Raw genomic sequence first — 56,812 nt, 5'->3', positions numbered from 1 at the left:
GTCGTCGCGGCGAAGCCCGACGTGTTCAACTACAATCTCGAGACCGTGCCGTCGTGCTATCTCACGGTGCGGCCGGGCGCGCGCTACCCCGTTCGATCCGGCTGTTGCAGCGGGTCAAGGAGCTCGATCCCACCATCTTCACCACGTCCGGCATCGGTCGGCCTCGGCGAGGGGCGCTACGAGGTGCAGCAGGTGATGGACGATCTGCGTTCCGCCGACGTCGATTTCCTGACCATCGGGCAATATCTCCAGCCGACCCGCAAGCATCACGCCGTGATGCGCTACGTGCCGCCGGACGAGTTTTCGTCCTACGAGAAGGTCGCCTACACAGGGTTTCCTGATGGTGTCTGCGACCCCGCTCTATTCGTCGCATCATGCCGGCGAGGATTTTGCGAAACTGAAGGCCGCGCGGGCAGCGAAGCGCCGCGCTGGATCGCCATGCCCAATTTTTTCGAGCAAGCGTCGTGTCGATCACAGCGCGTCCGAGATGTTTGATCTGGTCGCTGACGTCGAGCGCTACCTGCAGGTTGTGCCGCTGTGCAGCCCCCTGAAGGTCAAAAACGCATGGCGGAAACCCGACGGCACCGAGGTGCTGGTCGCGGACATGACGGTGTGTTTCAAGCTGGCCAGGAATCCTTCACCAGCCGCGTGACGCTCGACCGCGCCAATTTGAAGATCTGGTCGAATATCGCACGATCTCCACAGCAATCTGGAAAACCGTTGGACGTTCGAGGCGCCCAAAGGCGAGAACGTTTGCGATATCGGCTTCGCACACCCCTACGAGTTCAAGAGCCGCATGCTGGCGCTCCTGATGGGCTCGATGTTCCACGCCGCGTTCGCGCGATTTTCCATCGCCTTCGAGGAGCGGAGCGGATGCGATCCTACGGACGGCGGAAGCTGGTGTCGTCGTAGTGGTTGCGGACGGGCACGCTCTCTCCTCCTTCATTGCGAAGAGCCCTTGCGACGAAGCAATCGCGAATCCCTCTGCGGAAGATCTGGATTGCTTCGCTGCGCTGACGATGGGGAGAGCAGGCGTGCCAAGAACCCAATCCACCGCCTCACCCCTCCGGCGGCTGCGAGGCGCCATAACGCGGCCTGCTCGATCTCCAGCGGCGTCATCGCACGGGCAATGTTGCCTCCCGTTGGTCTGGCGTGACAGGCCCACTCTCCAACATCGCCGCCGGCGTCATGCTGCTGCTTTCGACCCTTCCACATCGGCAATGACGTCGAGGTCACCACCATGGCGGGAAAGGTCAAGTCGCTACGGGCTGGTGTGGGGCGCAGCCATCGTCAATCACAGCGCGATCAAGCAGTACGTGCTCGATCACGTGAGTGCTTAACTCGCGCGGCTGCGTGGCGGATCTCACCCCCGCGGTCAGCGCGGCGGCCTGCGCGCCCTGCCGCGTGCCGGCGCGGTGATCGTGTCACGCGCAGGCGCAGGCGCTGCGGGTCCTGCGGCGGCACGTTTCGGCTTGGCCGTAGCTTGCGGGCCGCGGGCGAGATCCATCAGCATGCGCAGCGCCCCGACCACGGAGCGCTGACGCACGGCGGTGCGGCCCATGCCGCCAAAGCGATGCTCGCGATGGACGATGCGTCCGTCGCGCGCGCGGCAGCGGCGAAGTGCACGAGGCCTAACGGCTTGCCAGGCGTTGCACCCCCGGGGCCGGCGATGCCGGTGACGCGACCACAAGATCGACGCCGGCACGCTCCAGCAAACCGACCGCCATAGCTGTTGCGGTCTCTTTGCTGACGGCGCCGAAATTGGTGAGCGTGCCTCGACCCCGAGCATCGCGCGCTTGGCGTCGTTGGAATAGGTGACGAAGCCGCGATCGATGACGTCGGAGGAGCCGGGGATGTCGGTCAGCGCGCCCGCGACGAGACCACCGGTGAGGACTCCGCGGTCGCGATCGTCAGCTTGCGCATCCGGCACAAATCGAGCAGCGAGCGGGAGAGTGCGCGTGCGTCGCTGCCGCCTATGGCCTGAACACTCCAGGGCAGGATGGAGCAGCGGCGCTCGCGGTGGCCGCGATGCATCACCCGCGGCCCGTGAAGCCGAGCCGCTCGCCGTTGATCTCGCCTTGACCGCGACGCGGGAGATGTCGCCGCCGGAAATCTCGGCGATGCGCGCGCGCGGTCTCGCGGGGCGATCTTCGGCCGCTCGCAGATCATGGTCACCTCGAGATTGGCGATGCGGCCGCCGCGCTGGGTGACGCGCTCGATGGCGTGGTACAAAAACTGGTCGGAGGAGGCGCCTTCCACTTCGCGTCGCTGGGCGGAAAGTGCGATCCGATGTCGGCCTCAGCGAGCGCGCCCAGGATGGCGTCGATCAACCCATGCAGGCCGACATCGCCGTCGGAATGGGCCGCCGAAGCCTTTGGTGTGCGGCACGCGCACGCCGCATATCATGAGATGGTCGCCCTCGCCGAAGGCGTGGACGTCGCTGGCTTGTCCTGGTCCTGATGTCCGCCGAGCAGGCTTGCCAAGCCGCGCTCGCGCACGAAATCCTCGAGATGGTGAGCTTCATATTATCGCCTTCAAGGTTGCAACCGTCAATCCCGCCCATTCGGCAATCGCGGCATCGTCGGTGAAATCTGCGCCTGTCCTTGGCCGCGCGACGATGCGCTTCGAGGATGACGTCGAAACGAAAGGATTGCGGCGTCTGCGCAATTCGCAACCGCGCCCGGTCCGGCGTGTCCTCGACATTGTCATTCTCCGCCGGTGATCTTCATAGTCTCGGTGACGGGAACGACGGGGATCGCCGCGCCGGTGCGGCTGGCCGCATCGATCGCGCCGGTGATCACGCCTTCCGAAACGAAGGGTCGCGCGGCGTCGTGGATCAGGACGATGTCGGGCTTGTGCGCTGGCGAGCGCTTCGAGACCGGCGAGCACCGAGGCCTGCCGGGCCGCGCCGCCATTGACCGGCGCCTCGTGGCCGAGCCCTGCGACCGCCGCCGTGAACATGGCGCTGTCGTCCGGGATCACGACTGGCTGAACTGCGAACACGTCCGCATGACGGCTGAAGGCCTCCATGGCGCGATAGATCACCGGCACGCCGCCGATCTCGCAGTATTGGGGGCCACCGGCGCCTGCGCGCAGGCCGCGTCCGGCAGCGACGAGGACGACTGCGATGCGCTTTGATTTCGCCATAAGTCTCAAATACTCATTTGGTGATGAAGAGTCGGGGGTGGGGTGATCGCCGCATGCCTCATAGCACAGCAGGCCCGCAGCTTAAAGGGGGTTTCCCCGGATTGTGGGAAACAGCATTTTGCTGCACACTGCACTTGAAAGATTTTGCAGAACTGTCTAAACTGTAGGCATGACGCTTGACTGCACAAGAATTGTGCGCAAGATAGGTCATGGCAGGCGCGATCAGGCGCTGCCAGCGCAACGAGACCCCTGTGACTCGGTAGTATCGAGCTCTAAGCCATTGAAGATAGGCGATATTGATGTCGCCACCCCGGTCTTCCTGGCACCGATGTCCGGGGTGACCCGACTCGCCCGTCCGCCGGCTTGCCGCGGGTGCGGGGCCGGTCTGGTGGTGTCCAGAAATGACGGCCAGCGACGGGCTCGCCAATGGCCATCGCCTTGTCGGTGTTGCGCTGCAGCCACGGGGATCGGTCCCCACGTGGTCCAGCTCGCCAGGTGCGAGACGCATTGGATGGCGGAGGCGCCCGGATCGCTGAAGCCGAAGGCGCCGATATCATCGACATCAACATGGGCTGTCCGGCTCGTCACGTCACCGGCGGCCAGTCCGGTTCCGCCTTGATGCGCGACCTCGACCACGCCGTCAGCCTGATCGAAGCGACGATCGCGGCGGTGAAGGTGCCGAGCGTTGAAGATGCAATCGCTGGGACGACCGCACCCGCAACACCAGGAACTGGCGCGGCGCGCACAGGCATCAGGCATCAAGCTCGTCGTGCACGGCCGCACCCGCTGCCAGTTCTACAAGGGCGAGGCCGATTGGGATGCGATCCGCGCCGTACGCGAGGCCATCTCCATTCAGCTCGTCGTCAATGGCGACATCACCACTACGAGAAGGCCCTCGCGGCGTTAAAGGCCTCCGGCGCCGATGCCGTGATGATCGGCCGCGGCGCGCAGAGCCAGCCCTGGCTGCCCGGCCAGATCGGCCGCCGCCTCAAGGGTGGGGCGTGGAAGCCACGCCGCCGCTCGAGACGCTGCTGCATTATGTGCGCACGCTTTATGAAGGCGTCTGCGCGCTCTACGGCCTGCGCATCGGGCTGCGGCACGCGCGAAAACATCTGGGCTGGGCGCTCGACGTCGCGGCCGATGGGAGCCGTGCGCCGGCCGAGAAGCTGAAATCCTGGCGCCAAAAAATCCTCACCTCGGAGGATCCCACCTCGTTCACCGGTCATGCAAGATGCCTTCGACGACTTCGCATGGAGCGCCGCTGCAGGAGCTCAGTTGCTGAACATCGTCGGCCGTTTCCGTCCGACGGCGATGCCATCTGGACGCACTTCCCAATCCCGTGCTGATGATCGGGCCGGACGGCAAAATCGTCGCCGCCAACATCGCAACCGAAGCCTTCTTCGATATCTCGACGCAGTTCTTGAAGCGGCAGTCGCTGAAAGAGCTACTGCCGTTGGCAGCCCCTTGCTGGCGCTGATCGACCAGGTGCGTTCGTCGAATGCACCTGTCAACGAGTACAAGGTCGATCTGGGCACGCCCCGCATGGGCGGGGACCGCCAGGTCGATCTGCACGTTGCCCCCGTCACGGAACGGCCCGGCCATATCGTGGTGATGCTCCAGGAGCGCTCCATCGCCGACACCATGGACCGCCAGCTCACCCATCGCAGCGCCGCGCGCTCGGCGATCGCGCTCGCCGCGATGCTGGCGCACGAGATCAAGAACCCGCTCTCGGGCATCCGCGGCGCGGCGCAGCTCCTGGAGCAGCAGGCCTCCTCGGAAGACCGCATGCTGACGCGAGCTGATCTGCGACGAGGCCGACCACATCGTGACGCTGGTCGACCGCATGGAGGTGTTCGGCGACGAGCGCCCCGTGGTGCGCGGCCCCGTCAACATCCATTCGGTGCTCGATCACGTCAAACGGCTGGCGCAATCCGGCTTTGCGCCGCATCCGCTTCGTCGAGGACTACGATCCCTCGCTGCCGCCGGTGCTGGCGAACCAGGACCAGCTCATCCAGGTGTTCCTCAACCTGGTGAGAACGCCGCCGAAGCGCTGATCATCGTTCCCGACGGTGAAATCCAGCTCACCACCGCGTTTCGCCCCGGCGTCCGCCTGTCAGTCCCCGGTCAAAAAATCCGCGTGTATCCCTACCGCTCGAATTCTGCGTGAAGGACAACGGGGATAAGGCGTGCCGGACGATCTTCTGCCAAACCTGTTCGATCCCTTCGTCACCACTAAACAGACCGGCTCCGGTCTGGGCCTCACCTTAGTCGCAAAGATTATCGGGGATCTGGGGGCATCATCGAATGCAGATCTCAGCCGCGCAAGACAACCTTCCGCGTGGAAATGCCGAACCTCTATTCCACATCGGTGAAACATGCCGTCAAAAACAGTCACGGCGGCTCTGCCGGGAAGTCGTCGTCTGCGTCACAGGGGGCGAAATGAGGATTAACGATGCCCGCAGGTAGCATTCTCGTTGCTGATGACGACACCGCCATCCGCACAGTTCTCAATCAGGCACTATCGCGCGCCGGCTACGGAGTGCGGCTGACCGGCAATGCCGCGACGCTGTGGCGCTGGGTCAGCCAGGGGAGGGCGATCTCGTCATCACCGACGTGGTGATGCCCGACGAGAACGCGTTCGACCTGTTGCCGCGGATCAAGAAGATGCGGCCGAATTTGCCTGTTATCGTCATGAGCGCGCAAAACACCTTCATGACGGCGATCCGGGCCTCCGGGCGCGGCGCCTATGAATATCTGCCGAAGCCCTTCGACCTGAAGGAGCTGATCGCCATCGTCGGCCGCGCGCTGGCCGAGCCGAAGGAGCCGGGTCTCGACGCCGAACGAGGACGCCGAGATGGAGGCGATCCCGCTGGTCGGCCGCTCGCCGGCGATGCAGGAAATCTATCGCGTGCTGGCGCGCCTGATGCAGACCGACCTAGCCGTGATGATCACGGGCGGAGTTCAGTACCGGCAAGGAGCTGGTGGCGCGCGTTGCACGATTACGGCAAGCGCCGCAATGGCCCGTTCGTCGCGGTCAACATGGCGGCGATCCCGCGCGACCTGATCGAGTCCGGAGCTGTTCGGCCATGAGCGCGGCGCCTTCACCGGCGCCAACACCCGCGCCTCCGGCCGGTTCGAGCAGGCCGAGGGCGGCACGCTGTTCCTGGACGAGATCGGCGACATGCCGATGGAGGCGCAGACCCGTCTGCTGCGCGTGCTTCCAGCGGGGCGAATACACCACGGTCGGCGGTCGCACCCCTGATCAAGACCGACGTGCGCATCGTCGCGGCCTCCAACAAGGATCGCGCGTCCTGATCCAGCAAGGCCTGTTCCGCGAGGATCTGTTCTTCCGCCTCAACGTCGTGCCGTTGCGCCTGCCGCCGTTGCGCGAGCGCATCGAGGATCTGCCCGATCTCATCCGTCATTTCTTCGCGCTGGCGGCGAAGGATGGCCTACCGCCGAAGAAGCTCGACACGCTGGCGCTGGAGCGGATGAAGCAGCACCGCTGGCCGGGCAATGTGCGCGAGCTCGAGAACCTCGCCCATCGCCTCGCCGCGCTCTATCCGCAGGACGTGATCACGGGCTCCGTCATCGACAGCGAACTGGCGCCACCCACGGTCAGCCCGGGTGCCGCCGTCCAGCATGGCGTCGACAATCTCGGCGGCGCCGTGGAGGCCGTATCTCTCTTCGCACTTCCAGGGCTTCCCGAACGGCGTACCGCCGCCGGGCCTCTACGCCGCAACCTGAAGGAGATCGAGGTGCCACTGCTCGGCCGCGCTCGCGGCCACCCGCGGCAACCAGATCCGCGCCGCCGATCTGCTCGGCCTCAACCGCAACACTCTGCGGAAGAAGATCCGGGATCTCGATATCCAGGTGTATCGGAGCGGCGGCTAGCCCCGCAACGGCCGGTGGCTCAGCTCCCCTACCAAGCGGAGCTGAGCCTGTCCGATCGCGTTGGCCGTCGTGGCTGACGCGGTGAGCAGAAAGTCCGATCGAACTGAAATGTTCCGCAGGAACATTCAAAAAGGTGATTTCAGCCGCGGGACGCGGCCTCACCTATCTGACAAACCGGCCTGAGACCTGTATTGCGCTGGCGACGTTCGCATTGGGCTCCTGCACCCCGAGACCATTGACCAGCAGGTCCGCCGCCACAATCAGCAGCAGCACGGCCGATACCATCATTGCGAGAAAGAACTTGTGCATGCTGGTCAAGCCGCCGGGGCCAGGATCCGTTCCCACTCTCCGGCATGTCGCTGTGGATGCGCGGGTCAGTCGCGGCGGTGACGCCGCGGAATTGTCGCAATTCGGCAACAATGTGGTACGAATACATCAGTAGCCGCCCGCCGCGGCTCCCCGTTTTCAGCACCCATTGCCGGAATGACCAGCGCAGACACCTCGGCCGCATCCTTTGACACGGCCCCAGCAGAAGAGCCCCGGCGTTGGTCGGCGCGACGCTGGCTGGCGCCGTTCGCCGTGGCGCTGGCGCTGCTGTCGGCCTTGCTCACCTTCCTGGTCCTGACCGGCCTCACCAGCATCGAACTGACGCCGCAAGTTGTCCGTTCGTTCTATCTGAGCAACGCAGCCACCATCCTGCTGCTGGTCGGCATCATCATCCGCGAGCTCTGGCAGCTGATCCTGGCGCGACGGCGGGGCAGGGCGGCGGCGCGCCTCCATGTCCAGATCGTCAGCCTGTTCTCGATCGTGGCGGTGCTGCCGGCGGTGCTGGTCGCCGTCGTCGCCAACGTCACCATCGAGCGCGGCCTCGACCGCCTGTTCTCCGGCCCGACCAAGGAGGTGATCCAGAATTCACTGACGATCGCGCGGGCTTACATGCAGGACCATGCGCAGCTGATCCGGGGCGACATTCTCGGCATGGCCAACGACATCGCCCACGCGCGGCCGCTCTACGACCAGGATCGCCGCTCGTTTCGCGAATTGCTGACGTCCAGCGCCGCCTCGCGCAATTTGCCGGGCGCGATGATCATCGACAAGAACACCAACATTCTCCAGATCCGCCGACACCGGCATGCGGCTGGCCTATTCGCCGCCGGCACCGGACTTCCTCAGCAACGTCAACAGATCCGAACCCGAGATCGCGGTGCTGCCCGATGCAGCTTCGTCGCCGCGGTGGTCCGCTTGCGCGCCTTCAGTGACACATTCCTCTACGTCGCACGGCCGCTCGATCCGAATGTCGTCAACCAGCTCAAGCAGACCGAGGTCAGCGTCGCCGAATACGCCCAGATCGAGGTCGCGCCGGCTCGGCATCCAGGTCGCGTTCGCGCTGATGTTCGCTGTGATCGCGCTGACCATCCTGATGGCCTCGGTGCTGATCGGCCTCAACTTCGCCAACTCGCTGGTCTCGCCGATCCGACGGCTGATGAACGCGGCCCAGACGGTCTCGACGGGCGATCTCCATGTGAAAGTGCCGGTGCACCAGTCGGAAGGCGACCTCGCCCAGCTGGGTGAGACCTTCAACAAGATGACGGAGGAGTTGCGTAGCCAGCGCGACGAGCTCGTCAACGCCAGCGAGCTCATCGACAGCCGCCGCCGCTTCATCGAGGCGGTGCTGTCGTCCGCCAGCGCCGGCATCATCGGCGTGGATACCTCAGGCAGCGTCGGCATTCTCAACCGTTCCGCCGAAAAGCTGATCGGTCACTCCGAAGCCGAGACGCTCGGCCATCCGCTCTCCGACGTGCTGCCCGAGCTCGAAGAGATGATGAAGACGGCGCGGGAAGGGACCCAGCGCCTGGTGCAGGGCAGATCACGATCACGCGCGACGGGCAGGAACGCAATCTGTCGGTCCGCGTCAGCGCCGAGAAGACCAGCCAGCCGCACGACAGCTACATCATCACGCTCGACGACATCACCGAACTGGTCTCGGCGCAACGCACCTCGGCCTGGGGCGACGTCGCGCGCCGCATCGCGCATGAGATCAAGAATCCGCTGACCCCGATCCAGCTCTCCGCCGAACGCATTCGCCGCAAATTCGGCAAGGACATCACGGAGGGCAAGGACAAGCAGATCTTCGAACAGTGCACCGACACCATCGTGCGTCAGGTCGACGACATCCGCCGCATGGTCGACGAGTTCTCGCGCTTTGCGCGGATGCCTAAGCCGGTCATGGAGGGTGAGGACGTCGCCGACACAGTGCGGCAGGCGGTGTTCCTGATGAAGGTCGCCCACCCCGAGATCGATATCGAGGCCGAGTTCAAGGAAGACCCGCTGCGCGCCCAGTTCGACCGGCGGCTGATCTCGCAGGCCGTCACCAACATCGTCAAGAACGCCACCGAGGCGATCGAGCAGGTCCCCCTGGAGGAGCTCGGCAAAGGCCGGATCGACGTCGTGGTCTCGCGCGAGGGCGAGGACGTGCTGATCGACGTCGTCGACAACGGCATCGGCCTGCCCAAGGTGGCGCGCTCCCGCCTGCTCGAGCCCTATGTGACGACACGCGCCAAAGGCACCGGCCTTGGGCTCGCGATCGTCGGTCGCGTGCTGGAAGACCATGGCGGGCGCATCGAGCTGAAGGATGCCTCGGACTTCCGCGAGGGCCAGCGCGGCGCCTGGATGCGGATGCGTTTTGCGATCGCCGGCGCTCCCGCGAAAAGCGAGGGCCGAACCGGCAGCCGCGGCAACGACCAAGCCGGAAAGCGGCGAAACGGCTACGCAATCCCCCAGGATCCGGAAACAAAAGAGGCGGCCGTCGAAACCAAAGAGCCGGCTGAAAAGACCAATGATTCAACGAAGATCAAAGCCTCAACAGGCAGCTGAGAAAACAGGCGATCCATGGCAAGTGAAATTCTGATTGTCGATGATGAGGCCGATATTCGGGATCTCGTTGCGGGCATCCTCGAAGACGAGGGCTTCGTGACCCGGACCGCGCGCGACAGCGATACGGCGCTCGCCGAGATCGCCAACCGCAGGCCGCATCTGGTGTTCCTCGACATCTGGCTGCAGGGCTCCAAGCTCGACGGCTTGCAGCTCTTGGAGCAGGTCAAGAAGGACAACCCCGATCTGCCGGTCGTGATGATCTCCGGCCACGGCAACATCGAGACCGCGGTCGCCGCGATCAAGCGTGGCGCCTACGACTTCATCGAGAAGCCGTTCAAGACCGACCGGCTGATCCTGGTCGCGAACCGTGCACTGGAGAACTCGCGGCTCAAGCGCGAGGTCAAGGAGCTGAAGCAACTCGCGCCGAGCGCAAGCTCGCTGGTCGGCCGCTCGCCCAGCATGAACCAGCTGCGCCAGACCATCGAGCGTGCGGCCAAGGCCAACAGCCGCATCCTGATCGTCGGCCCCGCGGGCGCCGGCAAGGAACTGACCGCCCGCACGTTGCACACGGCCTCGGGCCGCGCCGATGGCCCCTTCGTCGTCATCAACGCCGCTGCGATCACGCCCGAGCGGATGGAGCACGAGCTGTTCGGCATCGAGCAGTCCAACGGCGAGCACGCGCGCAAGCCCGGCGCACTCGAAGAGGCTCATGGCGGCACGCTGTTCATCGACGAGATCGCGGACATGCCGCGCGAGACCCAGAACAAGATCTTGCGCGTGCTGGTCGAGCAGTCTTTCCAGCGCGTCGGCGGCAACGGCAAGGTGCAGGTCGACGTCCGCATCATCTCCTCCACCGCGCGCAACCTCGAAGAGGAAATCGCGGCCGGTCATTTCCGCGAGGACCTCTATCACCGGCTCTCGGTGGTGCCGATCCGCGTGCCCGCATTGTCGGAGCGGCGTGAAGACATTCCGGAATTGATCGACTATTTCATGGAGCAGATCTCCGCGGGCAGCGGCCTGCCCAAGCGGCAGATCGGCCAGGACGCGATGGCGGTACTGCAGTCGCATGTCTGGCCGGGCAATGTGCGCCAGCTCCGCAACAACGTTGAGAGAGTCATGATTCTGGCCGCTGGCGGGCCGGAAGTCATCATCACTGCCGACATGCTGCCGCAGGATGTCGGCTCCATGGTGCCCGCGATGCCGACCAGCAACAATGGCGAGCACATCATGGGCCTGCCGCTGCGCGAAGCGCGCGAAGTGTTCGAGCGCGACTATTTGATTGCACAGATCAGCCGTTTTTCAGGAAATATTTCTCGCACGGCCGAGTTTGTTGGCATGGAACGCTCGGCGCTGCACCGGAAGTTGAAGGCGCTCGGCGTCGGCTAACGCTGCGACGTCGTTGGAATAGGCGAGGAAAATCATCGATTTCCGTAGTTTTCGGGGCAATACGGCATGGGCTGCCGCGTGAAGCGGCTTGCCTAATAAGCCTACCTGTCCTCTAATTGAACCGCTGTCCCCCCCGAGGGGGATCTCATGAGGGACGGCAACCGGACGAGGACCCCGAGTTTCAAAAGAGGGCCGCAACCGGCGCAATAAAAAGAAACTCAAAGCGAGAAAAAAACAATGGCGGCAGACCGCGCACAAAACCTGCAGGACACCTTCCTTAATCACGTTCGCAAAACCAAAACGCCACTGACGATCTTTCTGGTCAACGGAGTGAAGCTCCAGGGCATCGTGACCTGGTTCGACAATTTCTGTTTGCTGCTTCGGCGCGACGGTCACTCGCAGCTCGTCTACAAGCATGCGATCTCGACCATCATGCCGGGCGCTCCGATCCAGCTGTTCGAAGGCGGCGAGGATCAGCCGGCTTGAGAGTGATCTGATTGGAACCCCGGAATTTCGACGGGGATGCCGACCGTCCGCGGTCGGCAGGGGGTACGCAGACGGGGCGGGTGCTTGTCATCGGTCCCTATTTGCGGGTGCGCGCAGGCAGTGCCGACGCGCAATCGGAAGCTCATGTCGTGCGTGACGCGGAAGCCCGGCTCGACGAAGCCGCCGGCCTCGCGCGCGCGATCGATCTCGTCGTTGCCGACGCCATCATCGCGCCGATCAGCCAGATCCGCCCTGCGACCTATATCGGCAAGGGTAAGGTCGAGGAGATCGCCGCGCTCGCCAAGAGCCTCGACGTCGAACTCGTGGTGATGGATTGCGCGCTTGCGCCGATCCAGCAGCGCAACCTCGAGAAGGAGTTGCAGGCAAGGTGCTCGACCGCACCGGTCTCATCCTGGAAATCTTCGGCCGCCGCGCCAAGACCAAGGAAGGCTCGCTCCAGGTCGAGCTCGCGCATCTCAACTATCAACGTTCGCGCCTGGTGCGCTCATGGACCCATCTCGAGCGCCAGCGCGGCAGCTTGGATTCATGGGCGGTCCCGGCGAGACGCAGATCGAAGCCGACCGCCGCCTGATCCAGGAGCGCATCTCCAAGCTCGAGGGCGAACTGAAGAAGGTGCAGGCCACACGCCGCCTGCATCGCGCAGGCCGCCAGCGCGTGCCGTACCGCGTGGTGGCGCTGGTCGGCTACACCAATGCCGGCAAGTCGACGCTGTTCAACCGCCTGACCCGCGCCGACGTGCAGGCCGCCGACATGCTGTTCGCCACGCTGGATCCGACCCTCCGCGCGCTCACCCTGCCGCATGGCGGCAAGGCGATGCTGTCGGACACCGTCGGTTTCATCTCCAATCTGCCGACGCAGCTCGTCGCCGCCTTCCGCGCCACGCTGGAGGAGGTGCTGGAGGCCGACGTCATCCTGCATGTGCGCGACATCTCGCACGACGACGCCGAGGCGCAGCAGAGCGACGTCGACGCCGTGCTGCGCCAGCTCGGCATCAACCCCGATGATTCAGGCCGCATCATCGAGGTCTGGAACAAGATCGACCGCTATGGTCCCGAACAGCGCGAAGAGCTTTTGAACATCGCCGCGCGCAGGCCGGAGGATCATCCGGCGATGCTGGTGTCGGCCGTGTCGGGCGAGGGGGTCGACGCGCTGCTCGCCGCGATCGAGGAGCGCTTGGCCGCCAAACGCATCACGCTCGACCTCTCCATCGATGCCTCCGACGGCGCCGGCATCAGCTGGCTGCATCGGAATTCCGAAGTGCTGGCGAAAGAGCTGCACGACGGCCGCTTCGACATGACGGTGCGGGTGGACGAGACCAAGCGGGACATCGTGGTGAACCGGTTCGATGCCGTGCCGCGACTGTCCGCGTAGTTAGTGTCGTCCCGGCCGAGTTAGCGGCCGGCTTGCTGCGCTCCTCTGGTGACGACTGCTTCGCACTCTTCGCCTCATTCCACAACGCGTCCATCTCCGCCAGCGACGCCTGCTCGAGGGTCCGCCCCTGCGCCTCCAGCGCCCGTTCGATATAGGCAAACCGCCGCTCGAACTTCGTGTTGGTCGCCCGCAGCGCGGCTTCCGGATCGGCATCGACATGGCGGGCGAGGTTGACCACCGCGAACATCAGGTCGCCGGTCTCTTCCGCCAACCCCTCGCTGTCGTTGCGATCGAGTGCGGCCTCGATCTCGTCGGCTTCTTCGCGGATTTTTGCCAGCACCGCGCGTGGATCGTTCCAGTCGAAGCCGACAGTGGAGGCCTTGCGCTGCAGCTCCATGGCGCGCGTCAGGGCGGGCTGGCCGGCCTTCACGCCTGACAGCAGCGATTTGTGGGACGGCGCTTCCTGGGGTGGCCGGCGCGCGGCGCGCTCGGCTTTCTCTTCGGCCTTGATGCGGTCCCAGACTTCCTTGACGTGGGAGGAGGCGAGATCGCCGTCCTTGTCGGCGAAGACGTGCGGATGGCGGCGGATCATCTTGCGGGTGATGGCCTCGACGACATCGCCGAAGGCAAAGGCGTTCTGCTCCTCGGCCATCTGAGCATGGAACACCACCTGCAGCAGGAGGTCGCCGAGCTCCTCGCAGAGGTCGTCGAGATCGCCGCGGCTGATGGCGTCGACCACCTCATAGGCTTCCTCGATCGTATAGGGCGCGATGGTCGCAAAATTCTGCTCGAGGTCCCAGGGGCAGCCGGTCACCGGCGTGCGCAGCGCCGCCATAATTTCGATCAGGCGGGAAATGTCGCGGGAAGGGGTCATTGCGGGGCAGTCTCCTGGCTCCCATGCCTTATGCCAAAAGCGAGCCCCCGTTCCCAGCGCAGCGCGGCGGAACAGGGTGATTTCCACCGGTTGGCGGGCCAGATTGGCGAGCCGCGTGCGCAGTGCTAAAGCGCGGGCCATGACTGACGCATCTTCATCCGAAACCGCGCTGGTGCTGTTCTCCGGCGGCCAGGATTCCACCACCTGCCTCGCCTGGGCGCTGAATCGCTTTGCGCGCGTGGAGACGCTGGGCTTCGATTACGGCCAGCGCCACGCCATCGAGCTGGCCTGCCGCGACCGGCTGTTCGACGGCATCAAGGGCCTGCGCACGGACTGGGCTTCCAGGCTCGGGGAGAGCCACACGCTGTCGATCCCGACGCTGGCGGCCGTGTCCGAGACGGCGCTGACGCGCGACGTCGCGATTGCGATGGGCGCCGACGGCCTGCCGAACACGTTCGTGCCCGGCCGCAATCTGGTGTTCTTGACTTTTGCCGCGGCGCTGGCCTACCGGCGCGGCATCAGTCACATCGTCGGCGGCATGTGCGAGACCGACTATTCCGGTTATCCCGATTGCCGCGACGACACCATCCGCGCGATGCAGGCCGCGCTGTCGCTCGGCATGGCCCGCAAGTTCGAGCTGCATACCCCGCTGATGTGGATCGACAAGGCCGCGACGTGGAAGCTCGCCCAGGACCTCGGCGGCGACGGGCTGGTCGACCTCATCCGCGAGCAGTCGCACACCTGCTACCTCGGCGAACGCGGCGCGCAGCATGATTGGGGATACGGCTGCGGAGAATGCCCGGCGTGCAGCCTGCGGGCGAAGGGGTGGCGGGAGTACGTGGCGGGACGGTGATACCATAGACTCGGTATCATCACCCGCGAAAGCGGGTGATCCAGTACTCCGAGAAGGTAGCGATAATCGACAGGCCGCGGCGTACTGGATTCCCCGCCTTCGCGGGTTGGGGTTAGAGTGTACCCCAGCAACGCGCAAAGCGACTACGGCGCAAAATCCTCCGCCTTCAGCTCAATCGGCTTGCCGTGCGGGGTGCGATCCGCGGCGTGGTCCCAGGCGTCGCGGTAGCGATGCAGCGTCTCCGCAGACGCAACGCCCTTGCGCGCGACCAGGCCCTCCAGCGTGGCGAGCCAATGGAGATAGTAGGTCTCGCCCGTATCGGGATCGCCGGCCGCCTGCGCCCGCTTGATCTCGGAGGCCAAGGCTGCCGCCCATTCGGGCCAGGTGAACACGCCGCGCTCGTGCAGCGTCAGCGCCATCGCGAAGGCGTGCGCCTCCCAGGGCGCGCGGAACACCGGGCCGTCATCATCATGAGGAATGCTCGGGATGGCTGCCGTCGCGGCAGCAGCAGCCGTGCTGCTCATCACGCCGGGTCCAGATACGGCTCGAACGCATCGATCGAGACTTTCGAGGTCGGATCGCCGTCCGCGCCCCAGAGATCGCGGCCCTCGAACACGACGGTGTAGAGCCATTGCGGATTCTCGCCGAGCTCCATCGCCGCCGAGTCCGGAAACACGTGGCAGCCATGGTTCAGCTCGACGATTCCGACATGACCGCGCACGTAGCGTGGCAGGCGGGTGTGGGTCGCGGGATGAATGTTCTTCGCGCGGACCTTGTCACCGATCTTGAATTTCGCCGGCGCCGGGGCAGGGCGGGCGAACTTGCCGCGCACCATGATGCGCTCGACCTGGCCGAGATCGAACTTGCCGTGCTTGAGCGCCTTGGCCGGGTGCATAGCGTGGCCGGCGGCGACTTCCTCCCGGGTGAGATAGCCTTTCTCGATCAGCATCTCCTCGAGCCCGAGAAACCATTTCTTGTAATAGGAGCTCGAGAGATAAACGTGCGGCGGAATCGTCTCGCGATAGAAGCGCGAGGTGTCGATGTTGAAGGCGCCGGCCGCGCCCATCGCGCGCACCATGGCGAGAACACGCGATTCCCATTCCTCGTGGAACACCGGCTCGTTCAGCTCCGGCTCGACCTTGCCGAAGCCGTCCACGCCGCCCATGTCGTGCACGCCGTTCATGACGGCGCCCCCGGCGCCTTGGGAAAGCCGGTACCGATCATGGAATCGCGCGTGACCAGCTCGGCGAGCTGCTCCTCGCTCCAGCCTTCCGTCCCCGCGGGGCGCATCGGCAGCACCAGAAAGCGCGTTTCGGCGGTCGAATCCCATACCCGGATTTCAACGTCCTTGGCGACTTGCACGCCGAAATCGGCGAGCACGCCGCGCGGGTCCTTCACCGCGCGGGAGCGATAGGGCGCGGCCTTGTACCAGACCGGCGGCAGCCCCAGCATTTCCCAGGGGTAGCAGGAGCACAGCGTGCACACGACCATGTTGTGACGCTGCGGCGTGTTCTCGACCACGACGAGGTGGTCGCCGACGCGGCTGACATGGCCGAGCGTGCCGATCGCCTTCGAGCCGTCCTCCAGCAGTGCCGCCTTGAACGCCGGATCGCTCCAGGCCTTGGCGACGACGCGCGCGCCGTTATGGGGGCCGATCCGGGTCTCATAGGCCTGGATGATGGCATCGAGCGCGGCCGGCTCGACATAGCCCTTTTCGGTCAGGATCGTCTCGAGCGCGCGCACGCGCAGCTCGGTCTCCGACAGCTCGGAATGGTCGTGATCGTGGTGATGATGGTCGCTCATGGGGCGAAGATAGTCCCAGAATCCGGGCGTTGTCGAGGCGAAGACTCTGCTAACATCGCACCATGGGCTGGGCTGCAAGAACCGGAATAACCGTCGCAATCGCGGCTCTTGGCGCATTCGCGGCGCAGGATGCGCGCGCCGCGAATGGCGCCTATGCGGTCGATGCCGCCGACATTTCCGATGTCGGCTCCTGCAAGGTGGAAAGTTGGCTGTCGGCGGCTTCCAACACGGATTTTTCGGCGGTCGCCAATCCCTCCTGTGTCGTCGATCCCTTCAGGCCGATCGAGCTGAGCCTGCAGACCATCCGGGCCCGGAGCGGCGGCGACTGGAGCACGACAATCGCGCCAAAAGCCAAGACGAATTTCGTCCCGACCGGAATCGGCCGGTGGGGATTGTCGGCCTATGGCGGAGGATCGTTCGACGCGGCGACCGGCGAGGCGCTAGCCGCCTTTGCCGTCATCCCCGCGACCTTCCGCCTGTCGGAGACCATGCGCATCAACGTCAACGGCGGCTGGCTCTGGGATCGGACGGTGGATCGCCATTACCTGACCTACGGCATCGGCTTCGATTGGAAATTCACCGACACGCTGCAATGGACGATCGAGGCGTACGGGCAGGCCGGCGCCGCCGAGGTCGCAAGCATCGTGCAGCCGCGTTTCCAGACCGGTGTCCGCTACCGACCGAACGAGATATTCTCCGTCGATCTGATCTACGGCCGCAACATCACCGGCGAAAATGCCAACTGGATCACCATCGGGACCACGATCCGGTTTCCGGTCCATGGAAGCGAACCCGAACATCGGCGCACCGGGCATCTGTGAGCGCCAGGAAGACCAAGACCAGGGGAGTTTGCGTTGCCTGACTATGTCAAGATCGAGAAGGGCCTCGGGCCGGAGGGACGGATTGCGGTGGTGCGGTTCGACCGCGGCGACGGCATCAATGCGCTATCGCCAGAGGCTTTACGCCAGCTCACCGCGGCCGCGCGCAGTTTTGAGGATGACGCCGCAACCTCTGCCGTGGTGCTGACAGGCAGCGCGGCTGCGTTCAGCGCCGGCTTCGACCTCAAGGATGCCGAAGGCCGCGCGCGCAAGGACATGGACCTCGGCACGCTGCGGCGGCATCTCAAGCTCGGACCGCGCCTGACCCACGCCTGGCAGGAGATGGAGCAGATCACGATCGCCGCCATCGAGGGGTTTTGCGTCGGCGGCGGCGTGGCGCTGGCCGTCGCGCTCGACTTCCGCGTCATGGGACGCGATGCCCATCTGCGCGTGCCCGAGATCGGCCTCGGCATGAACATGAGCTGGCAGAGCATTCCGCGCATGCTGCATCTGATCGGCCCGGCGCGCACCAAGCAGGCGGTGGTCCTGGCCGATCAGCGCATCAGCGCGGATGAGGCCTATGAGTGGGGCCTGGTCGAGCAGGTGGTCGATCCCGGCCATGCGTTCGATGCCGCGATGGAGCTTGCGCGCAAGGTGGCAGCGCAGCCGCCGCTCTCCGTTGCCATGACGAAACTCACGGTCAACCGGCTGGCGCATGCGCTGGATAATCTCGCCAGCCACATGGACGTCGACCAGTTCGCCCTGGCAAGCCTTAGCGAGGACCATAAGGAGGGCGTCGAGGCGTTCCTGACGCGACGCAAACCGAAGTTCAGAGGGCGGTAGAAGCCGGCCCGGCCATTGATTGCGCCGCGGACAATCCGTATACGCCGCGTGGGACAAAAACAATACGTCCGATCAACGGGCCGGCAGACGACAATGACGATCGAGGGGGAGGGCCCATGACCACTGGCACGCAGGCACCCGAGGCGAAAGGGTTTCGCTGGAAGCTGATCGCGCCGCTCGCGGTATGGCTGCTGATCTATCTGTGGCCGGTGCCCGCAGGGCTCAACGCCAATCAGTGGCACTATTTTGCGATCTTCGCGGCCGTCATCACCGGGCTCATCCTGGAATCGATGCCGGTGGGCGCGGTCGGCCTGATCGGGCTGACGGTTGCCGGCGTCGGCGGTTATATCGATCCCGATCCGACCAAGTCGCTGCGCTGGATGCTGGCGGGCTTTGCCGAGAGCACGGTGTGGCTGATCGTCGGCGCCTTCGTGTTCTCGATCGGGTACCGCAAGAGCCAGCTGGGCCGGCGTATTGCGCTCGTGCTGGTGCAAAAGCTCGGCACCAACACGCTCGGTCTCGGCTATGCGGTGGCGATGTCGGACTTCTTGCTGGCGCCGGCGACACCGTCCAACACCGCGCGCAGCGGCGGCATCGTCTATCCCATCATCAGCAACATCCCGCGCATCTACGGCTCCGAGCCAGGACCGACCGCCGGCAAGATCGGCACCTACGTGATGTGGACCGCGTTCGCGTCGACCGCCGTCACCAGCTCATTGTTCTTCACCGCGCTGGCGCCCAATGCAGCGGCGCTCGCCATCGCCAAGAAGACCGCCGGAATCGACGTCAGCTGGGCGCAGTGGTTCATCGGCTTTGCGCCGCTCGGCCTGCTCCTGATGGTGCTGGTCCCGCTGCTCAGCTACGCGGTCTGCCGCCCCGAGGTGAAGAGCAGCCCGGAAATTTCCGAATGGGCATCGAAGGAGCTCGCGGAGATGGGCCCGATGTCGCGCAATGAATGGATCATGCTGGCGCTGATCTTGCTCGCGATGTTCCTGTGGATCGCGGGCTCGAGCCCGGACATCCGCGTGCCGCTTCTGGGCTCGAATTTCGTCAACGCCACCACCGTCGTGTTCATCGTGATCTCGCTGATGCTGGTGACGGGCGTGATCGAGTTTGCCGACATCGTCGCCGAGAAGGGCGCCTGGGAGGTGTTCTTCTATTTCACCTCGCTGCTGACGCTGGCCTCGGGCCTCAACGAGATCGGCTTCATCAAATGGTTCGCGACCGAATACGCAAAGCCGCTCGCCGGGCTGTCGCCGTCGACCGCAATGCTCCTGCTGGTCGCGCTGTTCTTCTGGATCCACTATTTCTTCTCGAGCATCACCTCGCATGCCGCCGCCGTGCTGCCCGTGGTGCTCGCGGTCGGATCCGGCATCCCCGACCTACCAGTCACGACGCTCGCCATGCTCTGCATGTATTCGCTCGGCCTGATGGGGGTGATCTCGCCTTACGCGACCGGGCCGGCGCCGATGTATTTCGGGAGCGGCTATATCGGCAAGGGTCAGTTCTGGGGTTTTGGGCTGATCTTTGGGATGCTCTATTTCGCGGGGCTCCTGCTGATCGTATGGCCCTGGTTGCAGGTCCACTGAGTCGGGCGGGAGGCAATGCGGCGGCAGATGAATTTTCTTCAGCGGGAAGACATTTGAAAAACTTCGTCCAACTCCCCGCAAATATCTGACATTGCCAGAGCGACCCGAAAGGGCGATTGTGCGTGCTGCGGTGCAGCGCGCTCCAGCCGAGTCCTCATCGCGGTTTCACTCTCCGTCGCTTGATGCGACCGTTCCCGGATGCCCAGGGGCAAGGGAACTATTGTGCATGAAGGCCGCCTCCATGAACGTCCACCCGTCGCTCGCGATCGGACAGCCGATCGAAAAGTTTGACGCGATCTCAGCTCACGCGATCTCACCTGCCGCGACTGCGTCCGACGCGATGGTCCGCTTCGAAGGCATCTCGAAAACCTATCCGGCCTATCGCGGCAAGCCCGGCGTCAATGCCCTGCAAAACATCGACTTCGCCATCCCGCGCGGTTCGATCACCGGAATCATCGGCCGCTCCGGCGCCGGCAAATCGAGCCTGGTCCGGCTCATCAACGGCCTGGAGAGGCCGACCACGGGCCGCGTCGTCGTCGATAACAGAGATATCTCGGCGCTCTCGGGCCGCGACTTGCGGCTGGCGCAGCGCTCGATCGGCATGATCTTCCAGCACTTCAATCTGCTGTCCTCCCGCACCGCTGCCGCCAACATCGCGCTGCCGCTGGAGATCGCCGGCTGGGCCAAGGCCGATATCCGCGCGCGCGTGGCCGAGCTGCTTGCGCTGGTGGGCATCGCAGACAAGCACGATCGCTACCCGTCAGAACTCTCCGGCGGCCAGAAGCAGCGCGTCGGCATTGCCCGTGCGCTCGCGACGCGGCCGAGCGTGCTGCTGTCGGATGAGGCGACCTCGGCGCTCGATCCGCAGACCACGCGGGCGATCCTCGATCTGCTCGCGAACATCAACCGCGAGCTGGGCGTGACCATCGTACTGATCACCCATGAGATGTCCGTGGTGCGCCAACTTGTGGGGGATGTCGTGGTGCTCGATGCCGGCCGCGTCGTCGAGAGCGGCCATGTCGCCAACATCTTCACCTACCCCAAGCATCCGATCACGCAATCCTTCCTGGCCGAAGTAATCGGAGACAGCCTGCCGGTGTCGCTGGCGAGCCGGATCGTTTCGGAGCAGCCTCCGGCCGGACAGGCCGTGATCCGCGTCAAGGTGCGCGGGGCAGGGGCCGGCGACACGATGGTGGCGCGGCTGGCGCGCGAGCTCGGCCTCGACGTGTCGCTGCTGTCGGCCCGCATCGACGAGATCGGCGGCCAGCATGTGGGCTCGCTGACGCTTGGTATCCCTCTCGGCATGTCCGGCGGCGAGGACGCGACGACGCGCACGCTGGCCTGGCTTTCACAATATCAATTCCCCGCGGAGCGCTCTCGGCTATGTCGCCTGAACTCATCAACCTGATCATCCAGGCGACCGGCGAGAGCCTGTACATGGTCGGGCTCGCCGCGCTGATCGGCACCGCCTTCGGCCTGCCGCTCGGCGTCTTTCTCGCGACCAGCCGGAAAGGCGAGCTGTTCGCGGCGCCCATCGTCAATCGCGTGCTCGGTGCCGTCGTCAACGCGACGCGATCCACGCCTTTCATCATCCTGGTCGTCGCCATTATCCCGTTCACGCGGTTGGTGGCCGGCACCTCGATCGGATCGACGGCCGCGATCGTACCGTTGACGATCGCATCGGCGCCGTTCATCGCGCGCCTGGTCGAGGCCGCGATCCGCGAGGTCGATGGCGGCCTGATCGAGACGGCGTCCTCGTTCGGGGCCTCGCCGATGCAGATCGTGCTCAAGGTGCTGATCCCCGAAGCGCTGCCGGGTCTTCTGCTGGCGCTGACGCTCGCGGTTGTCAGCCTGCTCGGCTATTCCGCCATGGTCGGCGCCGTCGGAGGCGGAGGCCTGGGCGATCTCGGCATCCGCTACGGCTATCAGCGCTTCATGCCGGAGATGATGCTGGCCGTCGTCGTGGTGCTGATCGCGCTGGTGCAGCTCGTGCAGAGCGCCGGCGATTATCTCGCGCGCCGGGTTAATCGCCGGCTGCGACATCGCTGACGCCGTTTAAGACATTTCGAACAAGCAGGTTCTTGTCGGTCTGGAAGCATTCCAAACTTCGAGACACGACTGAGTGCATTCGTCGCACGCGTTGCGCACGCGTCTGGAGAAATTCTAACGCAGTTCCTATCGCACTCCGAAATCGCCTGCGTTAGGGCGAGGCATCAAAAACGATACCGGCGAAGCCGGCAGTGCGTGGGGCCTCGACAAACGTGACCGATTTCCAACTTGCTTCGCGTGCCGACACGCGTCGTCGACAGATACAGACTCTCTTCCTCGGAGCGGCCAGCACATTTGCTCTCGTCGTTCCCTTCGGTGCCGTGGAGGCGCAAACGCAGATCCCCGCCGTCACCGTCGAAGCCCCGGCTCAGCGCGCCCGGCCTGCAGCGGTCGCCTCAACGCGACAGTCAGCGGCGACACGCACCGCGCGCGCCAATCGTCGCTCTCCGTCGCAGCAAGCTGCGCCAACCCAGTCGGCATCCTCGAACGACGCCACCGGTGAACGCTCCAATGGTCCGGTGCGCGGTTTCGTTGCGACGCGCAGCGGCACCGCGACCAAGACGGATACGCCGCTGATCGAAACCCCGCAGTCCGTCTCCGTCGTCACGACCGACCAGGTCAGGAACCAGGGCGCGGTCTCGATCGGCGAGGCGTTGCGCTACACCGCCGGCGTCAGCGGCGACGTCAACGGCGGCTCGGACACGCGCTTCGGCGCCCTCCAGATCCGCGGCTTCGACACCACCATGTCGGGCCTCTATGTCGACGGTTTGCGGATTCCTCCAGCAATTACGTGCACTTCAACGGCCTCGATCCCTATGGCGCCGAGCGTCTCGAGGTTCTCAAGGGCCCATCCTCGGCGATGTATGGCGGCAGCGGCACCGGCGGCATCCTCAACTACGTGACCAAGCTGCCGACGGCCCAGCAGTTCGGCGAGGTCTCGATCTCGGGCGGCAGCTTCAACCGCTATCAGGGCCAGTTCGACATGGGCGGTCCCGCCAACAAGGACGGCACCGTGCTGTGGCGCCTGACCGGCGTGGTGCGCGACGGCGAAACCCAGGTCGACTTCACCAAGGACAACCGCGTCTTCGTCGCGCCCGCCGTCACGTTCAAGCCGAACGATGACACCACCATCACGATCCTCGCCAACTACCAGCGCGACCGGGCAGGGTGGGGCCTCCAGTTCTTGCCGGCCTCGGGCACGGTGTGGCCAAACAACGGCCGCACCATCCCGGTCTCGTTCTTCGCGGGCGTGCCGAGCTTCAACGCGTTCAACACCGAGATCGCGACCGCCGGCTACCAGCTCTCGCACAATTTCACCGACAACATCACATTCCGGCAGAATTTGCGCTACGCCTACCAGCACAACGAGGAGAAGGTGTTTTTCGGCGGAGGCTATACCGACGAGGCCGCGGGACAGCTCGCCCGTTTCGGCAGCTACAGCAACTCCTACATCGACTCCTTCGCCGTGGACAACCAGCTCCAGGGCAAATTCACCACCGGCTTTCTCAGCCACACCACGCTGGTCGGGATCGACTATCGCAACACCAGATTCCGCGACACCGCCTTTGGCGTCACGACGTCCGCGCCCGAGATCAACGTCTTCAGCCCGGTCTACAGCTACGACTGGACCATGGGCGCCATGAGCGACGACACCGGGGTCAAGCAGTCGCAGGTCGGCCTCTACGCGCAGGACCAGATCAAGCTCGGCCGGCTCTCGTTCCAGCTCGGTGGCCGCCAGGATTTTGTAACGACGCAGGTCGGCAGCGGCATCTTCAATACGTCGGTCGCGAAGGATGCGTCGGCCTTCACCGGCCGCGCCGCAATGATGTACAATTTCGACAACGGCATCGCGCCCTATTTCAGCTACTCGAATCGTTCCTGCCGGTGCTCGCGACCGGCCCGAGCGGACAGCTGCTCAATCCCGAGACCGGCGTGCAGTACGAGGTGGGCGTCAAGTACCAGCCGCTCGGATGGAACGCGCTGTTCACCTTCGCCGCCTTCGACCTGACGCGCGACAACGTCGTCACCTTTGCGCCTCCGCTCAACATTGCCGAGCAGACCGGTCAAGTGAAATCGCGCGGCCTCGAGCTCGAAGGCACGATGTCGCTCGCCGACGGCTGGAACCTGCGCGCGGCCTATGCCTATGTCGATGCAATCGTCACGCAGGATCCGGTGAATGTCGGCAAGGCGCCGGTCACCGTGCCGCTCAACCGCGCCTCGCTGTGGAACGACTATACGCTTCAGACCGGGCCGCTCGCGGGCCTGCAGTTCGGCGGCGGCGTCCGCTATGTCGGCGCGACCTGGGGCGATGACGCCAATACATTCAAGGTCGGATCCGCGACCGTGCTGGACGCGCTGCTCGCCTACACCAGGGACAATTGGCGCCTGTCGCTGAACGTCACCAATCTCGCCGACACCCGCTACGTCGCCGCCTGTTACAGCCTGTCGGGCTGCTTCTACGCAGAGGGACGCAAGGCCATCGGCAAGCTGACGTATCGGTGGTGAGGTCTAGGACGGTCCGGCAATGGCGGCCGGGCCTGCTTGATGAGAGAAGACGATGAGAGCGATATTCGGCAAGCTGCATCGCTGGGCGGGACTGCTCACGGCCGGATTCCTGTTCTTCTCCGGTATCACCGGGGCGATCATCTCCTGGGATCACGAGATCGACGAGGTCCTGAACAGCCATCTGTTCGACGTCAGCAGCAAGGGCCCGGCCATTCCCTCGATCGATCTCGCCAAGATGATCGAGCAGCGCGATCCCCGCGCGCGCGTTGTCTACCTGTTCATGACGCCGGAGGAGGGCCACTCGCTGTGGTTCTTCGTCATGCCCAGGATCGATCCCGCGACCGGCAAGCGCTATCCGCTCGACTACAATCAGATCTTTCTGGACCCCAATACTGGCGCCGAGCTCGGCCGGCGCTATTGGGGCGCGGTGTGTCCGGTGACGCGCGAAAACTTCGTCTCGTTCCTCTACAAGCTGCACTACACCATGCACATCCCGGAATTCTGGGGCAGCGACCGCTGGGGCATGCGCCTGCTCGGCGTGATCGCCATCATCTGGACCATCGACTGCTTCGTCGGCTTGTATTTGACGCTGCCCTCGCGCCGGCGCGCCCGGGCGGCGCGGGCACCCCAGGTCACGCGCCAGCTCGAACGCGGCTTCTGGGCGCGTTGGGCGCCCGCGTGGACCATCAAGACGTCAGGCAGCGCCTACCGGATCAATTTCGATATCCACCGCGCTTTCAGCCTGTGGACCTGGGGCGTGCTCTTCATCATCGCCTTCACGGCGTTCTCGCTGAACCTCTATTTCGAGGTGTTCTCGCCGCTGATGAAAATGGTGTCGAACTACACGCCGACGCCCTATGAGCAGCGGCCGTATCGCGATCTCGACGACCCCATCGAGCCCAAGGTCAGCTTCGCCGACATCGCCGCGCGCGCGGCGGTCGACGGCAAGGGGCGAGGGTGGACCATCCCGGTCGGCTCGGTCAATCACGGCCCGGCCCACGGCGTCTATGCCGCGGCCTTCTTCCACCCCGGCGACGATCACGGCGCCGGCGGCGTCGGCCCGGCGCAGCTCTATTACGACAGCGAGGACGGTCGTCCGATCGGCGAACGGCTGCCCTGGGTCGGCACCGCCGCCGACATCTTCGTACAGGCGCAATTCCCGCTGCATTCGGGCCGCATCGTCGGGCTGTTCGGCCGCATTCTGATCTCGGTCATGGGGCTGGTGGTGGCGGCGCTCTCGGTCACCGGAATCGTGATCTGGTGGCGCAAGCGCCGCGCCCGCGTGCGCGTGCGGGCGACGGCGGCGATGCGCCCGAGCCGGCAGCAGCTGACACCGGCGGAGTAGGGCGTTCGTCCGGCGCGGATGAACCTTCCCGCCCGGCACCGGCACAAAGACTGGAGATCCCCCCGTCTTGCCGGAAATCGCATGAGATCGCTTGCCTTGCTCTGCCTGCTCGTCTTCGCTACGCCCGCCGATGCGGCCACGCCCGAGCAGCATTATCTCGACCTGCGCGATCGCTACATCGCAAAGTTCTCGAAAGCTGCGGAAAACGACGAGACCTATAAGCAGCACGATGCGGCGCTCAACGAGTTGACGGGCGTCCTGCGCAGCCTGGTGGGTCCCGTCGCAATCAAGGGACTGCCGGCCGACGGCAAGACGAATGCGGACACGCTCTTCAAGGGCGACTCCGGCTTTGGCCATCTCGACGGGCTCGGCTTCGCCTCCGAAGGCGACAAGATGCAAGCGGTGGCGACCACGACCGGCTTGCTCAGGCACTGGCTTCGCGAGCACCGCGAGGACGGCATGCCGCAGGAGATCGGCGCGGCGTTCAAATCGGACCGCTTCTACTATCAGGCGATCCAGGACTCCGCCTTCGCCAAATATGCCGAGCTGCCGATCACGAAGCCCGCGGCAGCGAGCGCTGCGGTCGCCGTACTGGGCGTGCGCGGCAATGGCGATTTGAAGGGACCGCCGCATGAAATCGACGTCGTCGCGATCCAGGGCGACAAGGTCTTCTTTCTCGCCGCAAGCGACGCGGTGAAGACGGCTGAGATCCCGGCCTGCGAAAAGGTCTGGAAGCAGATGATGGCCAAACCCATCGACAAGAAAGACCCGCGCGGCGACATCACCCGCGAAGACAACGCGATGACCGCGTACACGGCGTGCTTCGCCAAGGAGGCACCAAGCCAGAGCTGGTATGCGACGGCGGTCAAGAAAGCGCAGAGCCAGCTGGAGTTGCTGCTCGTGCGCTAGAGCGATCATCCAGTTACCTTCGGGGCTACAACGTTGCGCGCCGCCCTGGCTCAAGAATGCGCAATCGGAAATTGCAGCTTGTCCTGCAGGCGCAACCAAGGCCAAGCAGCGCGAAATCGCCCAAGCCCGCTCGACGAGGTCGTCGGCCACACTCCGCCCGGATTCGGCGACGTCCGTGGAACTCGGTCGCGACGAGGGGGTTGCACTGCGGTTGGAACCGAACGGGTAGCACAGTTGAATCGCCGGCAATTCCTGGAAGCCTCGGCATTGACGCCATTGGCGACATTACTACCTGGCGCAGTCTCTGCGGCATCGGCGGCGGAGTTGCCGTTTGGTCCCTCTTATGTCCGCGACCTTGCCCGCAATTTGGCGAGTAAGCCCTTTGCGCCACCAGAGGAAAAGGTCCCGGACGCGCTCAAGGATCTCACCTACGATCAGTACCGGTCAATTCGCTTTCTGCCGGAGCGCGCGGCTTGGCGGAGCGAGAAGCTGCCCTTCGAGGTCCAGTTTTTCCACCGCGGCTTTTTCTATAAGAACAGGGTCGACATTTACGAGGTCGCCGGCGGACGAGCCGTACCGATCAGGTACCGGCGCGACGATTTTGCATTCGGCGACAATATCGGCCAGGTACCGGACGCCGATCTCGGGTTTGCCGGGTTTCGCATTCACGCCCCGATCAATCGCCCCGACTATTACGACGAGGTTTGCGCGTTTCTCGGCGCCAGCTACTTCCGTGCCGTTGCCAAAGGCGAGACCTATGGCCTGTCCGCGCGCGGTCTGTCGATCGATACCGGCGAGAGCAAGGGGGAGGAATTTCCCTTCTTCAAGGCGTTCTGGCTGGAGAAGCCCGCGCCGGGTGCCACATCTGTGGTGGTCCATGCGCTGCTTGACAGCAAGAGCGCTACCGCAAGCTATCGCTTCACGATCAGGCCGGGCGCTCCGACGGTCTTCGACGTGGAGATGTCGCTCTATCCGCGGATCGAGCTGCAGCATGCCGGCCTGGCGCCCATGACAAGCATGTTCTTTTTCGGTCCGAACGACCGACACGATGTCGACGATTTCCGCCCTGCCGTGCACGACTCCGATGGGCTCGCCGTGTTCAACGGAAAGGGCGAGCAACTCTGGCGTCCTCTCAACAATCCGCGCGATCTGCAAGCCAGCACATTCAATGATCTCAATCCTCGCGGCTTCGGCCTGATGCAGCGGGAACGAAACTTCTTTGCCTACGAGGACATCGAATCGCGCTTTGAGCGTCGCCCAAGCCTCTGGGTCGAACCGATCGGAGATTGGGGAGAGGGCAGTGTGGTCCTCTTTGAGATCCCGACCAAGGAGGAAGTTCACGACAACATCGCCGCCTTCTGGCGCCCGAAAACCGCTCTCCAGGCCAAGAGCGAAAACAACTACACCTACCGTCTGCACTGGGGTCCGGACGCGCCGAAGCCCAATTCGCTGGCTCGGTTCACCCGCACAGGCGTTGGCGCGCGGGGCGACGACAGCAAATTGTTCGTGCTCGAAATCGTCGGGGACGGACTGAAGGCGGTCGATCCCAACAAGGTAAGGGGTGCCGTCAGCGCCGACAAATCCGAGATCAAGAACGTCGTCACACAGCCAAACCCGGAAACCGGTGGCTGGCGCCTGAGTTTCCAGTGCGCCGTGAAGGACGCGCCGATCGAGTTGAGGGCGATCTTGATGCAGGGCGAACAGCCGATCTCTGAAGTCTGGGTTTACCGATGGGCGCCCTGACGACCTCGCCCGCGCTCTCGCTTGAGCTTGGCACTCGGTATCTTCCCGACGAAACGCCTCTCCCCATGCAGCCTTGCCGATTGGACCGGACTAACCGTGCCGATCCGGGGCGACTGCGGACCGCCCCTGCCGTTGCAGCGCGACGCCTGTTCATTCTTGGCGGAACGGTCGCGATTACCGCTGCGGGCGCTGTTGAGATGTACGATGTTCTCAAGGTTGGTGGCGTCACGGTCCTCGAAGGCATGGTGTTCGGGCTGTTTCTCGTGCTGCTCGCCTGGATCGCGTTTTCGTTCGTGTCTTCAGTCGCCGGTTTTTTTGTGCTCCTGCGGGGGCGACCGGATGTGCTGCCAATGGACAGCCAGGGTCCGCTGCCCACGATCACCGGCCGAACGGCGATGCTGTTGCCGACCTATAACGAGGATCAGCACCATCTCATGGCGCGACTCCGCGCCATGTACGAGTCGGTCGGCGAAACCGGACAGGACCCGTTGTTCGATTGGTTTCTGCTCAGTGACACGACAGATCCGGACATCTGGATTGCCGAGGAGCTTGCGTTTCTGGAACTGCAGCGCAACTGCGGTTCGGGCCATCTCTACTATCGTCACCGATCCGACAACACCGCCCGAAAGTCCGGCAACATCGCCGAATGGGTGAGGCGGTTCGGTGGCGCCTACGACTACATGATCATTCTCGACGCGGACAGTCTGATGAGCGGAGAGACCATCGTGCGGCTGGCGGGCGCGATGGAATCGAACTCGCAAGCCGCGCTGATTCAAACGCTTCCGATCGTCGTCAATGCGCGAACCCTGATTAGCCGGCTTCAGCAGTTCTCGGGTCGTTTGTACGGCCCGCTGATCGCGGCCGGGAACACCTGGTGGCACGCCTCAGAGGGCAACTACTGGGGACATAACGCCATCATCCGGGTGCAGGCTTTTGCGCAAGAGGCGGGCCTGCCCGAGTTGCGCGGGAGGAAGCCTTTCGGCGGCCATATCCTCAGCCACGATTTTGTCGAAGCCGCACTAATGCGACGAGCGGGATGGGGAATTTTCATGGCTCCAGGTCTCGGCGGGAGTTTCGAGGAGGTGCCCCCGTCGCTTCTGGATTTCGCGGCGCGCGACCGCCGCTGGTGTCAGGGCAATCTCCAGCATCTTGCCGTTCTACCGGCTCGAGGCCTGCACTGGGTCTCCAGGCTTCACCTGTTGACCGGGATCGGATCCTACCTCACCGCGCCGCTGTGGCTGCTGTTTCTATTGCTCGGAATCCTGACCTCCTTGCAGGCCTATTTCGTCAAGCCGGAGTACTTTCCCAAGGGCTTCTCGTTGTTTCCAACGTGGCCCGCACAGGATCCCGTGCTCGCCGCCTGGGTCTTTGCCGCGACAATGGGGCTGCTCATCGTGCCCAAATTGCTGGCCTACCTCGTTTTGCTCACCAAGCGTGCGGAACGGCAGGCATTCGGCGGCGGATTTCGCGTGCTGCTGGCGGTGGTCGCCGAGAGCCTGCTTGCCGCCTTGATCGCCCCCTCCATGATGATCTTTCAATCCACCGCCGTGGCGGAGATCCTGCTGGGCCGTGACGCGGGCTGGCAAGTGCAACGGCGAAGCGATGGCAGGATCACGCGCGACGAAGTCTATCGCAAGTTCACGGTGCCGACCCTATGCGGTCTGGCCATGGCGGCAAGCGCCTACGCCGTGTCGCTCCCGCTGCTGCTCTGGATGTCACCGGTGATCATCGGCCTGGTTTGCGCCATTCCGATCGGTCTCGTCACCTCGACGGCACCGCGAATGGCGCGCCTGTTTGCAACCCCGGAGGACAATCGCGTGCCGGCGCTGCTGCAGAGGGCGAGAGAGCTTGCCAGCCTGGATCGAATCGAGCCACACGGGGCCCTGATCGAACTTAGACAGAATCCCGCGTTGCTGGGACCGCACATGCAGTCCCTCGAAACGCCGCCGCGCAAATCGGGCCAAATCGACATAGATCTCGCGATCGGCCGGGCCAAGATTGAGCAGAGCGACGATTTCGAGGAAGTCGTCAGCAGCCTCAGCGCACGCGAGACGCTTGCCGTGCTGAAGCACCCACACGCCCTCGAGCAGGTCATGCGCATGCCGCGAGCTACCGCTTCCGCGGAAGTCTAGGTCATGGCGGTGTAGGACAGGGGTTGACGACCCGGCTGGGCTTGGGCCGAGAGCGAGATGTCTGCTGTGCGCGCGGTCCCAGCCTACAGCGAACTGCCACCCAAATTCCAGCCGCGACCACCCTCGCCAAAGATCTCGTAACCCGTCGCCGTCACCGCAACCGTGTCCTCGAGCTTGATGAACCCGCGCTTCGGATGCTTCATCGTGGTCTCGATCGACACCACCATGCCAGTTTCGAGCGGCAGCCGCGCATCCGTGTCGTCGTAGGGGATCGGACCTTTGGCCGTCAGGCGAGGGGCCTCGTGGCTGACGAGGCCCATGCCGTGGGCCAAAAACTCCGTGCAGTCGCGCTGGGTGATCTTCGCGAGCTGCCGCTCGGCCGCGACGTAGATGTCGCCGCCCATGGCGCCCGGCCTGACCGCCGCGAAGGCGGCGCGCTGGACCGCCTCGATCTCGGCCAGACAGTCCTTCAGCTCGACATCGGGATCGCCGAGCACGGCCATGCGCGCGAGGTCGCCGATATAGCCGTGATAATTGCCGCCGGAATCGAGCGACAGCACGTCACCTTGCTCCCAGCGCTGCGCCGAGGGCGCCCGGTTGTGGCTGTTGCCGCAGGCGAGCAAGCAGTATTCGAAGGTCAGCCCGCGATTGGCTTCGGCGAGCCGCAAGGCGTCCGACAATTGCTGCTTGGTCGTGCCCGGCCCGTGCCCGGCGATCACCGCCAGCATCGAGGCGATCACCAGTTCGGACGCCGTCTTGAGCTTCGCAAGCTCGTCCGCCGACTTCACCGCCCGCAGCCGCTCCAGCACCAGCAGCGCGTCCTTGAGCTCGGCGCCGGGCAGGGCGTCACTGAGCGCCCGGCCCGCATCCATCGGCAGGAACGCCATCTCGACCCCGACCCGCTTCAGGGGCACGCCGGCATCGCGGATCAGGCTTACGGCCCGCGTAATCGCATCGACCGAGCCGTTGGACTCGGTCCGCACCTGCGCCACCCATGGCGGCGCCACGGCGCGCTGATGGGTTTCCAGACGGTGGCCGACATAAACCGCCTTGTCGGGTGCGCCCTTGGGATAGACCAGCACCGGCAGATAGCGGCTGACGCCGAGCGCATCCATGTAGTCGAAGAAGATCGCGCGCTCGGCACCCAGCAGGTACTGCACATTGTGCTTGGAGGTCGCGACCAGGACGTCGAGCCCGGCAGCCTCCATCAGGCGGTCGAGCTTGGCGGCGTCGAATGGAATGGCGCGCGAGCGGTCTGCGCGGGCGACGTTCTCCTGCATGACGAACCTCCCAATGCTGCCGTGGCGACAACCGCTGCGTCGGTTTGCCCGGGGATTTGTTGGCACAAGTTTGATCCGAAAGAGGGGTTCTGGGTAGCTGCGGAATGATCTGGCCTGACCTGCACAGCCATATCCACGATTCGCATAAGGTATATTATGGAATATCATTATATCAAATCAGATCAGTTATTTAGCTAGAATTCCTCTCATCGCACCTTCGTTCCCGGTCCTTTTCCAGGCTGGCCATCGGACCTGGTCCCGACTTTGACGGCTACTGTGCATGGGGTTGTTTTTCGGTTTTTGAATCGGGCCGATGCCGCCGAAAGCCGATATTGCCGTGAGGATGTCCGGCTGCAATAAGCGAGGCTTCGCGAGATCGCAGATGACCTTCTGACCTTCCGTCCGTATAGGTTTGCATCTCAGAACAACAACAAACTTTCCGAGGAAGCAGACCCATGAGCTTTTCCCGCCGCACGCTTCTCAAGGCCTCCGCCGCGACCGCGGTCCTGGGCGGCCTCAGTGCGCCCCATGTGGCCCGCGCCCAGAGCGCCGAGTTCACCTACAAATACGCCAATAACCTGCCGGACACGCATCCGCTGAACGTGCGCGCCAAGGAGATGGCCGCGGCGATCAAGGCCGAGACAGGCGGCAAGTTCGACCTCCAGATCTTCCCGAACAACCAGCTCGGGTCTGACACCGACATGCTGAGCCAGATCCGGTCCGGCGGCGTCGAGTTCTTCACGCTGTCGGGGCTGATCCTGTCGACCCTGGTACCGGCGGCGTCCATCAACGGCATCGGCTTCGCGTTCCCGGACTACGGCACGGTCTGGAAGGCGATGGACGGCGATCTCGGCGCCTTTGTCCGCGGCGAGATCAAGAAGGCCGGGCTCGAAGTCATGGACAAGATTTGGGACAACGGCTTCCGCCAGACCACGTCGTCGAGCAAGCCGATCACCCATCCGGACGATCTCAAGGGCTTCAAGATCCGCGTGCCGGTGTCGCCGCTATGGACCTCAATGTTCAAGGCATTCGATGCGGCGCCCGCCTCGATCAATTTCGCCGAGGTCTATTCCGCGCTGCAGACCAGGATCGTCGAGGGCCAGGAGAACCCGCTGGCGATCATCTCGACCGCCAAGCTCTACGAGGTGCAGAAATACTGCTCGCTGACCAACCACATGTGGGACGGCTTCTGGTTCCTGGCCAATCGCAAGGCGTGGAGCAGCCTGCCCGAGGATGTGCGCACCATCGTCGCCAAGAACATCAATGCCGCAGCGCTCAAGGAGCGTGAGGATACCGCCAAGCTCAATGCCAATCTGCAGCAGGAGCTCGCGGGCAAGGGCCTGACCTTCAATCAGCCCGCGGTCGCGCCGTTCCGCGACAAGCTGCGCTCCGCCGGCTTCTATGCCGAGTGGAAAGGCAAATATGGCGACCAGGCCTGGGACCTGCTGGAAAAAGCCGTCGGCAAGCTGTCGTAACGCGTTGGAGCCGTCATGGCTCATCTTGAGGTCGAAGTGAGCGGAGTGGCGGGCGAGGCGGCTGTTCGGTCCCCTCGCCGGCCTTCCTTGCTGGCCTCGACGGAGCGCGCACTCGGTCTCCTCGTCGAAATTCCGGCGGCCATTTTGGTGGTCGCCGAGATTGCGATCCTGTTTGCCGGCGTGGTCGCGCGCTACGGCCTGCACCGGCCGCTGATCTGGTCGGACGAGCTGGCCTCGATCCTGTTCCTGTGGCTCGCCATGCTGGGCGCGGCGGTGGCGTTCCGCCGTTCCGAGCACATGCGCATGACCGCGGTCGTCGCCAGCGCCAGGCCGGCCACGCGGGCCTGGCTCGATCTGGTCGCGACCTGCGCGGCGCTGGCCTTCCTGGCGCTGATCGTCTGGCCGTCCTGGGACTACGCCTACGAGGAAAGCTTCATCACCACGCCGGCGCTGCAGATCTCCAATATGTGGCGCGCCGCGGCATTGCCGGCCGGCATCTGCCTGATGGCGGCGTTCGCGCTGTTGCGGCTGCTGCGCGCAGTCGATTACCGCATGGTGCTGATGGCCGCGGTCGCCGTTGCCGTCGTCGTCGGCTTGTTCTGGCTGGCGCAGCCATATCTGCGGCCGCTCGGCAATCTCAACCTCGTCATCTTCTTCGTCGGCGTCGCCGGCTTCTGCGTCTTTGCCGGCGTTCCCATCGCGTTCGGCTTCGGGCTCGCGATCTTCGGCTATCTGGCACTGACCACGCGCACGCCGGTCATGGTACTGGTCGGGCGGATGGACGAGGGCATGAGCCACCTCATTTTGCTCTCGGTGCCGCTGTTCGTATTTTTGGGGCTCCTGATTGAAATGACCGGCATGGCACGGGCCATGGTGGCGTTCCTGGCCAGCCTGCTCGGCCATGTCCGCGGTGGGCTGCATTACGTGCTTGTCGGCGCGATGTACCTGGTCTCCGGCATCTCAGGTGCCAAGGCCGCGGACATGGCCGCGGTCGCGCCCGTGCTGTTCCCGGAGATGAAACAGCGCGGCGCCAAGCCCGGCGATCTCGTCGCGCTTCTTGCGGCCACCGGCGCGCAGACCGAAACCATTCCGCCGAGTCTCGTGCTGATCACGATCGGATCGGTCACCGGCGTCTCGATCGCCGCGCTGTTCACCGGCGGCCTGTTGCCCGGCGTGGTGCTGGCCATAACGCTGTGCATGCTGGTGTGGTGGCGCTATCGCCACGAGGACATGAGCCATGTCCGCCGCGCCACAGGCGGCGAGATCGGCAAGACCTTCGTCATCGCCCTGCCCGCGCTCGCGCTGCCCTTCGTGATCCGCTACGCCGTGGTCGAAGGCATCGCCACCGCCACCGAAGTGTCCACGATCGGCATCGTCTATGGCGCCCTGGTCGGCCTCCTCGTCTACCGCCGCTTCGACTGGCGGCGGCTGTTTCCGATGCTGGTCGAAACCGCGGCGCTGTCGGGCGCGATCCTGCTGATCATCGGCACGGCGACCGGCATGGCCTGGGGCCTGACGCAATCAGGCTTCTCGCGGGCGCTGGCATCCGCCATGACCGGATTGCCGGGCGGCGCGGCGACCTTCATCGCCGTCTCGATCCTGGCCTTCACCATCCTCGGCAGCGTGCTCGAGGGCATCCCGGCGATCGTGCTGTTCGGGCCGCTGTTGTTTCCGATTGCGCGCGCCGTCGGCGTCCACGAGGTGCACTATGCCATGGTCATCATTCTCGCCATGGGTATCGGGCTATTCGCCCCGCCCTTCGGGGTCGGTTATTATGCCGCCTGCGCCATCGGACGCGTCGATCCGGCCGAAGGCATCAGGCCGATCTGGGGCTATCTGCTGGCGCTGCTGGTAGGATTGATCGTGGTCGCCGTCTTTCCGTGGATCTCCATCGGATTCCTGTAGGCCGGCGCGTAAGGGAGGTGTCGATGAGCGAGCGGCAGAACCAGTACAATATCGGCCTCGACAAGACGCCCGCCAACTACGTGCCGCTGAGCCCGTTGAGCTTTCTCACACGCAGCGCCGCGGTCTATCCCGATCACGTCAGCACGGTCTACGAGGGGCGCAGCTTCACCTGGCGCGAGACGCATGAGCGTTGCAAGCGCTTTGCTTCGTATCTTGCCGGCAAGGGCATCGGCGTCGGCGAGACCGTCGCGGCGATGCTGCCGAACATTCCGGCGATGAACGAGGTGCATTTCGCCGTCCCCATGACGGGTGCGGTGCTCAATGCGCTGAACATCCGGCTGGATGCACCTTCGATCGCATTTCAGCTCGACCATGGCGGCGCCAGGATCATTCTGGTCGACCCCGAATTTTCCGGCGTGATCACCGATGCGCTGTCACAGATGAGTGGCCCAAAACCGTTCGTGATCGACGTCGACGACACCGCCTTCAAGGGCGGCGGGCGCATCGGCGAGATCGAGTACGAGGCCGCGCTCGCGCAAGGCGATCCTGACTTCGCGGCGATCCTGCCGGGCGATGAATGGGACGCAATCGCGCTGAGCTACACCTCGGGCACCACGGGAAATCCCAAGGGCGTCGTCACCCATCATCGCGGCGCCTATCTGAACGCCGTCAGCAATATTCTCGCGGGCCAACTCGGCCAGCATCCGGTGTACCTCTGGACCCTGCCGATGTTCCACTGCAACGGCTGGTGCTTCCCCTGGACCATCGCAGCCGCCGCCGGCATCAACGTCTGCCTGCGCAAGGTCGAGCCGACGAAAATCTTCGAGCTGATCAAGCAGCACGGCGTCACCCATATGTGCGGCGCGCCGATCGTCTACAACACGCTGATCAACGCGCCCGATGCACCGAAGGGCGATGCCGCGCGCCGCGTCGTCGGCCTGATCGCCGGTGCCGCGCCGCCGGTCGCGGTGCTCGAGGGCGCCGAGAGCATCGGCATCAAGCTGACGCACGTCTATGGCCTGACCGAGGTCTACGGCCCCGCTTCCGTCTGCGCCGAGCAGCCTGGCTGGGATGATCTGCCCGCAGCCGAGCGCGCCAGCCTGAAGCGGCGGCAGGGCGTGCCCTACCCGCTTGAGGAAGCCGTCACCGTCATCGATCCGCAGACCATGAAGCAAGTACCGCGCGACGGCGAGACCATCGGCGAGGTCATGTTTCGCGGCAACATCGTGATGAAAGGCTACCTCAAGAACGACAAGGCGACCAAGGAGGCGTTCGAAGGCGGCTGGTTTCACACCGGCGATCTCGGCGTGCTCGACGCGCACGGCTACGTCATCATCAAGGATCGCTCCAAGGACATCATCATCTCCGGCGGCGAGAACATTTCCTCGGTCGAGGTCGAGGACATTCTCTACAAGCACCCGGCCGTGCTGTTCGCCGCCGTGGTCGCAAAGCCCGATCCGAAATGGGGCGAAGTGCCCTGCGCCTTCGTCGAGCTGAAGGACGGCGCAAGCGCGAGCGAAGCCGATATCATCGCCTTCTGCCGCTCGCATATGAGCGGCTTCAAGACGCCGAAGGCCGTGGTGTTCGGGCCTATCCCGAAAACGTCGACGGGAAAGATCCAGAAATTCCTGCTGCGCAACGAAGCGGGATCGGCGAAGGCAATCTCGAGCTGAGCTTGTCTCGACCTCCGCGGCGGTTGGGTGTCGCCGCGAAGTCGTTGCGCAGTTTCGACTAGTCGGATTCGCCGAGCCCCCTCGACCTCACATCTTCTTGTAGGCGTCAACCAGGGCCTGGCCGTCGGCTCCCGCCTTCTTGAGCCAGTCGGCGGTGAGCTGTTCGCCGATCTTCTGGAAGCCAGCCTTCAGGGCCGGGCTCGGCGGCTCGACCGTCATGCCCTTGGCCTTGAGCTGATCGATGTACCAGGTGCTCTTGTCCTGCCAGGCCTTCCAGCCGCGGGTTTCCGCGGTCGCGGCGGCCTTGAGGATGGCCTCCTGGGTCGGCTTGTCGAGCGCCTCGAACGCAGCCTTGTTGACGAAGGTGTAGTCCTTCGGGATCCAGGCTTGCACGTCATAGAAGTACTTCAGCGACTCCCATGCCTTCGCATCGTAGCCCGTGCCGCCTGACGACATGAAGGAGTTCACGACGCCGGTCGCAAGTGCCTGCGGCAGCTCGGCGGCTTGAATGGTGACCGACTGCGCGCCAACCAGTTCGCCGATGCGCGCGGTCCCAACGTTGTAGGCCCGCCATTTAAGGCCCTTCATGTCTTCGATGGTCGCAAGCGGCTTGCTGACATAGACGCCCTGCGGCGCCCACGGCACGACGAACAGCAGCTTGAGCCCCTGCGCCTCCAGCTTCTTCGTAATCAGCGGCTTCGACGCCTGGTACAGCTTCATGGCATCCGGGAAGCTGGTCGCCAGAAACGGCACGACGTCGACGCCGAATACCGGATCCTCGTTCTCGTGGATCGACAGCAAGACTTCGCCCATCTGCGCCTGCCCGGTCATCACCGCGCGCTTGATGTCGGGCGCCTTGAACAGTGAGGCGCCCGGATGAACCGTGATCTGGAGCTTGCCGGACGTGCCGGCTTCGACGTCCTTGGCGAACGCGACGAGATTCTCGGAGTGCGGATTGTCGGCCGGATATGCCGCCGGCAGATTCCATTTGGTCTGAGCCAAAGCGGGTGTCGCAGCCAGCACGGCGCTGGCGATCAAGGATGCGCGGAATAAACGAGACATCATCGGGCTTCTCCTCACAGTCAATTTCAAAACCGGTACGCTCAGTCTGGGAAAGCAAGCTTGGGCAGGAACATCACGATCTGCGGATATTCCGTGATGATGAACACGGCGGCGAGCAACAGGACGAAGAACGGGAACGCCGCCCGCGCGACGGTCAAGGTATCACGCCCGCTCATGTTCTGGAGCACGAACAGATTGAAACCGACCGGCGGCGTGATCTGCGCCATCTCCACGTGGATGATGAGATAGACGCCGAACCAGACCAGGTCGAGACCGGCCTGCTTGACCATCGGCAGCACGATCACGGCGGTCAGAACGATCATCGAGATGCCGTCGATCAGGCATCCAAGGATTATGTACATGATGCTCAGATACAGCGCGAGCATGCCCGGCGTCAGCTGCTGGCCCTGGACCCAGGTGGCGAGCGCCGCCGGAATGCCCGTATAGGCCATCGCTGCGGTCGTATAGGCAGCGCCTGCCAGGATCAGCATGATCATGCAGGTCAGGCGCGTCGCGCTCATGATGCTCTCGAGGAAGTTCTTGCGCGTGAGCGTGCGGCTCCACCACGCCAGCAGCAGCGCGCCCGAAACGCCCCAGGCGGCGCATTCCGTCGCCGTCGCGAAGCCGAGCACGAGGGAGAGGAAGACTGCCAGGATCAGCAACAGGCAGGGCGCAAGCCTGGCCGACTCGCGCAGCTTCTGGCGGAACGGCATCGGGGGATCGCGCGGCGGAATCTTCTTCGGGTTCAGCAGCGACCAGATGATGATGTAGCCCGAATAGAGCACCATCACGAGCACGCCCGGCAGGAAGCCGCCGAGGAACACCTGAAGCACGGAGACATTCGCGGTGACCGCATAGACCACCATCGGGATCGACGGCGGGATCAGCAGGCCGAGCGTGCCGGAGCCCGCGAGCGAGCCTAGACTCAAGCCCTTATCGTAACCACGCTTGTCCAGTTCGGGCAGCGCGATCTTGCCGATGGTCGCACAGGTCGCCGCCGACGAACCCGACACTGCCGCGAAGATGCCGCAGCCGATCACGTTGACATGGGTCAGACGCCCCGGCAGCCACTGCACCCAGGGCGACAGGCCCCGGAACATTTCCTCGGATAATTTGGTGCGGAAGAGGATCTCGCCCATCCAGATGAACAACGGCAGCGCAGCCAGCGTCCATGACGAGCTTGCGCTCCATGTCGTGGTCGCAAGCACGGAGCCGAGCGGCAGGCTCGTGGTCAGCGCCATCGCCACGAAGCCGACAAGCCCCAGCGAAACCGCGATCCAGATGCCACTTCCCAGCAGCACGATCATGACGCCGAGCAGAATGAACGATAGTTCGATCATGCCGAGATTGGCCATCGTCAACCTCCGCCGCCCTGCGATATCCGCTCGATGAATTCGTCCGGGTCTCGTCCGGCGAGCCCTTCTCGTAGCTCGGCCGGTTGCCGCTGATGACACTGACCATTTCATCAATGAGCGCGATCGAGAGGATCACGAGTCCGCCGGAAAACCCGAGCTGCGGAATCCAGAGCGGAAGCGCGACGACGCCCTGCGCCACGTCGTTGAAGCGCCAGGAATCGTAGGTCATCTGCACGGCATGCCGGGTGAAATAGAGGATGAAAGCGGCGGCAATACCAAGGGCCACGACCTCCGCCACCTGTTTGGAGCGCCCATGCAGACGCTCCAGCAACAGGCCGACCCGGATCATCTCTCCGCGCTTGAAGGTGTGAGCGAGGCCGAGGAATGCCATCGCGGCCATGCACCATGAGGCGAAATCATCGCCGGCGGGAATGTTGACCGCAAACTGGCGCCCGATCGACATGATCATCATGATTGCAAAGATCGCAACCATGAAGGCGCCGGCGGCGCAGCCCGCACCGAGATAAAGGAGATCTAGCGCGCGTCGCACCGGCCCCCGGCTCGTGACATCGTCCCCTGCCAACGCGATCCCCATCCTCATACGAAGCGATTCAGAAGGTCCCGGCGATCGCACGTCGCGCGCCGGTCCTGCATGAATATCGCCCCTGCCCAGCGCCTGTCTTTCAGACGTTAGATCAACATGATGGGGCTAGCGCAAGCAAGGAGTATGCCGGCTCTCGCCGGAATTTCCCCCGCAGGTTCAGCGGGTCTCCAGCCGCAGCCCGTCATACGCGGGCACCACTCCCGCCGGCAGCGACTGCCGGATCACCTCATAATCGACGTCGGCCGTCATGTTGGTGATGACGGCGCGCTTCGGCCTGAAGCGCTCGATCCAGGACAACGCGTCGTTGATGCTGAAATGGCTGACATGGCTGGTGTAGCGCAGGCCATCGACGATCCAGAGATCCAGATTTTCCAGGGCGCCCCAGCTCTCGCGTGGGATGTCGTTGAGATCGGGCGTGTAGGCGGCATCGCCGATGCGATAGCCCAGCGCGGGAATGTTGCCGTGCTGCACCAGGAAGGCCGTCATCGTCACCTGGCCGCCCTTCCCCTGAATGGTCTGGCTGTCACCGGCCTCGATCGACTGCGCCGTCAGGATCGGCGGATAGTCGCTGCCCGCCGGTGAGACGAAGCAATAGGAGAACCGCGACATGATGTCGTTCGCAGTCGTCTGATTGAGATAGGTCGGAATCCGCCGGCGCATGTGCATCACGACCGAACGCAGGTCGTCCATGCCGTGGGTCTGATCGGCGTGCTCGTGGGTCAGGAACACGGCATCGATGTGGTCGACATTGGTCGAGAGCAATTGCTCGCGCAGGTCCGGCGAGGTGTCGATCACGATACGCGTGGTGCCCTCGCCCGATGTCTGCTCGACCAGCAGCGAACAGCGGCGACGGCGGTTCTTGGGATTGTTGGGATCGCAGGCACCCCAGCCGAGTGCCGGACGCGGCACGCCGGCGGAGGAGCCGCAGCCCAGGATCGTCAGCGTCAGCGTCATGCGGCTCCCAGTTCTAAGGTTTCACCCTGGAGAACAGGCGAAAGAAGTTTTCGCTTGTCTGGCGCGAGATCTCGTCAAACGACACGCCGCGTGTTTCGGCGAGCACTTTTGCGACCTCGACCACATAGGCCGGTTCGTTGCGCTTGCCCCGGTACTTGCCCGGCGCAAGGTAGGGCGAGTCTGTTTCAACCAGAATACGGTCGGACGGCAGTTCGGCCGCAAGCGCGCGCAAGGCCTCGGACTTCTTGAAGGTCAGGATGCCCGTGAAGCCGATATAGAGCCCGAGCGAGACCGCCTTCAGCGCCAACTCGCGCCCGCCGGTGTAACAATGCAACACCGCGCGAAACGATCCCTTTGCCGTCTCCTCTTCAAGGATACGGCCGCAATCCTGGTCAGCCTCGCGGGTGTGGATCACCAGCGGCAGGCCGGTGGCGCGGGCGGCGGCGATGTGGGCACGAAAGCCCCTCGCCTGCGCCTCCGGCGAGCCGTTGTCGTAGAAATAGTCGAGCCCGGCTTCGCCGAGCGCGACGACCTTGGGATGCTGCGTCAAAGCGATCAGCTCGTCCGGCGCGATGCCGTCTTCTTCATCAGCGTTATGCGGATGGGTGCCGACCGAGCAATAGACGTCGTCATAGCGCTCGGAGATGGCCAAAAGCTGGTTCAGTTTCCTCACCCGCGTCGAGATCGTGACCATGCGGCCGATGCCGGCCGCTCGCGCCCGCGACACGATCCCGTCGAGATCCTCCGCAAAATCCGGAAAATCCAAATGGCAGTGGCTGTCGACCAGCATGGTGCGAACGCCTTTAGGCTGCCGGCTCGATATAGCGGGGGAAGGCCGGCGTCGGCGCGGGCAGCGTCGTACCGGGCGCGATGCGCGTTGCGCCACCAAGCGCGGCGAAGTTGCGCTCCGCTTCGGGGATACCGAGGCTGTTCAGCAGCAATCCCGAGGCCGTCGGCATCGCCGGCTGGGCCAGGATTGCGATCTGGCGCACGACTTCGGCGGTGACGTAGAGCACCGTCCTCTGCCTGACAGGATCGGTCTTGGCGAGTGCCCACGGCGCTTCGCCCGCGAAATAGCGGTTGGCTTCCGCGACCACGGCCCACACGGCATTGAGCCAGTGATGGATTTGCTGCGTCGCCATCGCTTCGCGGGACGCCGCGAGCATGCCGTCTGCTTGTGACAGGATCGCCTTGTCGTTGTCGCTGAATTCGCCGGGCTCCGGGAGCACGCCGCCGAGCTGCTTCGCGATCATCGACAGCGAGCGTTGCGCGAGGTTGCCGAGATCGTTGGCGAGATCGGCATTGATGCGCGCGACGATGGCCTCGTGATTGTAGTTGCCGTCCTGGCCGAACGGCACCTCGCGCAGAAAGAAATAGCGCATCTGGTCGACGCCGTACTGGTCGGCGAGGTTAAAGGGATCGACCACGTTGCCGACCGACTTCGACATCTTCTCGCCCCTGCTGAACAGGAAGCCATGGGCATAGACCCGCTTCGGGAGGGGGATCCCGGCCGACAGCAGGAAAGCCGGCCAGTACACCGCATGGAAGCGGATGATGTCCTTGCCGATGATGTGCACGTCGGCAGGCCAATAACGCCAGTTGTTGTCGCTCTCGTCGGGGAAGCCGACGCCGGTGATGTAGTTGGTGAGCGCGTCGACCCAGACATACATCACGTGATCTTCGTCGCCGGGCACCTTGACACCCCAGTCGAACGTCGTGCGCGAGATCGAGAGGTCGCGCAGGCCACCCTTGACGAAGCTCACCACCTCGTTCTTGCGGGAGTCGGGCCCAATGAAATTGGGCTGCGTCTCGTACAGCTTGAGCAGCTTGTCCTGATAGGCCGACAGGCGGAAAAAGTAGCTCTTCTCCTCGACCCATTCGACCGGCGTGCCCTGCGGCCCGAGCCTCACGCCGTCCTCGTTCAGGCGCGTCTCGTCCTCCGCGTAATAGGCTTCGTCGCGCACGGAATACCAGCCGGCATAGATGTCGGCATAGATATCCCCGTTCGCTTCCATGCGCCGCCAGATCTCCTGGCTAGAGCGGTGATGCTGCTCCTCGGTGGTGCGGATGAAGCGGTCGAACGACACGTTCAGGCGCTCGTCCATTTGCTTGAAACGGCCGGCATTGCGGGCGGCGAGCTCCGAGACGGACATTTTTTCGCCGGCCGCGGTCTGAACCATCTTCTGGCCGTGCTCGTCGGTGCCGGTCAGGAAGAACACATCCTTGCCGTCGAGTCGCGCGAAGCGCGCCAACGTATCGGTCGCGATCGCCTCATAGGCGTGGCCGATATGCGGGCTGCCATTGGGATAGGCGATCGCAGTCGTGATGTAGAAGACGTTGTCGCGCGCGGGGACGGCCACGGGCGTGTTGGCGTGCGGCGCTGCGATGGACTTCGGCGCGCGCGGGGCCTTGGGTTTCGATACATCGGGCTTCGCAGTCTTCGGCGGCGTCGCGACAGGAGCTGGTGCGGCGGTCACTGCGGGCGCAGCCACCCTCGCCGTCTTGGCTATCTTCTTCGCCGGGGCCTTGTTTTTCGCCGAGGCCTTGTTCTTCGCCGAAGCCTTGGCTGGCTTTTTGGTTCCTGTCTTCACCGTCTTCTTGGCGACGACCTGCTTCTTCGCTGCCTTCTTTGCCGTCTTCGCGGCGCTCTTCTTCCCGGTTTTTTTGGCGGCCGCCTCTTTGGTCTTCGTGGCTTTCTTGACGTTCTTGGCAGCTTTGCGCGCGCGCGCCTTCACAGCCTTCTTCGCGGCTTTCTTGACGGCCTTCGTGGCAGCCTTCTTCTTGCTGCTCTTGCCCTTAGCGGTTTTCTTAGCTCGCGTTGCCACGACGAATTCCTTTACCGGCTTCTCGAAATTGGGAAACGAATCTGCGTTAGTTTATTGTCTTGAGCATGATCCAACCGGAAAACCGCTGGACACTTTTCCGGATCATGCTCTAGCGCGTTGCGTCCGCCAGCCAGCCGAACACCGAGAAAACCAAGGGCTTTCGCTCCAGATTGTAGGTTTCGGTGTCGCGCGCGGCGCGGACGATCTTTTCCCATACCTCAGCTAGACGCGCAAGGCGCGGCAGATTTTGGTTGGCATTGGCCTCGTCGGCGTGCAGGCGTTCCGCGATCCAGCGATCGATGCCGTCAATGAAGGCGGCAAGCGCAACGCGGTCGCTTGTGCCGAGCGATTCGCCGAGCGTGTGCAATTCGCGCGGATCGACCTGCGGCAGTCGCGCCAACAATGCGGCCGTGCGTTGCTGGAGCTTCAGGGCGTCGCCGCCGAGCAGCGTCAGCGCCCGCGCGACGCTGCCCTCGGACGCCTCCGCCGCCTCGCGCAATGCCGGATCGTTCGGGTCGAGATCGGCAGCGGTTGCGGCTGCTCCAATCACGTCGTCGGTTGCGAGCGCGCGCAGGCGCAGCTTGCGGCAGCGCGACTGAATTGTGGCGAGCACGCGCGCCGGCGCGTGGCTCACCAGCAGGAACAGCGATTGCTGCGGCGGCTCCTCGAGAATTTTCAGCAGCGCGTTGGCGGCATTTGGATTGAGCTCGTCGACGGTATCGACGATGCAGACGCGCCAGCCTTCGGCCGCCGCGGTCGAGCCGAAGAATCCGATCGTCTCGCGCGTCTCGTCCACGGTGATCACCGTGCGCATCACGCCGCGATCGTTGGCGGTGCGCTCCAGCGTCAGCAGACCCCCATGCGAGCTCGCCGCAACCTGCCGCGCCACGGCGTGATCAGGATTGATGGCGAGATCTTCGGCGCGCTGCACCGAAAGCGCCAGCGGCTGGCCGTGAGCGAGCACGAAGCGCGCCATCCGATATGCCAGCGTCGCCTTGCCGATGCCTTGCGGTCCGCCAATCAACCAGGCGTGCGGGATACGCCCGCTGCGATAGGCGGCGAGCAGCGCGGTCTCGGCCTCGCGATGGCCGAACAGAACGCTCGTCTCGCGCGGATGAGACATGGCAGTTTCGCGCTCGGTCTGACGCGGGCTCATATGGACACCACCGTTGCCGGCGTCGGGAGCAGGCGATCACGCATCGCGATCCAGATGCGTCCGGCAACCGTGTCGGGATCGGAATTGGCGTCGATCAGCACGCAGCGCGCGGGATCGTCCGCCGCGATCTTGCGATAGGCTTCGCGCAGGCCCTGATGGAAACCAAGCTTCTCGGCCTCGAACCTGTCCGGCGTGCCGCTGCCGCGGCGCGCGGCCGCGCGCTGCAGGCCGATCTCGACCGGCAGGTCGAGGATGATGGTGAGGTCCGGCTTGAGATCGCCGATCGTGACCCGCTCCATCGCGTTGATCAGCGCGGCCGGCACGCGGCCGAGGCTGCCCTGATAGGCCCGCGTCGAGTCGGCGAAGCGGTCGCACAGCACCCACGTGCCCTGGTTGAGCGCTGGCTGGATCACGGTGTGGACATGATCGTCGCGGGCGGCCGCGAACAGCAGCGTCTCGGCTTCGGGTCCGAGCAGCTTGCCCATGCCTGACAGCACCAGATGGCGCATGATCTCGGCGCCCGGCGAGCCGCCCGGCTCGCGCGTGACGAGGATACGCATCCTGGCAGCCTTGAGACGGTCGGCGAGCTTCTTGATCTGGGTCGACTTGCCTGTCCCCTCGCCGCCTTCAAAGGTGACGAAACGCCCGCGTCCGGACGGCCACTTTACCGCGCTTTCACTCATGATCAGAGCTTCTCGGCGCCCGCACGGAACATGCCGATCACCAGCTCGCTGGCGCCGTCGATCGCGCGGCGCACGGTCGAGCCGGTGCCGATCGCGTCAGCGGCATAGACCGGCGTCTCCACTGCGATGTTGCCGCTGCGCCAGACCCTGACCAGCCCGACCTTCTGCCCGGCCTCGACCGGCGCGCGCACCGGGCCGTTATAGACGACGCGCGCGATCAGCTTGTCGCTGCCGTTCTTGTGCACCATCACCTTCACGGGCGTCTTGGCGACCAGTTTGACCGAGCGGCTCTCGCCGCCGAACACCTTGGCGTAGCCGACCGGCTGATCGGCCGCGATCAGGGTGCGGGTCTCGAAATTGCGAAAACCCCATTCAAGCATCTTCTTGGCTTCGGTCGCGCGATCGTCGGGGTCTTCCAGCCCGTTAATGACAACGATCAGCCGCGTGCCGTTCTGCACCGCCGAGCCGACCATGCCGTAGCCGCCTTCCTTGGTGTAGCCGGTCTTCAGACCGTCGGCGCCTTCCATCGAATTGAGCAGCGGATTGCGGTTGGGCTGGCGGATCTTGTTCCAGGTGTATTCCTTCTCGCCGAACAGTTTGTAGAATTCGGGGAAGTCGAGAATGATGTGCCGGGCGAGAATGCCGAGCTCGCGCACCGTCATCTTGTTGGCGGGGTCCGGCAGGCCGTTGGAATTGCCGAAGGTCGATTTCGTGAGGCCAAGCTCGCGAGCTCGCTTGGTCATGAAGTCGGCGGCGAAAATCCGCTCGCTGCCCGCCATGGCCTCGGCCAGCGCAATGCAGGCGTCGTTGCCGCTCTGGATGATCGCCCCGTGCAGGAGATCGTCGACCGTGACCTTGCTGTTGATGGCGGCGAACATGGTCGAGCCGCCGGAGGGTGCGCCGCCCTTGCGCCAGGCGTTCTCGCTGATCCGGTATTCGTCGGTCAGCTTGATGTCGCCCTTCTTGATGGCGTTGAAGACGACCTCGGCGGTCATCAGCTTCATCATGCTCGAGGGCGCGCGGAGCTCGTCGGCGTTCTTCTCGAACAGCACACTGCCGCTGGAGGCCTCGATCAGGATCGCGGTCGGGGCGTCGCCGTCGAAGCCGGAATCATCTGTTTTCTTGGCGCCCTGGACGCTCTGGTTGGCGGCGTAGAGCGCCCCGCTCCAGCCAATGGCCGCCACCAGAGCCGTCGCGATCAGCCCGCGCGCCAGCGCTCCGGCGGTAAACCGGGTGCGCCTAAACGAGGAAAGATGAAATTCCATGGCCAAGCCCTGAGAGCGGCGTTCTAACAGTTGGAGCCGGTGCAAACAACACGGGGTGGCCGCTTGTCCCGAGATTGCACGATTCTCGTCCCGCCCCTATCGTGGCACCTCAGATTTTCTGACCAAACCCCTGAAACAAGGCGGAAAAGCGATGTCATCCACCCGCGTGATCAAGGCCAACGGGATCGACCTGTTCATCCGCGAAGCCGGTCAGGGGCCGCTGGTGGTGCTGTGCCACGGCTGGCCGGAACTCTCCTACTCCTGGCGCCACCAGATCCCGGCGCTGGCGCAGGCCGGGTTTCGCGTCGTCGCCCCCGACATGCGCGGCTATGGCCAGAGCTCAGCGCCGCCCGAGGCGACGGCCTATTCGATCTTCGACACGGTCGGCGATATCGTCGGCCTCGTGCAGGCGCTTGGCGAGAGCAAGGCCATGGTGGTCGGCCACGACTGGGGTGCACCGGTGGCTTGGCACGCGGCGCTGTTCCGGCCCGACATCTTCACGGCGGTCGCCGGGCTAAGCGTGCCGCCGCCGTTCCGCGGCCGCGGCAAGCCGCTCGATCTCCTGCGCCAGGGCGGCATCACCAATTTCTATTGGCAGTACTTCCAGGCGCCGGGCGTTGCCGAAGCCGAATTCCAGCGTGACGTCGCGCGCACCATGCGCATCGTGCTCGGCGGGCGCGGCCTTGCCGATCCCTCCGCGGCCATGTTCGTGCTGGAGGGCAAGGGATTCCTCGGCCACGGCAACCCGGAGGAGCCTCTGCCGGCCTGGCTCACCGAGACTGACCTTGCCTATTTCACCGAAACCTTCCGCAAGTCCGGCTTCCGCGGCGGGCTGAACTGGTATCGCAACCTCGATTGCAATTGGGAGCTGACGGCGCCCTGGCAGGACGCGCAAATCCATCAGCCGTCGCTCTTCATTGCCGGTTCGAAAGACGCCGTCATCACCGGCCTGATCGGAGCCAAGCGCGTCAACGAACTCGAGCGCGTGCTGCCCAATCTGAAGCGAAAGCTGATCATCGAGGGCGCCGGCCATTGGGTCCAGCAGGAGCGGCCCGACGAGGTGAATGCGGCGCTGATGAGTTTCCTGAAGGAAAGCGCGGCTCAGTAGAGGCCGCGGCCGCTCAGGATGCCGCGGGCCTCGGCAGCGCCGTCCGAGGCGTAGGCGCCGGACGGAGCGCTCTCGGTCGCATAGCGGCCGTCCCCGTCATAGGACACGGCGCGCGCGTTCTGGAGCGCCCGGCCCCGGTTGCGGCTCGAGGCCGACATTTCCGAGGTCGCACTGAGTGAAGCCATGTCGGCGGAGGTGTTGCCGAGATTGTAGGGCCGTCCCTCCGGCGTCGGAACTTCGCCGCGCATGGCGCCGCGGTTCGACGATGGCAGCTCCGGCACGAAGGGTCTCGCGGAGGCGACCCGGACCATCGACGGCGATGGCGCCGGGGTCCCGGTGCGCAAGGTGGCCATCAGCTGGCGGTCGTCGGAGCCTTCCAGCGGCGCCCGGCCAACATACTCGACACGGACCTTGGCGATCCCATTGCCTTTGAATTCAAGCAGTTCGGCGGCCTTGTTCGAGACGTCGATGAGCCGGTTGCCGTGATAGGGCCCGCGGTCATTGACGCGGACGATCAGCGACTTGCCGTTCGAGACGTTGGTGACCCGCGCATAGGACGGCATCGGCAGGGTCGGATGCGCCGCGGTCAGCGAGCCCATGTCGAACACCTCGCCATTGGCGGTCAGGCGGCCGTGGAAATCGTCGCCGTACCAGGACGCCATGCCCTCGGCGCGGTAGTTGACGTCCTCTTCGGGCACATAGGTCCGGCCACCCACCACATAGGGCTTGCCGACGCGATAGGCGCCGCCGCCCTTCGGGACCGGATCGCCCAAAGCCACGACCCGGGGGCTCGAGGACACGCCGTATTTCGGATCGACCCGGCTGGCGAATTTGTTGGAGGAGGCGCAATTGGCGAGCGCAAGGCAGGTCGCGGCCATCGCAGCAGCGCGCGCGGCCCGCAAAACCGAATCTGACCGTCGGATCCCCATTCGCCCCAAATACCACTTTGCCGGAGGCGTACCTAACCCGCTTTGGCTACGGATAGCGCTGTCCGGTCCTTTGCTCCGAGGCGGCCCACCACCGCGTCGGAAGTGGTAACGATAACGCAACCCGAACACGGCGGAAATGGGGAGCGCACGGCGTTCACGCCGGGATGGTAAACAGGGGGTATGCGCTCGCCCCGTTGAACTACGGAGCGCCGGTGCCCTGCTCTGTGCCACGCCTGGACATTCTGTTGCGCCAAATCCTCACTCCACCCCCATTGTCGCGCCGCTCACTGGAATTCTTTTGACTGTGCAAGGCCGCCCGCGTTTTCTCGCGTGCAGGGCGGAATGGAATGAGACGATGATCGAGACGGTTTCGGCACTGATGGGTTTGGTAAGCGCGGGGATCTTCCTGGCCCATGCGTTTGAAGGTTACCGCACGAGGGCCTGAGGCACTCGCGCGGACGGCAAGCATCACCCTTTCAAGACGGCGCGTTCGGACATTTTTAATCGATCCGATCGAGCATCGCAGACGAGAGCGGCAGGTGTCCCATGCGCAACCATGACCTCGTATCCGATGGCTTCCTGGCATTGACCGCCGGTGGTCTGGTCCTGCTGTGCTCCAGCCTCGTGGCATTGGCCTTCGCCTGAGCACCCAGCACTTCCCGAACAATACGCTTACCGCAGTCCAAGCAGCGAACGCCGATAGAGACTGTCACGGGCTTCGCTCAGGCAGACGAAGCTGCCGTCAAAACCCTGGCCGTACCGCTTCTGGCCTTTGCCGTAATAGACACCTTTGCTGAAATCGAGCCAGACAACCCGGTCGTGCGGGCAGTGACGCTGCGCCTGCGCCTCGTAGCGAAATGGCGTCAGCGGCGTGGCCGATACCTCAGCGCCGCAGCAGCCGACCAGGATCGTAGCAGCGAGTGCGATCGCGCTGGCCCATTTGCGGAAGCTGCTCCAAGATACTCCGCAAGATATTCCGCAAGACACCACCCGCCTCCCGATCCCAGCCGTCGAGGGCCGGCCTGCTTTCACTTGTCCGCTTCGAGTTGCTGCAACGCCTGGTGCATGCATTCCTGAAGCCTGGCTGCGACCTGTTCGCGCGCGACGCCTTTGGCGGCAAGATCGCCTGCCACCTTGTCGAGGATCTCGTCCATCGAGTGGTTCTCCAGATGGTCCGTCACCAACGCCGTCGCATAGCCGGCCGCGGCATCGCCGCTGAGGCCGAGCTGGGTTGCGGCCCAGAGCCCGAGCAGCTTGTTGGACCGGGCCGTGGCCTTGAACATGAGCTCCTCGTCGTGGACGAATTTGGCCTCAAAGCCCTGCTCGCGCTTGTCGAACGTGGTCATGGTCAGCTCCATTTCGTTTTTCGCTGATCGGGATCGGACTGGCTGGAAGCGAACGTCTCCGTGGTTCAAATCAGGGTCGTTGGAAGCTTCCGGCGGAAGCCAAACGCCGTCAAGCCCGCTGGGCGTGCCCAAGGCACCCACCAGCTCTACGCCAGCCAACCCGGCTAGGCAGAGATGTTTACTGTTCATTAAGCAGACTCAGCGCCGCATGGCCGGGGACATCGAGAGCTGACGCATGAACAAAGAACTGCGGGAGTTTCGACGGCTTGAACGGGTCTGCCTGGAGCAGGCAGCCCTCTCCACCATGGACCTCGCGCGAAGCGGGTTGCTCAAGGTCGCTGACGATTGTCGCGTCGCAGCGGAAGCGATCGAGGCGCAATCGCCTCGCAGACCTTTCGCAAGTGCCGTTCAGGCGCTGAAGCAGGCGTTGAGCGTGACCCGCATCCCTCACCGGCACTGAGACCGGCGCTCGCGGGCAAGGACATCCTTGACGGGGCGACCGCGTACGGTCAGCCCTTCGCCTCCGTCTGTTCACGTGCCAACCGTTCGGCCCTCAGCCGTTCCTTGTTGGCATAAAACGCCTTCTGCGCAGCTTCATGATCGCGCATGGCTTTTTCGGCTTCGACACGGCGCGTCGCATCGCGCGCCTGCCGCTGCTCGGGAGTCAAGGGCTTGCGCCGGTAGGAAATGTCTTCCGTCATGGCCAGATAATGCTGAGGTGAGGAAAGAGTTCCTCGTGGTCCCGCTGAGCGGCACTACGGGCCGACTGCATAATGTGCGAAAACAACCCCATGCACAGTAGCCAAGTCCTTCTGCAGACAGCACTTTTTTTATCGCACTTTCGATGCGTTTGACCCCGCAGGGATCTCGATGTCTGCAATAACAGGCAAATGGTCTGAATAGGCCCTCGCGCCTTCGTCGGTCCAAACCTTCCCGATCGGGCTGTCGGACGTCGCATAGATCCGGTCAAGCCGCAGCAGGGGCAAATGCGACGGGAAAGTTCGCAGCCGCGTACGGTTTGGGCAGACCTGCGCGAGCACGCGCCGCACCGATTTGATCCAGAACCAGTCGTTGAAATCCCCGAGGACGACGGTCCTTCCAGGTTTCACCAGGCTCACCAGCGCCTGAGCCTGCGCGTGGCGCTCGTGGATGCTCAGGCCGAGATGCGTGGCCACCACGCGAACATCGCCAACCGGTGTCAGCAGTCCCGCGGCGATCGCTCGGCGCGGCTCCCGCTCACGATACGACACGTCGACGATCTCGGGCGGGCCGGAGAATGGAAAGCGGCTCAGGAGCGTCTGGCCGTAGTCGCCATCGGCCGTGACGATCGACTTGGCGTGAACACCGTGATCGCCGACGACGCTCGCCAGCTTCGCAAACGGATCGTCCGATCGCGATCGCGAATCCACCTCCTGAAGCGCGACGACATCGGGAGCCCATTTGCGAATGATGGAACAGATCCCTTCCAGATCGAACTTCGGATTGAGATTGAAGGTGCCATGCACATTCCACGTCATGAAGCGCATCAGCGCCTCCCGGCGAGCCACGTCGCGACGAATTGCGCGCCGGCGCAGATCGCGAGCCAGCCCAGGAACGCCAGTGCGAGCAGCAACATGTTGACCCAGGACGCGTTCCTGGCGAGATCAGCGATCTGAGCCCCCAAAACTGCCATGGCGAGAATGCCGGGCGTCATGCCGAGCAGCGTTCCGACCAGGAAGTCACGCAGAGGCAGCGTGCTCGCGCCAGCCACGACATTCACCACTGAGAACGGCGCGATCGGGATCATCCGGATGACGACGACAGCCAGAATGCCCTTGCCGACAACACGTTCCTGGATGCGCGCGGTACGTCGTCCGAGCAAACGCTGGAGGCGTTCGCGCCCGAGTGCCCGTCCGATCGCAAACAGGATAAAGGCGCTGAGCACGACCCCCGTCATGGCGGTGACGAAGCCTAGCCATGGTCCCAGTGCGGCAGCAGTCGCCGCAATGAGCACGAGAACCGGAAACACGACCAACCCGCCGACGACGAAAGCTGCAATCGCGAATGGCGGACCCCAGACGGACTGCGAATAGGCAGACAGAAGCGTCGACATCCGGCCCGCGTCGGCGAAATCGCTCAACGACGTGTAGGACCAGGCCATCGCCAGTCCAAAAAGCGCCACGGCGATCGAGACCATCCCGATGATCGTCTTCGTGCTCCACATCCGCGATGCCGCCCGCTCCAGATGAAGAGGCGCCTCAGGGTCCGCCACCGGCTGAACCATCGTGGCCAGAGCGCTGGTCAGGACCGAGGATTCAACGTCCCGCAGCGCCTTCGTCCCGCTTGCGACGTCGTCCAGGAGCGCAAAAAGACGATCTTCGTTTTGCGCGACGGTCTGTTCATCGAGACCGCAGAAATGGGCGATCAGGCGACGGCGGACCGAGGCGATGAACTCCCGATGCTCATCTGATGCGGCTTCGAAGATCAGGTCACATTCGCTATCGGCACCCATCGATCGATTGTTCAAATTGGCCGAACCGATCCTCAAGATCCGATCGTCGACGATCATGAGCTTGCTGTGCACCATCACGGCCGCTTCCGTATCCCCGTTCCCCGAGACCGGGTAGACGAAGCGGATGCGATCGGCGACGCCGGCCGAACTGAAGCAATCGATGAAAGCGCCCCGGCCGTTCTGCATCGCTTGGGATTCCAGCCATGAGGAGTGCAGTTTTGGGGTGACGATCAGAACCCGAAGCGAAGGCACGCGCAGCATCTGCTCCGCCAATTCGCGCGCGATCTTGGTGGCGCTGGTGAACTGGTTCTCGATGTACACGAATTTCGTCGCGGACCGCATCGCTGCAATCAGCGAGCGTTCGACCTCCCGGAGCGTCGAACCTGCCGGACAAACCACCTCGGTCCTGGCGATACCCACCGGAATATGTTCAGCCTCGACCGGCACAATCGCCGGCCAGCGCAAGCTTTTCAGCGGGCGCCGATCATCAATCTGTTGGCCCGCCGCGCGCCAGCGTTGCTCCACGAGGTCGAACAACTGCGCCGCCGCATCCCCATCGACCACGCATTGAACGTCATGAAACGGCAGGTATGGCTTGCCCTGGGGATCACAGCGCGATGCGTGATCGGCGCGATGATCACTCGTGTCCCAACGCCTGATCGTCAGATCGAGCCCGCCGACGAACGCCAGTGAACCATCGACACAGACGATCTTCTGGTGTTGGGCCGACCCAAAGGGAAGCGTGGCATCCAGGTGAAACCGGACGCGGCCATCTGTGTCGGCGGTAAATTTGGCCGCGGAATTCCATTCCCTCTCGGAGGCGTAGAACGAGACGAAGTCCCAGACGAGAATGTTGATGTGCAAGGTGGGACGGCGGTGGACCAGCGCGCGCAAGAATGGGCCGAGTTGCTCCGGCAAGCCATCATCCGCTCGCCCGGACTCGCCGACCAGCCTGGTCTCACTATGGATATCCCACCCGACGATATAGACGAGGTCCTGCGCCTGCAGCAGGGTCTGCCGCAGGGCCGCGAAATAAGCGGCAGCATCGTTCAGAACCGCCACACGCCGCGCCTCGCACCGCCGCCAGACGGTGTCGCCGGGGATCAGGGTCGATGAGCTCTGAAGCAGGGAGACCTCGCAATCTGCGTTCGCGTTGAAACGCACTGACCGCGCAAGGGGTTCCCCGACTCAGAACCAGAGTGGCCGTTCAGCGTGCGCGGATTCCGGCGCCACAGTCGCCCATTGCCGCTACTTGGTTCGGACAGTCTTCGCACCTGCGCCTTTCAAGGCGTCCGCGATCTTCTCAGGCGCATCGCCGTGAAAATCCACGGAGACCTCGATCCGGCCTTCCAGCTTCTGGTGTCCCTCCGGCGCAGGCGCGGCCTTGGCGTCAGGACCGGCCGGGCGTGTCCCCGACGTGTTCGCGCCACCGACGGGCTGGACGAAGACGTCGCTTCGCGGCACGCCGCATTCCTGCACGACATGCTCAACCGCAAGCTCGGCGCCGCGGCGCGTGTCGAATTCTCCGATGATCGTACTTTCCAAGGGCGCCCTCCATGGCTGGACGAGAGTGCCAACAACGGGTCAGCGAGGGCCAGGTTCCTGAACCCGCGGGCGGTTAGAACCGAACGATCCCGAACAGAACAAGCAGCGCGAGAGTGATCAACCCGGAGACCAGCAGCGAGCCGAGACATCCCAGCCGGTTCGAGAAAAACATACCTCGCCCATCCCATAGCTTCGTGACGAGCTAAGTTCTCCCATTCGACAGCGTTCCTGGAGGCGCTTTGGGGCGCGCGAACGAGGACCAATCCAAGAACCAATCGTTTCGCGGGACGTTGAGTCCGCGATGTCAGACGCTTTTGATTATTTCCGAGCGCACGCGGTCCGAGCCCTTTGCAAGGCCCGGGCGATGCCGCGCGGACGAATGAAACATCTGCAAACCGTCGTGGCCCGGATCTACCACCTGCTGACCAAGGAGGCCGCGTACGGGCCGAACCTGCAGCATATGGACGACTTCCGGGCAGCCCAGAAGCTCGAGAAGTCCATCGACTGAACTGCAATGACGGTGACGCTGCACGCCCTCCCCCGACGCGCTCAGCTCCCTTTGGGAGCGGTCCTTGACTGCGACCCTGCAAGCCCGGGATTGATGGCCAGCGACGCGCCGGCGGCGCCGCCGGCTTCATAGGCCGTCATCGACACCATCCGGCTGCTGCTGCGCTGGGTCCGCATCTTCAGGTCGAGCTTGTCGAACTCCGCATCGACCACCGACGTCTTGAGAACCACCAGCCCGCGGCCGGTGCTTTCGTTGATCTGATCGCGACTGGCCTTGATCGCCACCAGCCTGTCCGCGATGGACGCCACCATCCCGAGCGCGAAGGAGGCATTGGCCAGATGCCGCTCCTGGTGCCGGAACCTGCTGTAGTCGACCGAGGTCTTGAAGCGGCCGAGCTCGGCGCGGACGGCGCCGTCGATCAATTCGGCCAGATAATACGCGACCTCGATGTCCGCGCCGAGGCCGAAGAACACATAGCTGCTCTCGCCGGCCGTGTTCTTCTCGCGCCAGACCCGACAATCGCAGAAACGAGCGATCGCCCCGATGCAGTCGTCCAGGGGAATTCGCTTCTTGCGAAAAGTCTCGTAGACCTTCCGCTCGCACGGCGACGCCCGCAGTTCGACGTCGGACAGCGACAAATCGTGGCGATCCAGCAGTTCGGCGACCTTGGCGGCCGCAGACAGCGCCTCGTCCTCGGTGCAGCCATTGGCGATGGTCTTGGAACGCAACGCCTGAATGCGGAGCTTCAGCTTGTCGAGTGCAGCTGGATTGGATGTCTGATTCACCGATCACCTGTCCGGGTAAACCCGACGGATAGAACCCGGTCGGATAGACCGGCGGAAGGGGTCTCTTGTCAACTGTATTGATCTTCGACTTTTTTCGAACGGACCTCACTCCTTCTACGTGCGGTGCACGACCTCGCGGCACTGACCATAGAATGCAGAGACGAGGCTTCACTACAATCGCGCTCTCGCTCGATTTCCACCGCAACTGACAAATCACTGTCGGGAGCAGACCACCACAAGCCGAACGGGGTTGCGTGAGCGCCTTGGCTTTGGCGGCGGCGTCGTGTTCACAGTATTTCGAGCTTGCAGCCAGCCGGCTTTGATCCCTGCGCTTGTTGAGGTTAGCCGCAGCAGAGTGGTGGATTGAAGGACGCACTGATCAAGGCCGTCGATCGGTTTTGTGCCGCGACACATAGGGACTGGACCCGCTGTTAAGGTTTAGCGGTCAGGTTAACCCCAGCGAACGTTTGGCTGAGAGCGTCGAACTCGATATGACCTCGAATAGAGGAATATTCGAATGTCCAATAGAACCGCATTTCAAACTGCAGATGCAGACGAGCCCCACAACTTTTTTGATCTCGTCATTCCCCTCACCTTCAGCGCTGTAGCCCTCCTGGCCACAGCTGTTTCGCTGGAGGCGATTGGGTTCATCGCTTGGCAGCCATCCACCTTTCTGGTTGCCTATATCTTTGACTGACGCGATTGGCTGGCATGAGCGAATTCGAAGGCCTCTCTGACCACTTCATTCTGCGGATGCACGAGTTCATTCGCCAAGAGGTTCAAGCAGATAGGCTAGCCGGCGCGCGTTTTGTCGGATTGCCAGCGAGGCTGCGCGCGGAAGCTCTTGCACGGGAAATCGAGCGACGCGGCTTGTTCTGCACGGCAATTGACTGGCCTCAGCATCTTGAGCCTGGAGCGGACAAATACGCACTGACCATTGGACACCGGAAGACGATCTAAAACTCATCGTGCTCACGGCGCGACGCGTCCCGATGACCGGATTGCTCGCCTGCCAGACCGCAATCGCAAATGTCGATCCGCGATCGATTGCGACTCCTGCGGACCTGCATCGTGAACAAGAGAATGCCAAAGCTCCCGCGTAGCGGCCTCGGTCTAACCAGTCCCCGGCCCTTCCGACCCCGGGGCCGTCTGTCCATCAGCCTACCGCCGCGTTGCGCCTCGCGCAGCTAACTCCCGATCCAGATCTTTCAAGCGCTCAAG

The 56,812-nt window shown here is 64.1% G+C and carries 47 protein-coding genes and 14 pseudogenes (2 of these 61 running past the window's edge); 32 read left to right on the top strand and 29 right to left on the bottom strand.

All coding sequences use genetic code 11. The annotated features are described in order from the left end of the window. Both AB3L03_RS37745 and AB3L03_RS37740 read left to right on the top strand, forming a co-directional pair. Positions 1–495 carry the 3' portion of a lipoyl synthase gene (locus AB3L03_RS37745; protein ID WP_368508038.1) on the top strand. The gene continues 387 nt to the left of window position 1, outside the view, so the window shows 495 of its 882 coding nt (coding positions 388–882); its start codon lies off the left edge, out of view; its stop codon occupies positions 493–495. Further along, positions 488–912 (top strand): annotated as a pseudogene (locus AB3L03_RS37740) (type II toxin-antitoxin system RatA family toxin). The gene AB3L03_RS37745 and the pseudogene AB3L03_RS37740 overlap by 8 nt, the downstream one beginning before the upstream one ends. A 393-nt stretch (positions 913–1,305) precedes the next feature. Here AB3L03_RS37740 and AB3L03_RS37735 read toward each other — a convergent pair. The 5 genes and pseudogenes from AB3L03_RS37735 to AB3L03_RS37715 form a co-directional block, all read right to left on the bottom strand. Then, positions 1,306–1,977, bottom strand: a pseudogene (locus tag AB3L03_RS37735) (CinA family protein). A gap of 216 nt (positions 1,978–2,193) precedes the next feature. Further along, positions 2,194–2,330: pseudogene (locus tag AB3L03_RS37730) on the bottom strand (2-C-methyl-D-erythritol 2,4-cyclodiphosphate synthase); the annotation flags it as partial. Then, a complete protein-coding gene (locus AB3L03_RS37725) occupies positions 2,327–2,674 on the bottom strand; it encodes a hypothetical protein (protein ID WP_368508037.1) in 348 nt (115 codons plus the stop codon). The pseudogene AB3L03_RS37730 and the gene AB3L03_RS37725, both read right to left, overlap by 4 nt. 31 nt (positions 2,675–2,705) lie before the next feature. After that, complete coding sequence (locus AB3L03_RS37720; protein ID WP_368508036.1) at positions 2,706–2,915, bottom strand: 2-C-methyl-D-erythritol 4-phosphate cytidylyltransferase; 210 nt, start codon at positions 2,913–2,915, stop codon at positions 2,706–2,708. Between the two features lie 4 nt (positions 2,916–2,919). Continuing rightward, positions 2,920–3,147, bottom strand: a pseudogene (locus AB3L03_RS37715) (2-C-methyl-D-erythritol 4-phosphate cytidylyltransferase); the annotation flags it as partial. A 426-nt stretch (positions 3,148–3,573) separates the two neighbouring features. Between AB3L03_RS37715 and AB3L03_RS37710 the strand changes: the two are divergent. From AB3L03_RS37710 to ntrC, 4 pseudogenes are all read left to right on the top strand, one after another. Further along, positions 3,574–3,768, top strand: a pseudogene (locus tag AB3L03_RS37710) (tRNA-dihydrouridine synthase); the annotation flags it as partial. 70 nt (positions 3,769–3,838) lie between these two features. Further along, positions 3,839–4,317, top strand: a pseudogene (locus AB3L03_RS37705) (tRNA-dihydrouridine synthase). Between the two features lie 80 nt (positions 4,318–4,397). Then, positions 4,398–5,590, top strand: a pseudogene (locus tag AB3L03_RS37700) (nitrogen regulation protein NR(II)). Between the two features lie 9 nt (positions 5,591–5,599). Beyond that, positions 5,600–7,041: pseudogene (gene ntrC, locus AB3L03_RS37695) on the top strand (nitrogen regulation protein NR(I)). A gap of 162 nt (positions 7,042–7,203) precedes the next feature. Here ntrC and AB3L03_RS37690 read toward each other — a convergent pair. Next, a complete protein-coding gene (locus AB3L03_RS37690; RefSeq protein ID WP_368508035.1) occupies positions 7,204–7,350 on the bottom strand; it encodes a hypothetical protein in 147 nt (48 codons plus the stop codon). A gap of 174 nt (positions 7,351–7,524) precedes the next feature. Here AB3L03_RS37690 and AB3L03_RS37685 point away from each other — a divergent pair, with 174 nt between their 5' ends. From AB3L03_RS37685 to hflX, 7 genes and pseudogenes are all read left to right on the top strand, one after another. Beyond that, positions 7,525–8,613: a hypothetical protein gene (locus tag AB3L03_RS37685; RefSeq protein WP_368508034.1), complete on the top strand. Its 1,089-nt coding sequence runs from the start codon at positions 7,525–7,527 to the stop codon at positions 8,611–8,613. Then, complete coding sequence (locus AB3L03_RS37680) at positions 8,525–9,094, top strand: PAS domain-containing protein (protein ID WP_368508033.1); 570 nt, start codon at positions 8,525–8,527, stop codon at positions 9,092–9,094. The genes AB3L03_RS37685 and AB3L03_RS37680 overlap by 89 nt, the downstream gene beginning before the upstream one ends. Further along, a pseudogene (locus AB3L03_RS37675) lies at positions 9,010–9,195 on the top strand (histidine kinase dimerization/phospho-acceptor domain-containing protein); the annotation flags it as partial. The gene AB3L03_RS37680 and the pseudogene AB3L03_RS37675, both read left to right, overlap by 85 nt. Then, complete coding sequence (locus tag AB3L03_RS37670; protein ID WP_368508032.1) at positions 9,196–9,915, top strand: PAS domain-containing sensor histidine kinase; 720 nt, start codon at positions 9,196–9,198, stop codon at positions 9,913–9,915. Between the two features lie 15 nt (positions 9,916–9,930). Next, positions 9,931–11,301, top strand: a complete 1,371-nt coding sequence (locus AB3L03_RS37665) for a sigma-54 dependent transcriptional regulator (protein ID WP_007591127.1) — start codon at positions 9,931–9,933, stop codon at positions 11,299–11,301. A gap of 237 nt (positions 11,302–11,538) precedes the next feature. Then, positions 11,539–11,787: an RNA chaperone Hfq gene (gene hfq, locus AB3L03_RS37660; protein ID WP_007591126.1), complete on the top strand. Its 249-nt coding sequence runs from the start codon at positions 11,539–11,541 to the stop codon at positions 11,785–11,787. 11 nt (positions 11,788–11,798) lie between these two features. Then, a pseudogene (gene hflX, locus AB3L03_RS37655) lies at positions 11,799–13,179 on the top strand (GTPase HflX). 64 nt (positions 13,180–13,243) lie between these two features. On the opposite strand, the pseudogene mazG reads toward hflX, so the two are convergent. After that, positions 13,244–14,053 (bottom strand): annotated as a pseudogene (gene mazG, locus AB3L03_RS37650) (nucleoside triphosphate pyrophosphohydrolase); the annotation flags it as partial. Positions 14,054–14,192: 139 nt separating this feature from the next. Here mazG and queC point away from each other — a divergent pair. Next, complete coding sequence (gene queC, locus AB3L03_RS37645; RefSeq protein WP_247371137.1) at positions 14,193–14,906, top strand: 7-cyano-7-deazaguanine synthase QueC; 714 nt, start codon at positions 14,193–14,195, stop codon at positions 14,904–14,906. A 143-nt stretch (positions 14,907–15,049) separates the two neighbouring features. Here queC and AB3L03_RS37640 read toward each other — a convergent pair whose 3' ends face one another. The 3 genes from AB3L03_RS37640 to nthA are packed head-to-tail and all read right to left on the bottom strand — an operon-like array spanning position 15,050 to position 16,709. Next, the gene (locus AB3L03_RS37640; protein WP_247371140.1) at positions 15,050–15,430 is read right to left on the bottom strand and encodes a nitrile hydratase accessory protein; all 381 of its coding nucleotides are present in this window, start codon (positions 15,428–15,430) and stop codon (positions 15,050–15,052) included. Beyond that, on the bottom strand, positions 15,430–16,089 hold the full coding sequence (gene nthB, locus AB3L03_RS37635; protein WP_247371143.1) for a nitrile hydratase subunit beta: 660 nt from the start codon (positions 16,087–16,089) through the stop codon (positions 15,430–15,432). The genes AB3L03_RS37640 and nthB overlap by 1 nt, the downstream gene beginning before the upstream one ends. After that, positions 16,086–16,709, bottom strand: a complete 624-nt coding sequence (gene nthA, locus AB3L03_RS37630; protein WP_247371146.1) for a nitrile hydratase subunit alpha — start codon at positions 16,707–16,709, stop codon at positions 16,086–16,088. The genes nthB and nthA overlap by 4 nt, the downstream gene beginning before the upstream one ends. A gap of 62 nt (positions 16,710–16,771) precedes the next feature. On the opposite strand from nthA, the gene AB3L03_RS37625 reads away from it, so the two are divergent. From AB3L03_RS37625 to mdoH, 10 genes and pseudogenes are all read left to right on the top strand, one after another. Then, positions 16,772–17,530 carry a hypothetical protein gene (locus tag AB3L03_RS37625; RefSeq protein ID WP_018457835.1) on the top strand — a complete coding sequence of 253 codons (759 nt, stop codon included), beginning with the start codon at positions 16,772–16,774 and terminating at the stop codon, positions 17,528–17,530. A gap of 33 nt (positions 17,531–17,563) precedes the next feature. After that, positions 17,564–18,370: an enoyl-CoA hydratase/isomerase family protein gene (locus AB3L03_RS37620; protein ID WP_085349814.1), complete on the top strand. Its 807-nt coding sequence runs from the start codon at positions 17,564–17,566 to the stop codon at positions 18,368–18,370. Positions 18,371–18,486: 116 nt separating this feature from the next. After that, positions 18,487–19,959: a DASS family sodium-coupled anion symporter gene (locus AB3L03_RS37615; protein ID WP_018457837.1), complete on the top strand. Its 1,473-nt coding sequence runs from the start codon at positions 18,487–18,489 to the stop codon at positions 19,957–19,959. Positions 19,960–20,185: 226 nt separating this feature from the next. Beyond that, a pseudogene (locus AB3L03_RS37610) lies at positions 20,186–21,353 on the top strand (methionine ABC transporter ATP-binding protein). Then, positions 21,343–22,008: a methionine ABC transporter permease gene (locus AB3L03_RS37605; protein WP_018457839.1), complete on the top strand. Its 666-nt coding sequence runs from the start codon at positions 21,343–21,345 to the stop codon at positions 22,006–22,008. Before AB3L03_RS37610 ends, AB3L03_RS37605 begins: the two are co-directional and overlap by 11 nt. Positions 22,009–22,526: 518 nt before the next feature. After that, positions 22,527–24,513, top strand: a pseudogene (locus AB3L03_RS37600) (TonB-dependent siderophore receptor). Positions 24,514–24,565: 52 nt separating this feature from the next. Then, the gene (gene fsrB / locus AB3L03_RS37595) at positions 24,566–25,858 is read left to right on the top strand and encodes a siderophore utilization protein FsrB (RefSeq protein WP_368508031.1); all 1,293 of its coding nucleotides are present in this window, start codon (positions 24,566–24,568) and stop codon (positions 25,856–25,858) included. 81 nt (positions 25,859–25,939) lie between these two features. Continuing rightward, complete coding sequence (locus tag AB3L03_RS37590) at positions 25,940–26,767, top strand: hypothetical protein (RefSeq protein ID WP_368508030.1); 828 nt, start codon at positions 25,940–25,942, stop codon at positions 26,765–26,767. Between the two features lie 234 nt (positions 26,768–27,001). Beyond that, a complete protein-coding gene (locus AB3L03_RS37585; RefSeq protein WP_026233450.1) occupies positions 27,002–28,510 on the top strand; it encodes a glucan biosynthesis protein G in 1,509 nt (502 codons plus the stop codon). Continuing rightward, complete coding sequence (gene mdoH, locus AB3L03_RS37580) at positions 28,498–30,642, top strand: glucans biosynthesis glucosyltransferase MdoH (protein WP_204511184.1); 2,145 nt, start codon at positions 28,498–28,500, stop codon at positions 30,640–30,642. The genes AB3L03_RS37585 and mdoH overlap by 13 nt, the downstream gene beginning before the upstream one ends. A gap of 83 nt (positions 30,643–30,725) precedes the next feature. Here mdoH and AB3L03_RS37575 read toward each other — a convergent pair whose 3' ends face one another. Next, positions 30,726–31,922: a Xaa-Pro peptidase family protein gene (locus tag AB3L03_RS37575; protein ID WP_204511185.1), complete on the bottom strand. Its 1,197-nt coding sequence runs from the start codon at positions 31,920–31,922 to the stop codon at positions 30,726–30,728. 455 nt (positions 31,923–32,377) lie between these two features. Here AB3L03_RS37575 and AB3L03_RS37570 point away from each other — a divergent pair, with 455 nt between their 5' ends. Genes AB3L03_RS37570 through AB3L03_RS37560 form a run of 3 tightly spaced genes read left to right on the top strand, consistent with a single transcriptional unit; the run spans position 32,378 to position 36,975 of the window. After that, a complete protein-coding gene (locus AB3L03_RS37570) occupies positions 32,378–33,397 on the top strand; it encodes a TRAP transporter substrate-binding protein (RefSeq protein WP_018457847.1) in 1,020 nt (339 codons plus the stop codon). Between the two features lie 15 nt (positions 33,398–33,412). Beyond that, entirely contained in the window at positions 33,413–35,302 is a 1,890-nt protein-coding gene (locus AB3L03_RS37565; protein WP_368508029.1) for a TRAP transporter large permease subunit, read from the top strand. Positions 35,303–35,325: 23 nt separating this feature from the next. Next, positions 35,326–36,975: an acyl-CoA synthetase gene (locus tag AB3L03_RS37560; protein WP_368508028.1), complete on the top strand. Its 1,650-nt coding sequence runs from the start codon at positions 35,326–35,328 to the stop codon at positions 36,973–36,975. A gap of 87 nt (positions 36,976–37,062) precedes the next feature. On the opposite strand, the gene AB3L03_RS37555 is transcribed toward AB3L03_RS37560, so the two are convergent. From AB3L03_RS37555 to AB3L03_RS37515, 9 genes and pseudogenes are all read right to left on the bottom strand, one after another. Next, the gene (locus AB3L03_RS37555; RefSeq protein ID WP_368508027.1) at positions 37,063–38,040 is read right to left on the bottom strand and encodes a TRAP transporter substrate-binding protein; all 978 of its coding nucleotides are present in this window, start codon (positions 38,038–38,040) and stop codon (positions 37,063–37,065) included. Positions 38,041–38,078: 38 nt separating this feature from the next. Next, positions 38,079–39,392 (bottom strand): TRAP transporter large permease, encoded by a 1,314-nt coding sequence (locus AB3L03_RS37550; protein ID WP_007591091.1) that lies wholly within the window; start codon positions 39,390–39,392, stop codon positions 38,079–38,081. 2 nt (positions 39,393–39,394) lie between these two features. Further along, a pseudogene (locus AB3L03_RS37545) lies at positions 39,395–39,987 on the bottom strand (TRAP transporter small permease). 165 nt (positions 39,988–40,152) lie between these two features. Continuing rightward, a complete protein-coding gene (locus AB3L03_RS37540; protein ID WP_018457853.1) occupies positions 40,153–40,950 on the bottom strand; it encodes an MBL fold metallo-hydrolase in 798 nt (265 codons plus the stop codon). A gap of 13 nt (positions 40,951–40,963) precedes the next feature. Next, entirely contained in the window at positions 40,964–41,740 is a 777-nt protein-coding gene (locus AB3L03_RS37535) for a TatD family hydrolase (protein ID WP_018457854.1), read from the bottom strand. Between the two features lie 13 nt (positions 41,741–41,753). Further along, the gene (gene metG, locus AB3L03_RS37530) at positions 41,754–43,775 is read right to left on the bottom strand and encodes a methionine--tRNA ligase (RefSeq protein WP_018457855.1); all 2,022 of its coding nucleotides are present in this window, start codon (positions 43,773–43,775) and stop codon (positions 41,754–41,756) included. A gap of 109 nt (positions 43,776–43,884) precedes the next feature. After that, entirely contained in the window at positions 43,885–44,931 is a 1,047-nt protein-coding gene (locus AB3L03_RS37525; protein ID WP_018457856.1) for a DNA polymerase III subunit delta', read from the bottom strand. Further along, entirely contained in the window at positions 44,928–45,614 is a 687-nt protein-coding gene (gene tmk, locus AB3L03_RS37520) for a dTMP kinase (protein WP_018457857.1), read from the bottom strand. The genes AB3L03_RS37525 and tmk overlap by 4 nt, the downstream gene beginning before the upstream one ends. 2 nt (positions 45,615–45,616) lie before the next feature. Further along, positions 45,617–46,879, bottom strand: coding sequence for a D-alanyl-D-alanine carboxypeptidase family protein (locus AB3L03_RS37515; protein WP_204511195.1), 1,263 nt, complete (start codon positions 46,877–46,879; stop codon positions 45,617–45,619). Positions 46,880–47,030: 151 nt separating this feature from the next. Here AB3L03_RS37515 and AB3L03_RS37510 point away from each other — a divergent pair, with 151 nt between their 5' ends. Beyond that, entirely contained in the window at positions 47,031–47,987 is a 957-nt protein-coding gene (locus AB3L03_RS37510; RefSeq protein WP_368508026.1) for an alpha/beta fold hydrolase, read from the top strand. Here AB3L03_RS37510 and AB3L03_RS37505 read toward each other — a convergent pair. From AB3L03_RS37505 to AB3L03_RS37495, 3 genes are all read right to left on the bottom strand, one after another. Then, positions 47,981–48,916 carry a septal ring lytic transglycosylase RlpA family protein gene (locus tag AB3L03_RS37505; RefSeq protein WP_083926497.1) on the bottom strand — a complete coding sequence of 312 codons (936 nt, stop codon included), beginning with the start codon at positions 48,914–48,916 and terminating at the stop codon, positions 47,981–47,983. The genes AB3L03_RS37510 and AB3L03_RS37505 overlap by 7 nt on opposite strands. Positions 48,917–49,588: 672 nt before the next feature. Then, a complete protein-coding gene (locus AB3L03_RS37500) occupies positions 49,589–49,903 on the bottom strand; it encodes a hypothetical protein (RefSeq protein ID WP_204511198.1) in 315 nt (104 codons plus the stop codon). Positions 49,904–49,944: 41 nt separating this feature from the next. Then, complete coding sequence (locus tag AB3L03_RS37495; protein ID WP_162847233.1) at positions 49,945–50,262, bottom strand: DUF1476 domain-containing protein; 318 nt, start codon at positions 50,260–50,262, stop codon at positions 49,945–49,947. 235 nt (positions 50,263–50,497) lie between these two features. On the opposite strand from AB3L03_RS37495, the gene AB3L03_RS37490 reads away from it, so the two are divergent. Beyond that, the gene (locus tag AB3L03_RS37490) at positions 50,498–50,722 is read left to right on the top strand and encodes a hypothetical protein (protein ID WP_007610373.1); all 225 of its coding nucleotides are present in this window, start codon (positions 50,498–50,500) and stop codon (positions 50,720–50,722) included. Between the two features lie 49 nt (positions 50,723–50,771). Here AB3L03_RS37490 and AB3L03_RS37485 read toward each other — a convergent pair whose 3' ends face one another. From AB3L03_RS37485 to AB3L03_RS37470, 4 genes are all read right to left on the bottom strand, one after another. Further along, positions 50,772–50,963, bottom strand: a complete 192-nt coding sequence (locus AB3L03_RS37485) for a hypothetical protein (protein ID WP_018457865.1) — start codon at positions 50,961–50,963, stop codon at positions 50,772–50,774. Positions 50,964–51,092: 129 nt separating this feature from the next. Beyond that, positions 51,093–51,788 carry an endonuclease/exonuclease/phosphatase family protein gene (locus AB3L03_RS37480; RefSeq protein ID WP_039800285.1) on the bottom strand — a complete coding sequence of 232 codons (696 nt, stop codon included), beginning with the start codon at positions 51,786–51,788 and terminating at the stop codon, positions 51,093–51,095. Beyond that, positions 51,788–53,815: a VTT domain-containing protein gene (locus tag AB3L03_RS37475; RefSeq protein WP_085349854.1), complete on the bottom strand. Its 2,028-nt coding sequence runs from the start codon at positions 53,813–53,815 to the stop codon at positions 51,788–51,790. Before AB3L03_RS37475 ends, AB3L03_RS37480 begins: the two co-directional genes overlap by 1 nt. A 186-nt stretch (positions 53,816–54,001) precedes the next feature. Beyond that, positions 54,002–54,298, bottom strand: a complete 297-nt coding sequence (locus tag AB3L03_RS37470) for a hypothetical protein (RefSeq protein ID WP_018457868.1) — start codon at positions 54,296–54,298, stop codon at positions 54,002–54,004. Positions 54,299–54,599: 301 nt separating this feature from the next. Here AB3L03_RS37470 and AB3L03_RS37465 point away from each other — a divergent pair, with 301 nt between their 5' ends. Then, on the top strand, positions 54,600–54,806 hold the full coding sequence (locus tag AB3L03_RS37465) for a hypothetical protein (protein WP_007591053.1): 207 nt from the start codon (positions 54,600–54,602) through the stop codon (positions 54,804–54,806). Positions 54,807–54,847: 41 nt separating this feature from the next. Here AB3L03_RS37465 and AB3L03_RS37460 read toward each other — a convergent pair whose 3' ends face one another. Then, the gene (locus AB3L03_RS37460) at positions 54,848–55,591 is read right to left on the bottom strand and encodes a DUF2786 domain-containing protein (RefSeq protein ID WP_368508025.1); all 744 of its coding nucleotides are present in this window, start codon (positions 55,589–55,591) and stop codon (positions 54,848–54,850) included. A gap of 517 nt (positions 55,592–56,108) precedes the next feature. On the opposite strand from AB3L03_RS37460, the gene AB3L03_RS37455 reads away from it, so the two are divergent. Together AB3L03_RS37455 and AB3L03_RS37450 are read left to right on the top strand one after the other, a co-directional pair. After that, positions 56,109–56,288: a hypothetical protein gene (locus AB3L03_RS37455; RefSeq protein WP_085385231.1), complete on the top strand. Its 180-nt coding sequence runs from the start codon at positions 56,109–56,111 to the stop codon at positions 56,286–56,288. 14 nt (positions 56,289–56,302) lie between these two features. Next, positions 56,303–56,551, top strand: a complete 249-nt coding sequence (locus tag AB3L03_RS37450; protein WP_018457872.1) for a hypothetical protein — start codon at positions 56,303–56,305, stop codon at positions 56,549–56,551. Positions 56,552–56,752: 201 nt separating this feature from the next. On the opposite strand, the gene AB3L03_RS37445 is transcribed toward AB3L03_RS37450, so the two are convergent. Beyond that, on the bottom strand, positions 56,753–56,812 hold the end of the coding sequence (locus AB3L03_RS37445) for a hypothetical protein (RefSeq protein WP_198957648.1). Its footprint extends 105 nt past the window's final position; only the last 60 of its 165 coding nucleotides appear in the window; the start codon falls outside the window, past its right edge; its stop codon occupies positions 56,753–56,755.

This window comes from Bradyrhizobium lupini, assembly GCF_040939785.1.
Classification (GTDB): domain Bacteria; phylum Pseudomonadota; class Alphaproteobacteria; order Rhizobiales; family Xanthobacteraceae; genus Bradyrhizobium; species Bradyrhizobium canariense_D.
The sequence above is the reverse complement of the archived record's forward strand: the minus strand, read 5'-3'. Positions and strand labels throughout refer to the sequence as shown.

Bases quoted from the DNA above. Each gene is read 5' to 3' on its own strand.
- AB3L03_RS37625 (WP_018457835.1), top strand. From the start codon at position 16,772: ATGGGCTGGGCTGCAAGAACCGGAATAACCGTCGCAATCGCGGCTCTT.
- AB3L03_RS37570 (WP_018457847.1), top strand. From the start codon at position 32,378: ATGAGCTTTTCCCGCCGCACGCTTCTCAAGGCCTCCGCCGCGACCGCG.
- AB3L03_RS37685 (WP_368508034.1), top strand. From the start codon at position 7,525: ATGACCAGCGCAGACACCTCGGCCGCATCCTTTGACACGGCCCCAGCA.
- AB3L03_RS37525 (WP_018457856.1), bottom strand. From the start codon at position 44,931: ATGAGCCCGCGTCAGACCGAGCGCGAAACTGCCATGTCTCATCCGCGC.
- AB3L03_RS37680 (WP_368508033.1), top strand. From the start codon at position 8,525: ATGAACGCGGCCCAGACGGTCTCGACGGGCGATCTCCATGTGAAAGTG.
- AB3L03_RS37575 (WP_204511185.1), bottom strand. From the start codon at position 31,922: ATGCAGGAGAACGTCGCCCGCGCAGACCGCTCGCGCGCCATTCCATTC.
- AB3L03_RS37615 (WP_018457837.1), top strand. From the start codon at position 18,487: ATGACCACTGGCACGCAGGCACCCGAGGCGAAAGGGTTTCGCTGGAAG.
- hfq (WP_007591126.1), top strand. From the start codon at position 11,539: ATGGCGGCAGACCGCGCACAAAACCTGCAGGACACCTTCCTTAATCAC.
- AB3L03_RS37720 (WP_368508036.1), bottom strand. From the start codon at position 2,915: ATGGCGGCGCGGCCCGGCAGGCCTCGGTGCTCGCCGGTCTCGAAGCGC.
- AB3L03_RS37560 (WP_368508028.1), top strand. From the start codon at position 35,326: ATGAGCGAGCGGCAGAACCAGTACAATATCGGCCTCGACAAGACGCCC.
- AB3L03_RS37640 (WP_247371140.1), bottom strand. From the start codon at position 15,430: ATGAGCAGCACGGCTGCTGCTGCCGCGACGGCAGCCATCCCGAGCATT.
- AB3L03_RS37510 (WP_368508026.1), top strand. From the start codon at position 47,031: ATGTCATCCACCCGCGTGATCAAGGCCAACGGGATCGACCTGTTCATC.
- AB3L03_RS37535 (WP_018457854.1), bottom strand. From the start codon at position 41,740: ATGCTGGTCGACAGCCACTGCCATTTGGATTTTCCGGATTTTGCGGAG.
- AB3L03_RS37690 (WP_368508035.1), bottom strand. From the start codon at position 7,350: ATGCACAAGTTCTTTCTCGCAATGATGGTATCGGCCGTGCTGCTGCTG.
- AB3L03_RS37450 (WP_018457872.1), top strand. From the start codon at position 56,303: ATGAGCGAATTCGAAGGCCTCTCTGACCACTTCATTCTGCGGATGCAC.
- AB3L03_RS37540 (WP_018457853.1), bottom strand. From the start codon at position 40,950: ATGACGCTGACGCTGACGATCCTGGGCTGCGGCTCCTCCGCCGGCGTG.
- AB3L03_RS37565 (WP_368508029.1), top strand. From the start codon at position 33,413: ATGGCTCATCTTGAGGTCGAAGTGAGCGGAGTGGCGGGCGAGGCGGCT.
- AB3L03_RS37665 (WP_007591127.1), top strand. From the start codon at position 9,931: ATGGCAAGTGAAATTCTGATTGTCGATGATGAGGCCGATATTCGGGAT.
- AB3L03_RS37465 (WP_007591053.1), top strand. From the start codon at position 54,600: ATGTCAGACGCTTTTGATTATTTCCGAGCGCACGCGGTCCGAGCCCTT.
- AB3L03_RS37555 (WP_368508027.1), bottom strand. From the start codon at position 38,040: ATGATGTCTCGTTTATTCCGCGCATCCTTGATCGCCAGCGCCGTGCTG.
- fsrB (WP_368508031.1), top strand. From the start codon at position 24,566: ATGAGAGCGATATTCGGCAAGCTGCATCGCTGGGCGGGACTGCTCACG.
- tmk (WP_018457857.1), bottom strand. From the start codon at position 45,614: ATGAGTGAAAGCGCGGTAAAGTGGCCGTCCGGACGCGGGCGTTTCGTC.
- AB3L03_RS37490 (WP_007610373.1), top strand. From the start codon at position 50,498: ATGAACAAAGAACTGCGGGAGTTTCGACGGCTTGAACGGGTCTGCCTG.
- AB3L03_RS37485 (WP_018457865.1), bottom strand. From the start codon at position 50,963: ATGACGGAAGACATTTCCTACCGGCGCAAGCCCTTGACTCCCGAGCAG.
- queC (WP_247371137.1), top strand. From the start codon at position 14,193: ATGACTGACGCATCTTCATCCGAAACCGCGCTGGTGCTGTTCTCCGGC.
- AB3L03_RS37590 (WP_368508030.1), top strand. From the start codon at position 25,940: ATGAGATCGCTTGCCTTGCTCTGCCTGCTCGTCTTCGCTACGCCCGCC.
- AB3L03_RS37480 (WP_039800285.1), bottom strand. From the start codon at position 51,788: ATGCGCTTCATGACGTGGAATGTGCATGGCACCTTCAATCTCAATCCG.
- nthA (WP_247371146.1), bottom strand. From the start codon at position 16,709: ATGAGCGACCATCATCACCACGATCACGACCATTCCGAGCTGTCGGAG.
- nthB (WP_247371143.1), bottom strand. From the start codon at position 16,089: ATGAACGGCGTGCACGACATGGGCGGCGTGGACGGCTTCGGCAAGGTC.
- AB3L03_RS37495 (WP_162847233.1), bottom strand. From the start codon at position 50,262: ATGACCACGTTCGACAAGCGCGAGCAGGGCTTTGAGGCCAAATTCGTC.
- AB3L03_RS37505 (WP_083926497.1), bottom strand. From the start codon at position 48,916: ATGGGGATCCGACGGTCAGATTCGGTTTTGCGGGCCGCGCGCGCTGCT.
- AB3L03_RS37515 (WP_204511195.1), bottom strand. From the start codon at position 46,879: ATGGAATTTCATCTTTCCTCGTTTAGGCGCACCCGGTTTACCGCCGGA.
- mdoH (WP_204511184.1), top strand. From the start codon at position 28,498: ATGGGCGCCCTGACGACCTCGCCCGCGCTCTCGCTTGAGCTTGGCACT.
- AB3L03_RS37605 (WP_018457839.1), top strand. From the start codon at position 21,343: ATGTCGCCTGAACTCATCAACCTGATCATCCAGGCGACCGGCGAGAGC.
- AB3L03_RS37550 (WP_007591091.1), bottom strand. From the start codon at position 39,392: ATGGCCAATCTCGGCATGATCGAACTATCGTTCATTCTGCTCGGCGTC.
- AB3L03_RS37455 (WP_085385231.1), top strand. From the start codon at position 56,109: ATGTCCAATAGAACCGCATTTCAAACTGCAGATGCAGACGAGCCCCAC.